Origin of the sequence: Janthinobacterium sp. KBS0711 (assembly GCF_000988085.1) — a bacterium.
Lineage (GTDB): Bacteria > Pseudomonadota > Gammaproteobacteria > Burkholderiales > Burkholderiaceae_D > Janthinobacterium > Janthinobacterium lividum_E.
In genome coordinates, this window is record NZ_LBCO01000035.1 from 258,265 (window position 1) to 315,935 (window position 57,671).

At 63.8% G+C, this 57,671-nt stretch carries 48 protein-coding genes (1 of these 48 running past the window's edge); 19 read left to right on the plus strand and 29 right to left on the minus strand.

The window, feature by feature from the left end; all coding sequences use genetic code 11:
• Positions 1-444 precede the first annotated feature (444 nt).
• Positions 445-1,575 (plus strand): S41 family peptidase, encoded by a 1,131-nt coding sequence (locus tag VM94_RS24320; RefSeq protein ID WP_046685800.1) that lies wholly within the window; start codon positions 445-447, stop codon positions 1,573-1,575.
• A 65-nt stretch (positions 1,576-1,640) separates the two neighbouring features.
• On the opposite strand, the gene VM94_RS24325 is transcribed toward VM94_RS24320, so the two are convergent.
• Positions 1,641-3,539 carry a chemotaxis protein CheA gene (locus tag VM94_RS24325; protein WP_046685801.1) on the minus strand — a complete coding sequence of 633 codons (1,899 nt, stop codon included), beginning with the start codon at positions 3,537-3,539 and terminating at the stop codon, positions 1,641-1,643.
• Positions 3,539-4,405: a protein phosphatase CheZ gene (locus VM94_RS24330; protein ID WP_046685802.1), complete on the minus strand. Its 867-nt coding sequence runs from the start codon at positions 4,403-4,405 to the stop codon at positions 3,539-3,541. Before VM94_RS24330 ends, VM94_RS24325 begins: the two co-directional genes overlap by 1 nt.
• A gap of 475 nt (positions 4,406-4,880) precedes the next feature.
• Between VM94_RS24330 and VM94_RS24335 the strand changes: the two genes are divergently transcribed.
• The 6 genes from VM94_RS24335 (at position 4,881) to VM94_RS24355 (ending at position 9,418) form a co-directional block, all read left to right on the plus strand.
• Complete coding sequence (locus VM94_RS24335) at positions 4,881-5,348, plus strand: universal stress protein (RefSeq protein ID WP_046685803.1); 468 nt, start codon at positions 4,881-4,883, stop codon at positions 5,346-5,348.
• Positions 5,349-5,503: 155 nt separating this feature from the next.
• Entirely contained in the window at positions 5,504-6,148 is a 645-nt protein-coding gene (locus VM94_RS24340) for a response regulator (protein ID WP_034750556.1), read from the plus strand.
• Positions 6,149-6,477: 329 nt separating this feature from the next.
• Positions 6,478-7,284 carry a Crp/Fnr family transcriptional regulator gene (locus tag VM94_RS24345; protein WP_046686236.1) on the plus strand — a complete coding sequence of 269 codons (807 nt, stop codon included), beginning with the start codon at positions 6,478-6,480 and terminating at the stop codon, positions 7,282-7,284.
• A 253-nt stretch (positions 7,285-7,537) separates the two neighbouring features.
• On the plus strand, positions 7,538-7,735 hold the full coding sequence (gene hemP, locus VM94_RS27520) for a hemin uptake protein HemP (RefSeq protein ID WP_034750559.1): 198 nt from the start codon (positions 7,538-7,540) through the stop codon (positions 7,733-7,735).
• A gap of 85 nt (positions 7,736-7,820) precedes the next feature.
• Positions 7,821-8,147 (plus strand): hypothetical protein, encoded by a 327-nt coding sequence (locus VM94_RS24350; RefSeq protein ID WP_046685804.1) that lies wholly within the window; start codon positions 7,821-7,823, stop codon positions 8,145-8,147.
• A 41-nt stretch (positions 8,148-8,188) separates the two neighbouring features.
• Positions 8,189-9,418 (plus strand): DUF2325 domain-containing protein, encoded by a 1,230-nt coding sequence (locus tag VM94_RS24355; protein WP_082127898.1) that lies wholly within the window; start codon positions 8,189-8,191, stop codon positions 9,416-9,418.
• A 14-nt stretch (positions 9,419-9,432) separates the two neighbouring features.
• On the opposite strand, the gene VM94_RS24360 is transcribed toward VM94_RS24355, so the two are convergent.
• Genes VM94_RS24360 through VM94_RS24380 form a run of 5 tightly spaced genes read right to left on the minus strand, consistent with a single transcriptional unit; the run spans position 9,433 to position 13,906 of the window.
• Positions 9,433-10,797, minus strand: a complete 1,365-nt coding sequence (locus tag VM94_RS24360) for a sulfite reductase subunit alpha (protein ID WP_046685805.1) — start codon at positions 10,795-10,797, stop codon at positions 9,433-9,435.
• An 11-nt stretch (positions 10,798-10,808) separates the two neighbouring features.
• Positions 10,809-11,849, minus strand: a complete 1,041-nt coding sequence (locus VM94_RS24365) for an FAD:protein FMN transferase (protein ID WP_046685806.1) — start codon at positions 11,847-11,849, stop codon at positions 10,809-10,811.
• Positions 11,850-11,875: 26 nt separating this feature from the next.
• Entirely contained in the window at positions 11,876-12,700 is an 825-nt protein-coding gene (locus VM94_RS24370) for a DUF4198 domain-containing protein (RefSeq protein ID WP_046685807.1), read from the minus strand.
• Between the two features lie 10 nt (positions 12,701-12,710).
• Positions 12,711-13,226 (minus strand): DUF2271 domain-containing protein, encoded by a 516-nt coding sequence (locus tag VM94_RS24375; RefSeq protein WP_046686238.1) that lies wholly within the window; start codon positions 13,224-13,226, stop codon positions 12,711-12,713.
• Between the two features lie 26 nt (positions 13,227-13,252).
• Complete coding sequence (locus tag VM94_RS24380; protein ID WP_046685808.1) at positions 13,253-13,906, minus strand: PepSY-associated TM helix domain-containing protein; 654 nt, start codon at positions 13,904-13,906, stop codon at positions 13,253-13,255.
• A 263-nt stretch (positions 13,907-14,169) separates the two neighbouring features.
• Between VM94_RS24380 and VM94_RS24385 the strand changes: the two genes are divergently transcribed.
• On the plus strand, positions 14,170-14,667 hold the full coding sequence (locus VM94_RS24385) for a pyridoxamine 5'-phosphate oxidase family protein (protein WP_046685809.1): 498 nt from the start codon (positions 14,170-14,172) through the stop codon (positions 14,665-14,667).
• 56 nt (positions 14,668-14,723) lie between these two features.
• On the plus strand, positions 14,724-15,317 hold the full coding sequence (locus tag VM94_RS24390; RefSeq protein WP_046685810.1) for a DUF2239 family protein: 594 nt from the start codon (positions 14,724-14,726) through the stop codon (positions 15,315-15,317).
• A gap of 15 nt (positions 15,318-15,332) precedes the next feature.
• Here the strand turns inward: VM94_RS24390 and VM94_RS24395 are convergent, their stop codons facing one another.
• The 12 genes from VM94_RS24395 to VM94_RS24450 all read right to left on the minus strand — a co-directional run bounded on the left by VM94_RS24395 (position 15,333) and on the right by VM94_RS24450 (position 30,549).
• On the minus strand, positions 15,333-15,599 hold the full coding sequence (locus VM94_RS24395) for a hypothetical protein (RefSeq protein WP_046685811.1): 267 nt from the start codon (positions 15,597-15,599) through the stop codon (positions 15,333-15,335).
• Positions 15,600-15,815: 216 nt separating this feature from the next.
• Complete coding sequence (locus tag VM94_RS24400; protein WP_046686239.1) at positions 15,816-16,178, minus strand: KGG domain-containing protein; 363 nt, start codon at positions 16,176-16,178, stop codon at positions 15,816-15,818.
• Positions 16,179-16,383: 205 nt separating this feature from the next.
• A complete protein-coding gene (gene pdeM / locus VM94_RS24405; protein WP_046685812.1) occupies positions 16,384-17,058 on the minus strand; it encodes a ligase-associated DNA damage response endonuclease PdeM in 675 nt (224 codons plus the stop codon).
• Entirely contained in the window at positions 17,055-19,520 is a 2,466-nt protein-coding gene (locus VM94_RS24410) for a ligase-associated DNA damage response DEXH box helicase (protein ID WP_046685813.1), read from the minus strand. The genes pdeM and VM94_RS24410 overlap by 4 nt, the downstream gene beginning before the upstream one ends.
• Positions 19,517-21,148, minus strand: a complete 1,632-nt coding sequence (locus VM94_RS24415; RefSeq protein WP_046685814.1) for an ATP-dependent DNA ligase — start codon at positions 21,146-21,148, stop codon at positions 19,517-19,519. The genes VM94_RS24410 and VM94_RS24415 overlap by 4 nt, the downstream gene beginning before the upstream one ends.
• Complete coding sequence (locus VM94_RS24420; protein WP_046685815.1) at positions 21,141-22,178, minus strand: ligase-associated DNA damage response exonuclease; 1,038 nt, start codon at positions 22,176-22,178, stop codon at positions 21,141-21,143. Before VM94_RS24420 ends, VM94_RS24415 begins: the two co-directional genes overlap by 8 nt.
• 90 nt (positions 22,179-22,268) lie before the next feature.
• Positions 22,269-23,939 carry a RecQ family ATP-dependent DNA helicase gene (locus VM94_RS24425; protein WP_046685816.1) on the minus strand — a complete coding sequence of 557 codons (1,671 nt, stop codon included), beginning with the start codon at positions 23,937-23,939 and terminating at the stop codon, positions 22,269-22,271.
• Positions 23,940-24,055: 116 nt separating this feature from the next.
• Positions 24,056-24,454 carry an MAPEG family protein gene (locus VM94_RS24430; protein WP_034750597.1) on the minus strand — a complete coding sequence of 133 codons (399 nt, stop codon included), beginning with the start codon at positions 24,452-24,454 and terminating at the stop codon, positions 24,056-24,058.
• 46 nt (positions 24,455-24,500) lie between these two features.
• A complete protein-coding gene (locus VM94_RS24435; RefSeq protein ID WP_046685817.1) occupies positions 24,501-27,887 on the minus strand; it encodes a hybrid sensor histidine kinase/response regulator in 3,387 nt (1,128 codons plus the stop codon).
• Positions 27,884-29,008 (minus strand): hybrid sensor histidine kinase/response regulator, encoded by a 1,125-nt coding sequence (locus VM94_RS24440; RefSeq protein WP_046686240.1) that lies wholly within the window; start codon positions 29,006-29,008, stop codon positions 27,884-27,886. Before VM94_RS24440 ends, VM94_RS24435 begins: the two co-directional genes overlap by 4 nt.
• Positions 29,009-29,114: 106 nt before the next feature.
• Positions 29,115-29,723, minus strand: coding sequence for a chemotaxis protein CheB (locus tag VM94_RS24445; RefSeq protein ID WP_046685818.1), 609 nt, complete (start codon positions 29,721-29,723; stop codon positions 29,115-29,117).
• A 1-nt stretch (position 29,724) separates the two neighbouring features.
• Complete coding sequence (locus VM94_RS24450) at positions 29,725-30,549, minus strand: CheR family methyltransferase (protein ID WP_200899269.1); 825 nt, start codon at positions 30,547-30,549, stop codon at positions 29,725-29,727.
• A gap of 229 nt (positions 30,550-30,778) precedes the next feature.
• Here VM94_RS24450 and VM94_RS24455 point away from each other — a divergent pair, with 229 nt between their 5' ends.
• Entirely contained in the window at positions 30,779-31,747 is a 969-nt protein-coding gene (locus VM94_RS24455; protein WP_046685820.1) for an IS1595 family transposase, read from the plus strand.
• Positions 31,748-31,755: 8 nt separating this feature from the next.
• Here the strand turns inward: VM94_RS24455 and VM94_RS24460 are convergent, their stop codons facing one another.
• Entirely contained in the window at positions 31,756-32,742 is a 987-nt protein-coding gene (locus VM94_RS24460; RefSeq protein WP_046685821.1) for an aldo/keto reductase, read from the minus strand.
• Positions 32,743-32,831: 89 nt separating this feature from the next.
• Here VM94_RS24460 and VM94_RS24465 point away from each other — a divergent pair, with 89 nt between their 5' ends.
• Complete coding sequence (locus tag VM94_RS24465; protein WP_046685822.1) at positions 32,832-33,722, plus strand: LysR family transcriptional regulator; 891 nt, start codon at positions 32,832-32,834, stop codon at positions 33,720-33,722.
• Between the two features lie 68 nt (positions 33,723-33,790).
• Positions 33,791-34,300, plus strand: a complete 510-nt coding sequence (locus tag VM94_RS24470; protein WP_046685823.1) for a GAF domain-containing protein — start codon at positions 33,791-33,793, stop codon at positions 34,298-34,300.
• Here the strand turns inward: VM94_RS24470 and VM94_RS24475 are convergent, their stop codons facing one another.
• Both VM94_RS24475 and VM94_RS24480 read right to left on the minus strand, forming a co-directional pair.
• Positions 34,301-34,888: an O-methyltransferase gene (locus VM94_RS24475; protein WP_046685824.1), complete on the minus strand. Its 588-nt coding sequence runs from the start codon at positions 34,886-34,888 to the stop codon at positions 34,301-34,303.
• Positions 34,889-34,926: 38 nt separating this feature from the next.
• Positions 34,927-35,817 carry a DMT family transporter gene (locus tag VM94_RS24480; protein WP_046686241.1) on the minus strand — a complete coding sequence of 297 codons (891 nt, stop codon included), beginning with the start codon at positions 35,815-35,817 and terminating at the stop codon, positions 34,927-34,929.
• 101 nt (positions 35,818-35,918) lie between these two features.
• Between VM94_RS24480 and VM94_RS24485 the strand changes: the two genes are divergently transcribed.
• Complete coding sequence (locus VM94_RS24485) at positions 35,919-36,698, plus strand: AraC family transcriptional regulator (protein ID WP_046685825.1); 780 nt, start codon at positions 35,919-35,921, stop codon at positions 36,696-36,698.
• Between the two features lie 81 nt (positions 36,699-36,779).
• The gene (locus VM94_RS27525; RefSeq protein WP_052755930.1) at positions 36,780-39,236 is read left to right on the plus strand and encodes a tetratricopeptide repeat protein; all 2,457 of its coding nucleotides are present in this window, start codon (positions 36,780-36,782) and stop codon (positions 39,234-39,236) included.
• Here the strand turns inward: VM94_RS27525 and VM94_RS24500 are convergent.
• The 4 genes from VM94_RS24500 to VM94_RS24515 are packed head-to-tail and all read right to left on the minus strand — an operon-like array spanning position 39,233 to position 41,890.
• Complete coding sequence (locus tag VM94_RS24500) at positions 39,233-39,883, minus strand: FABP family protein (protein ID WP_046685828.1); 651 nt, start codon at positions 39,881-39,883, stop codon at positions 39,233-39,235. The genes VM94_RS27525 and VM94_RS24500 overlap by 4 nt on opposite strands.
• A gap of 59 nt (positions 39,884-39,942) precedes the next feature.
• The gene (locus VM94_RS27530; protein WP_052755931.1) at positions 39,943-40,467 is read right to left on the minus strand and encodes a hypothetical protein; all 525 of its coding nucleotides are present in this window, start codon (positions 40,465-40,467) and stop codon (positions 39,943-39,945) included.
• Between the two features lie 2 nt (positions 40,468-40,469).
• Positions 40,470-41,273: a type I methionyl aminopeptidase gene (gene map, locus VM94_RS24510; RefSeq protein WP_046685829.1), complete on the minus strand. Its 804-nt coding sequence runs from the start codon at positions 41,271-41,273 to the stop codon at positions 40,470-40,472.
• 17 nt (positions 41,274-41,290) lie between these two features.
• Complete coding sequence (locus VM94_RS24515; protein ID WP_046685830.1) at positions 41,291-41,890, minus strand: TetR/AcrR family transcriptional regulator; 600 nt, start codon at positions 41,888-41,890, stop codon at positions 41,291-41,293.
• A 123-nt stretch (positions 41,891-42,013) separates the two neighbouring features.
• Here VM94_RS24515 and VM94_RS24520 point away from each other — a divergent pair, with 123 nt between their 5' ends.
• Positions 42,014-43,528, plus strand: a complete 1,515-nt coding sequence (locus VM94_RS24520) for an AMP nucleosidase (protein WP_034750639.1) — start codon at positions 42,014-42,016, stop codon at positions 43,526-43,528.
• Positions 43,529-43,939: 411 nt separating this feature from the next.
• Entirely contained in the window at positions 43,940-46,465 is a 2,526-nt protein-coding gene (locus tag VM94_RS24525) for a TonB-dependent receptor (RefSeq protein ID WP_046685831.1), read from the plus strand.
• 134 nt (positions 46,466-46,599) lie between these two features.
• Here VM94_RS24525 and VM94_RS24530 read toward each other — a convergent pair whose 3' ends face one another.
• Positions 46,600-47,070 carry a cyanophycin metabolism-associated DUF1854 family protein gene (locus VM94_RS24530; protein ID WP_034750645.1) on the minus strand — a complete coding sequence of 157 codons (471 nt, stop codon included), beginning with the start codon at positions 47,068-47,070 and terminating at the stop codon, positions 46,600-46,602.
• A gap of 2 nt (positions 47,071-47,072) precedes the next feature.
• Positions 47,073-49,343: a cyanophycin metabolism-associated ABC transporter gene (locus VM94_RS24535; RefSeq protein WP_080698525.1), complete on the minus strand. Its 2,271-nt coding sequence runs from the start codon at positions 49,341-49,343 to the stop codon at positions 47,073-47,075.
• A gap of 467 nt (positions 49,344-49,810) precedes the next feature.
• On the opposite strand from VM94_RS24535, the gene VM94_RS24540 reads away from it, so the two are divergent.
• Together VM94_RS24540 and cphA are read left to right on the plus strand one after the other, a co-directional pair.
• Positions 49,811-51,988: a cyanophycin synthetase gene (locus tag VM94_RS24540; protein ID WP_046685832.1), complete on the plus strand. Its 2,178-nt coding sequence runs from the start codon at positions 49,811-49,813 to the stop codon at positions 51,986-51,988.
• Between the two features lie 81 nt (positions 51,989-52,069).
• A complete protein-coding gene (gene cphA / locus VM94_RS24545) occupies positions 52,070-54,640 on the plus strand; it encodes a cyanophycin synthetase (RefSeq protein ID WP_046685833.1) in 2,571 nt (856 codons plus the stop codon).
• Positions 54,641-54,696: 56 nt separating this feature from the next.
• On the opposite strand, the gene VM94_RS24550 is transcribed toward cphA, so the two are convergent.
• Positions 54,697-55,131, minus strand: coding sequence for a hypothetical protein (locus VM94_RS24550; protein ID WP_051991083.1), 435 nt, complete (start codon positions 55,129-55,131; stop codon positions 54,697-54,699).
• A gap of 292 nt (positions 55,132-55,423) precedes the next feature.
• Here VM94_RS24550 and VM94_RS24555 point away from each other — a divergent pair, with 292 nt between their 5' ends.
• Positions 55,424-57,671, plus strand: partial view of a TonB-dependent receptor gene (locus VM94_RS24555; protein ID WP_235433012.1) — the 5' portion only. The gene runs 419 nt beyond the window's last position; 2,248 of the gene's 2,667 nt are visible here — the first part of the coding sequence; it begins with the start codon at positions 55,424-55,426; its stop codon lies off the right edge, out of view.

The window sequence follows — 57,671 nt, forward strand, 5'->3', positions numbered from 1 at the left end:
TTGCGGGCTGGTGACTTCGTGCAGCAGGTGCCGGTCGATGTACAGAATTGTCGTGCCATCATCTTCGGCCCGAACAACGTGGGATTCCCAAAGTTTGTCGTAAAGCGTCTTCATCATGATTTATGCAGCGTTGCCACAGCCTGTAGTAAGTGATCAAGTGATACCAGGTCATACGGTGATCCACAAGGATTATGCCATATATTGCGGGACACAGAACCGAAACAGGTAAAAGCGTGGGATTGGCGATACAAAGTTTGGCCACATTGTTGGATATGAGCTGGAAATTGCCGATATCGGCTTGCCAGCGGCATCATAAGCCCATCCGTACACGGCCGGCCGAAGGACTGACGGCGGCGGCAGAAATACATGTTTTTCCCTCAATCTTTCGTGTATTGTGTTTCGACAATAATGACTGCGCACGCGCGCCACCACCTGGGGACTTCGATGAAACTGAACTTGTTGGCGCTGGCCGCCCTGACCCTGGCCGGCAGCCATGCGGCGGCGGCCACGCCAGGAGAAACATGCGTGCAGGACTTGCGCGCCATTGCGCCCTTCCTGCTGGAAAACGATACGGGCGCGCGCCAGCATCTGGAACAAAAGGGACAGGCGTATTTCGACCTGGCGCTGGCCACGGCTGCCACGTCGGCGGCCGGCGCAGCCGATGGCAATGCCTGCGATGCGATTCTGGAAAACTATGCGCGTACGTGGCGCAAGGGCCACCTGCACGTAAAACCGGGCAGCGCGCTCGATATCGCCAAACCGGCGCCGGCGCGCCCTGCTACGCCGGGACAGGCAGCGGTTTCGAAGGCGCCGGCGCTGCAGATATTGTCGGACTCGACTGTGCTCATGACCTTGCCCAGCTTTCACGGCAGTTACCGCGCCGCCGTGGCCAGCCTGCTCGACACGCACCGCGCGGCGCTGTCGGCGCGCCCCAACTGGATCCTCGACGTGCGCAGCAACGGCGGCGGCAGCGACAGCACGTATGCGCCCCTGCTGTCCTGGATCAGTTCAGATGAAATAGTGACGATGGGCGCCGAATGGCTGTCCACTCCAGCCAATATCGACGGCCAGGAAAAAGTCTGCGCACTGCTGGCGCCCGGCGACCAGGCCTGCGCGGCCTTTGCAAGCCAGGCCGTGGCGCAGATGCGCAGCGTCAAGCCGGGCCAGTACGTGCCGCAGCAAAGCGGCGGCACCATCAGCTATACGCGCGTGGACACGCCGGAGCCGCGCCGACCGGCGCGCGTGGCCGTACTGGTCGACCGCGACTGCGCCAGTTCCTGCGAAGAATTCCTGCTGGCGGCGCGGCAAAGTTTTCACGTCAAGCTGATCGGCCGCAACAGCTATGGCGCGCTCGACTATTCGAACATGCGCCTGCACCTCCTGCCGTCGGGCCAGCGCCACCTGCAATACGCCACCTCGCGCTCGGCCCGCCTGCCGCAGATGCAGGTGGATCTCGGCGGCATCATGCCCGACATCTATTTGCCGCCGCCAAAGGACGAGGCGGGCCGCGCTGAAGAAGTGCTGCGCGTGCAGCGCTGGCTGGAAGGCGGAAGCCTTCGCCCAAGCGATATTTGACACCGCTGGTCCCATAAAAAAAAGCCCGCTATATCCAGCGGGCTTTCTAACGAATCAAGCAAGACTCAGGCAGCTAAACGCACGCTACCTCTACACCCGTCCATCAGGAACGACAGACCCACGACCAGCACCAGCTCGCCTTCGGCCGAGCGGGCCGTGCCCGTGATGCCTTCCACGGTGATGGCCGTCATCGGCTTGATAACGAGGTCGGCCGTGCCATCGACGGCTTCCACGGCAAGGATGTACGGCTGTGGCGCAGCGACCACGATGCCGACGCGCTCGCTGCACGATTCGTAGCCCAGGGCGCCGGCCAGCGAACGCACGGGCAATGGACGGCCCTGGTCTTTCAGCACGGGCGCGCCGCCCACTTCCATGAAGGTTTCCGGCAATTCGACGACGCGCTGCACCACCGCCATCGGCAGCGCCAGCGCGGCGCCCGAGGTCGACACGAGCATGGTCGGCACGATCGACAATTCGATCGGCAGGCGGATGGCGAACTTGGTGCCCTTGCCCAACATGGATTCGATGTGGATGGCGCCGCGGTTTTTCTCCACGGCCGTCTTCACCACGTCCATGCCCACGCCGCGCCCGGAAACGCTGGAGGCGACTTCCTTGGTCGAGAAGCCCGGCAGGAACACCAGCTGGAAGCATTCGTCGTTGCTCAGTTGCGCGTTTTCGCTGATCAAGCCCTTTTGCTGGGCCTTGCTGCGCAGGAAGACGGGGTCCATGCCCTTGCCGTCATCCTGCAGCACGATCATGACGCTGTTGGCTTCCTGCCATGCCTTGAGTGAAATATACGATTTGGCGGGCTTGCCGGCGGCCAGGCGCGCTTCCGGCGATTCGACGCCATGGTCGAGCGAGTTGCGCAGCATGTGCACGAGCGGATCGTACAGGCTGTCCACCACCACGCGGTCGACTTCCGTCTCCGCGCCTTCGATGGTCAGTTCGACATCCTTGCCCAGGTCTTTCGCCAGTTCGCGCACCAGGCGCGGGAATTTCTGGAACAGGCGGCCGACAGGCTGCATGCGCGTGGCCAGGGTGGCCCGCTGCAATTCCGTCGAGTAACGCGAAGCGCGCTCCAGGGTTTCCGCCAGGGTCGCCATCAAAGTGGCGGCCTGGCCTTCGAATTTGAATTGCAACAAGCGCTCGAGCAGCACGGCAGCCTGGTTGGCGGCCTGCACGGATTCGCCGGCCACTTCCAGCAGCGCGTCGAGCTTGACGGCGTCGACACGGATGCTGTCTTCCTTGACGGGAGCAGCATGGCGCACTTCCGGACGCTCTTCGCGGCGTTCGGCGCCATCCCAGGCCTTGGCGGCCGGTTTGGCAGCAGCAGCGGCAGGTGCAGCAGGTGCGGCGGCCACGGTGGCAGGCGCAGCGGCAACGGCGGACACGGGCGCGGCAGCGACACGGCTACCGGCCGGGACGACGGCGTTGTACATGGCTTCCCAGTCCAGGCCATCGGCGCTGGCGGTGGACACGGCGGCAGCGGCGGGCGCTGCCACAACAGCTTCGGCAATCTGGGCAACGGGCGCGGCCACTTCCGCCACCACGGCGGCGGCAGGCGCAGGCGCGTCCATGCCCTTGCCTTCGATGGCGTTCGTCAGGATGTGTTCCAGCTCTTCCGGCATGGCCGGCAAGCTTTCCGGCGCGGCGCCATTGGCCAGTTCCGTCAGCTGGTCGGCGACGAAACCGGACGCTTGCAGCGCCGCCTCGATGGCGATCGGGGTGACAGGCGCGGCGCCCGTGCGCAAGGCGTCGAACAGGTTTTCCGTCAGATGGCAGGCCGCCACCAGCGCGGGCAAGCCCATGAATCCGGCGCCGCCCTTGATGGTGTGGAAGGAACGAAACACGGCATTCAGTGTTTCCTTGTTGTCAGGATCGCGCTCGAGGCGCAACAAGTGCTCTTCAACATTAACCGCAAGATCCATCGCCTCAACGACGAAATCCTTGAGCATATCGTCCATTAGAATCCCAAATCCGCAAGAAGGTCGTCGACATTATCCTGGTCCAGCGCCACCGACGGCACGGACGGGCCCTGCATCAGCGGCACCGGCTTTTGCGCCAGTTTTTCGCGTACTTCGGCCGGCGCGTTGTCGCGCAGCAGCTGGGCCAGTTCGTTTTCCACCGTCTTGGTGATGTTGACCACTTTTTTGATCAGCTGGCCCGTGATATCCTGGAAGTCCTGCGCCATCATGATTTCCAGCAAGCGCGCTTTTTCCGCTTCCGTTGCTTCAGCAACGGCTTGCGCGAACTGGCGCGAGTCGCCGGCCAGGGCCTTGAATTCTTCCAGGCTCAGCTTGCCATCGAACAGGGCCGTCCAGCGGCTGTCCATGTCCTTGGCCTTCTTCGACAGCACATCTTGCGCCGGCATGCCTTCGTCAAGCGTGTTCAAAACCTTGTTCGCGGCCTGTTCGGTCAGGGTGGCGACATATTCCAGGCGGTCCTGGGCGTCGACGATCTGCGACGACGCTTCCGTCAACGCCTTGTCGTAGCCCAGTTCGCGCAGCGAATCGTGCAGCAGGCGCACGATGCCGCCCAGACGCTCGAACATCGGCTTGTCGGACTGGTCGACGGGATCGGCCGCGTCGCCAGGCGCGTCGGCGCTGGCTGCGGGGGCCGCTTCCGGCTCGGCTGGCGCGGCGGCCACCGGCGCCGCAGCAGCGGCAGGCACGGCGGCGCTGGCCGACACGGAGTCGAACAGCGCGTCGAAATCGTCATCCGCGATCACGGCGGGAGCGGGCGCGGCGGCTGGTGCGGGCTGAGCCGCGGCCGCACTTTGCGCAGATACTTCATCGAATAATGCGTCGAAATCATCAGCGGCGTTGGTCATATCCCTGCTTCTCCATAATTTGTCAAAATTCCGCCTGAACTGTGCGTTTTACAGACTGATACCCACAATTTCTCGATTAAGATGATTTGAGGCAATACCGCTGCGATGGTGCGAGTGTAGCAGGGCGCCGCCCTGTTGGTAAATCTCAAAACGCGCTTCCTGGTGCAAAGCTGGCCCACAAGAGCTTTTCCACCAGGAAATAAGTGTTCCTGCTGTTGTATTTTGAAATACTACCATTGGCGTGCGTGCAAGACCACGCGCCGTACAAGAAATCCTGCTTCCGGGCGCCTGCGCAACAGTGCGGTATGGACTCGTCGGACATCGTTGCAGCTAAACACGATCTTTCTGCCAATGTTGTCTATACTGAAGGTGCAGTTGTATTGATAATTATCAAGTCTTTACATGAATACAATGCTGCCGCCGCGTCTACAATAAGAGGCGTTGCGCGCGCTCAGTCACCGCCAAAGGACCTGCCATGTATAAGAAAATTCTGATCGCCACGGACGGCTCCACCGTCTCCAACTTGACAGCCTGTGCCGGCGTTGCCTTTGCCGAACAGATGCACGCCGACATCCTTGCCGTGTACGTGGCGCCCGAATACCAGTACCCGGTGTACATCGAGATCATTCCGCCAAGCTATCCCAGCGAGGAAGAATACCGCATCGCCATGCGCAAGGCGGGCGCCGACCATTGGCAGCCCATCCTCGACGCGGCCGCCAAGCGGGGCCTGGAAGCAACGGGCCTGACGGCGTTTTCCGACAGCCCGGCCCTGAAAATCGTGGAAGTGGCGCAATTGCAGCATTGCGACCTGATTTTCATGGGCTCGCATGGCCGCAGCGGCTGGGGGCAATTGCTGCTGGGCAGCGTGACCAACAAGGTGCTGTCGCACTCGAAATTGCCCGTGCTCGTGCATAGGCTGATCAAGGAACCTCTGGCGGAATAAGGGGTCAGATGGCCACGGTGGCCGCTGTTGCCGGCACATTAAGAAAAAGGCAAATTTTCGGCCGCTTCAGTTAAAATGACAACGTTTCTCGCTTTTCAACATTTGATTGTCCGGTGACGGACATAGCAGATTTCACGCATCCAGATTGCCCGCCTATGATACGTATTGTGATTGCCGACGACCACACCATCATGCGAGAAGGATTGAAGCGCATCCTTGACGGCGCGCCGGACATCGATATCGTGGGTGAAGCCATCGACGGCTTTGAAGTCCTCAACCACGTGCGCCAGGGCGGCTTCGACCTGTTGCTGCTCGACCTGTCGATGCCGGGCCGCAGCGGCGTCGACCTGATCCGGCAAATCCGCAGCGAGGCGCCCAAGCTGGCCATCCTGATCCTCACCATGCACGAGGAAGAACAATATGCGGTGCGGGCCATCCGCGCCGGCGCGCAAGGCTATCTGACCAAGGAAAGCGCGGGCACCCAGCTCGTGGGCGCCATCCACAAGGTGGCGTCGGGACGCCCCTACATCAGCGCCGAAGTGGCGGAGCAGCTCGTGCTCAACATCATGATGCCGAATGAAAGCTTGCTGCACAAACAGTTGTCGGACCGCGAATTCGAAGTCTTTTCCCTGCTGGTGGCGGGCAAGTCGATCACGGAAATCGCCAACAACCTGCACCTGAGCGTCAAGACGGTGAGTACGCACAAGACGCGCATCATGCAAAAAATGGGCATGAGTTCGCTGTCGGAAATGGTCCAGTATGCCGTAGCGCACCGCCTGCTATCCCCCTTCAAGACCTGAGCCTTTCCACGCGCGCCAGCCGTAGGAACAATCCTACCTCACCTACCACAGCTCCTACTGCCATATTCAGCCACTGCTGATATTAATTGCATACGGTTGTTGGCATACTGAAACCAGTAATCAAGTTGCTGGGAAGTTATTTCATCACACAGCAAGTCGTCAGCGAATTGAGCTTTACCTGCCTGGACGCGCGCCGCCTCTTCCCTGCCCGCCGTCCTGCGCACCCTGTTATTCAACTCTGAACTACCTGTCACCAGGAGATGAACATGCTGTCCACGCAAACGCCCGAAACCCGCGCCGCCTCCCCATCGCTGGCCCCCTCCTCCCCGATGGAAGCAGGGCGCCAGCGCCAGGGGCGGCTATGGTCGAACCTGAAGGAGGTGTGCGATTTGCTGCATATCTCCAGTGCCTGCACCATCGCCGCCGACGAACTGCTGTTCCAGCACGTGCAATTCAAGACGGGCCAGCGCGTGCACACCATCGGCCAGCCGTTCGACACCCTGTATATCGTCAATTCGGGCTTCCTGAAAACCGTGCTCATCGATGAATTCGGCAATGAACAGGTACTGAGCTTCCCCATGAAGGGCGACATGCTGGGCGTCGACGGCATCCACTCGCGCCATTACTCCTCGGAAGCGGTGGCCCTTTCCGACTGCGACCTGATCCTGCTGCCGTTCAAGAAGCTGACGGCGCTGGGACGTGTTCACCTGGAACTGGAAAATGTCATGTACGGAGTGATGAGCCGCGAACTGGTACGCGAACAGGCCATGATCGGCATGCTGGGCGCCTTGAGCGCCGAAGCCCGCGTGGCGCGCTTCCTCGTCTCACTGGCCGACCGTTTCGCGCAGATGGGCTACTCAAGCAAGCTGTTCAACCTGCGCATGACGCGCCATGAAATCGGCAGCTACCTGGGCCTGACACTGGAAACGGTGAGCCGCACCCTGTCCGCCTTCAATGAAATCGGCCTCATCACGGTTGACCAGCGCACCATCGGCATCAAGGACCCGGACGCCCTGAAAACCCTGCGCCGCCTGCCGCCGTCGCGCTCGCGCGCCAAGCAACTGGCCGCCGCCAAGCTCAAGGCCGACACCAGCGCCGCGGCAGCCACCTCGGCGCAATTGCTGGCCACGATTTAACGCCATCCCGACTCTTCTTTCCAGCTTGGCACAGGCTTGACCCGGCCAAGGCGCGCACCGCCTTGCCGGGTCTTTTTTGCTGCCGCCGCCTTCCACGCCGCGCCAGCGGCTGCCTTTGTACGACCTCCTCGTCCAAGGCGCCGTACCGCCATAAAAAAGCGCGGATTCCCTACAAATAAGCCTTGCTTTTCGGGCCACATTCAACAATAATGCAAATACGAATCATTCTCAACTGAGATAAAGAAAGCCCAACATGCAAAGCTCAAAACCAGCCTTGATCCAGGATGCCGCTACCGCCCACGTCCGTCCTCCCGTCAGCATGGCCCAGCCGGCGCGCCGCATCACCAGCGAAGCGCTGCTGCAGCAGGGGCGCGAAGTGGAGATTGAGCACAGCGGCAAGATCTATCGCCTGCGCGTCACCCAATTGAACAAGCTGATCCTGACTGCCTGAAGCAGCACGGCAGCCAGTCACCACACTCGCCAGCCAGTCGCGCCCCGTGCGCGCAGCCAGCCAAACCACCGCACAGGAGTGTTTGATGGCGCACGACCGACCTTCCCCGATGTTTTCTTCCCCGCAAGGCCAACAGCCTGAATTGCTGCTGTCCGCCGTGCTGCACCTGATGTCGCACTACCATGCGGGCAGTCCCTGCGAGAAACTGGCCGGTGTCATCGAACGCCATCTGCAAGCGCTGGCCGGTTCGCCCGGCTTGGGCCCCGTACTGCAAGCAACTTGCCAGCAACTGTCGCAGCAATGGGCCGCCCTGGTGGCGCTGCACCAGCCCGTGCCGCCGAAGACCACCGTGCTGGAGCGCCTGGCACGGCTGCTGAGCGCCAGGCGTCCTGCCTCGCCCCTGCCGCAATAATTCTCTTCAACGACTGCCCCACCGCCCAACAGGATATCGCCATGTGTGACAAAGACAAGTCCCTGCCCGTCATCAGCAATTGCGCCCACGCCGACACGGAAACGGCCGCGCTCGCTTCGCGCCGCCGCCGGCTGTGGGAACTGTCGCACACCTGCCATTGCCCGCTGGTCGGCGTGGGCTTGCCATTGGGCTACCTGCGCAAGCTGGTGGGCAAGATGACGGGCGGGCGCGTGGTGGCCGACGACTACGAAGTGCACGTGGGCGCCGTGACGGAATGCGGCGCGCGCAACCGCCTGTCCGAAGCGCTGCAAAAGGAACTCGAACGCCGCTACGCTCCCGTGATCCTGCGCTTTCGCGGCGCCAAGACCACGGAGCAGGTAGCGCAACTGTGGCGCACGGCCGTCGCCAACGGCGACGTGTCGGGCGCTTTCTGGGCCGGCCTGACGCACCCGCGCTGCGACGCCGAGCTGGAAGAGCAGATGTGCCGCGACTTGCACATGATCCAGCACCAGGCCGGCGCCTGCGTGCGCGCCGACATGGGAAAATTTACGGCCTTGCAGGAAGAAAACGCGCGCCTGACACAGGAACTGGCCAAGCTGCAACAACGCAGCCAGGCGGCACTGATGGAAAAGACGGGCGAGCTGGAACGCCAGGAAGCCGTGCTGCTGCGCACGCGTGCCGAGGCCATCGGCAAGGATAGCGTGATCGACGGCTTGCGCGCGGAACTGGCGCAATTGCAGGCCGCCATCCCCGCGCTGGAATCGCGCACGCGCCTGGTCGAGCGCCTGGCGCAAATGGATGAGCGCGAAAAGGAATTGCGCCAGCAAATCGCGGAATTGAAACAGGCCCAGCCACGCCCGGCCGCCGTCGTGCCGCCACCAGCGCCGAAGCTGGAAGTGCCGACCGGCGGCAAGCTGAAGATGCCGATCCGCCTTGTCGACCAAAGCGTCTTGTGCGTGGGCGGACGCAGCGGCAATGTCGCCACCTACCGCGCCCTGATCGAGCGGGTCGGCGCGCAATTTGCCCACCACGATGGCGGCCTGGAAGACAATGCCAACCTGCTCGACTCGAGCCTGGCGGCGGCCGACCTGGTGATATGCCAGACGGGCTGCATCAGCCACAGCGCCTACTGGCGCGTGAAGGATTACTGCAAGCGCACGGGCAAGCGCTGCGTCTTCATCGACAACCCCAGCATCTCCAGCCTGGCGCGCGGCTTGCAGGAAGTGAGCGGCGACATGGACACGGCGCCGCTGGCCGATATCCAGCCGTAAGCCGTCCTTCTTTCTTAATACACGTCGCGCCGGTAGCGCCCTTCAGCTGCCAGCGCATCGAGCGCGGGCCGGCCCAGGATCTCTTGCAGCGCCTGGTCGACGCCGCCCGCCATGCCGGCCAGGCTGCCGCAAATATAGATGGCCGCGCCCTGCTCCAGCCACAGCTTGACTTCATCGGCATTGCCGCGCAGGCGGTCCTGCACGTAGGTCCGCTCCGCCTGGTCGCGCGAAAACGCCAGGTCCAGACGCGGCAAGTCGCCGCTGGCGTGCCAGCCTTCGATCTCTTCGCGATAATGAAAATCGTGGGCCACATTGCGTTCGCCAAAGATCAGCCAGTTGCGCCGCTGCCCTGCCAGCACGCGGCTTTTCAAATGTCCGCGCAAGCCGGCGATGCCGCTGCCGTTGCCGATCAAAATCAATGGACGCAGGGCATTGTCTTCCAGGCGGAAACGCCGGTGCTGGCGCAAGCGCAGCTGCACCACGTCGCCGACCTTGGCCTGCGCCGTGAGCCAGCCCGAGGCCAGGCCCAGGCTGCCATCGGGATGCGCATGCTGGCGTACCAGCAAGTGCACGCCGCCATCGCGCGGGATCGAGGCGATCGAATATTCGCGCGGCTGCGACGGGTCGGTGGGCGCCGTCACCTGCACCAGGTCGCCCGACTGCCACTCCGGCAAGCTGCCGGCCACGGGCGCCAGTTCCACATGATAGATGGCGCCGCCGGCGCTGCCGGGGTTGAGGTGGCGCCGCTGCGTCAGCCGCCAGTCGCCAAACGCGGGTGCGCTCCAGTCCGGCGCGTCGCTGGTGCCGGCCAGGTGGCTCAGGTGCTGGAACCACTGTTCGATGGCGGCGCTGGCGCTGCGGTCGACTTCGATGCGTTCGAACAGACGCGACGCGCCCTGCCCCGCCAGCCAGGCATCGAGCGCGCGGCCGAAGCCGCAATACTGGCCATAGCTGCGGTCGCCCAGGGCCAGCACGGCGTAATGCAGTTGCGGCAGCGCCAGCTCGCCCGTCATCAGCCGGCCCATGAAGGCGGCCGCATTGTCGGGCGCATCGCCTTCGCCATAGGTGCTGACCAGGAACAAGGCCCGTTCCGCCTGCTGCAGATCGGCGGCCGTGAGTTCGGCCAGCGCGCACAGGCGCACGGGGATGCCGGCCAGCTGCAGGCTGTGCGCCGTTTGCGTGGCCAGTTCCTCGGCATTGCCCGTCTGGCTCGCATACGCCACCAGCCAGGGCCGGCTGTTGGCCAGCGCCGCTTTTGCCGCATCGGCTGCGCGGCGCTTGTTGCGCGCGCGCAGCCAGGGCGCCAGGCACACGCCCGCATAACTGAGTGACAGGGCGGCCAACAAGGCCAGCCGCGTCGTATCGTGCGTAAAAATCATGGATTAATCGTTCATTCGTCGAGCATGGCCAGCATGTGGCTGCTCAGCGTTTCGTGGTAGCCGCGGCCGTCGCGCTGCAGGAAGCGCGCGGCCAGGCCCTGCTCTTCCGCCAGCGCCATGCCGGCCTCGACACCCAGCACGGTCAGGGCCGTCGACCAGGCGTCGGCCGCCATGCATTGCTCGTGCACGACGGTGACGGAAGCGAGTTGATTGGCGATCGGCATGCCGCTGCGCGGATCGATGGTGTGTGAGAAACGCACCGTGCCGTCCTGGAAAAAACGCCGGTAGTCGCCCGACGTCGCCACAGAGAGGCCGTGCAGCGCCAGCAGCATTTCCGGCGGATGCTGTGCACTATCGGCACTATCGGCGGCGCCATCGACCTGTTCCAGCATGACCCACCAAGGCTGGCCGTCGGGCTTGCTGCCGGCGCCGCGCAGCTCGCCACCGACTTCGACCAGGTAATGGTGGATGCCCTGGCTGTCCAGGTAGCGGGCCAGGCGGTCCACGCCATAGCCCTTGGCGATGGCGGACAAATCGAGCTGCAAGCCGCCCGGCTGGCGCGCGCGGCGGGCCGGCAAGTCCAGCTCCAGGCGGCGGCGCTGGCGTTGCGCCAGCAGCAGCGCCACGCTATCGTCTTTCGGCGGCAAAAAGCCCGGTTCATCGTAGCGATGGCGGGGGCCGAAACCCCACAGGTTGACGAGGGCGCCCGCGCACGGGTCGTACGCGCCGCCCGATGCTTGCGATACGTGCATGGCAAAGCCCAGCACCTCGCAAAACGCGGCTGGCAAGCTGTGCCAGCTGCCGGGCTCGGCCCGGTTGAAGCGGCCCAGGTCGGACTCGTCGCTCCAGTGGCTCATTTGCGCGACGACCAGGTCCAGCTGCTGCTGCAAGCCCTGCTGCAAGTCGGCGCTGCCCGCGCGTCCCGGCATGGCGGACTCGAGCAGGCGCACCGACCAGCTGGTGCCCATCGACAAGCCGCGCAAGTCCCGGATCGCGGCGCCGGGCGGCGCGGCCTGATCGGAAATATGCTGCGGCAGCAGGACCCGGCGCATCGGCGCTCTCGTGACGATGCCGCCGCTTACTGCGGCAGCACTTCCACGGTGGCCGCGTACGTCATGCGGCGCTCGGGCATGGCTGGCGGCTGGCCGGCCACGGCCGGTGCGGCCGCTGGCCAGGTGCTGCTCAGATAATACATGCCGGCCGCTGGCACAGTGAACGTGATCTCGCCCTTGGCGTCCGTGCTCTGGCGGATTTCACCGAGCACGCCACGGTAGCGCACGCCGCCTGGCACCAGGCTGAAGGCCTGGTTTGCCGCCGGCTTGCCGTCGACGAGGAAGCGCCACGTGGCTTTCTCGCCCGCGCGCAAGTCGTTCGGGTGCGTTACCGGCACGAATTCCAGGCCCACGCCGGTCGGCTTGAACACTTCCGTGCTCGTTTCGCCATTGCTGAAGAAAGTTTCCAGGCGCGCTGCCGTGCGCGTGACTTTCAGCTCTTGCGCGTCGGCCGGCACTTCCTTCTTGAACGTCTCTTCGTTACCGCGGAAACGCTTCTGCTCGCCGTTGAGCTTGTAGCTACCCATCACGTTTTGCGACACAATGGCCGCTTTATACGTGCCCGGCTTTTCCATTTTCACGTCGAAGACGCTGCGCAAACGGCCCGTAACCGTGTTCGCCGGCGTGACTTTCGCGCCGTCCGGGCCGATCACCTGCAGCGCGTCCAGGCGCAGCGGCTGGTGGTCAATCTCGAACAGGCCGTCGGAGACGGCGGCATCCACCGTCACCCAGGCGTCCTTGCTTTCCACCATCGTGCTCGATGGCACCATCCAGCCGCGGTGGGCATGGGCGTTCATGGCCAGGCCGGCCAGGGCCAGGGCGATCAGGGGTTTATTGAATTGCTTGAACATGATGTGCGCCTTATGGTTTGAGTTGGACGACGACATTACCGAGTTCTTCCTTGCCCTTGCCAGGCACGGACTGGGCCGATTTCAGCGGCCACTGGAACGGCACGCGCACCAGTTCGCGTCCGCCCGCTTCGCGCGCCGCTTCCACGACGACCTGGTATTCGCCGGCCGGCAGCTTGTCGAGCAAGGCCTTGGCGCCGGGGAACGTCAAGCTATGTTCGCCGGGCGCGCGCGTGGCGCCGCTGACGCCGTCAACAGGCATGGCCAGGTCGCGGCCGCTCTTGCGCCACCATTGGCGCATGTCCTTTAGCCATTTTTCGCCGGCCTTGTCCTTCTTTTTCACGTCATACAGCACGGCCAGGTTGCCAACGACCTTCTGGTCCGCCGTTTCCAGCCACGCCGCCACGTAAGGACGGTGGTATTCCGCCACATTCAATTGCGGAATTTCAATCTTGAGGGCCAGGTCGGCAGCCATCGCCGACGTACCGATCAGGGGAAGGCCAAGCGCCAGGGAGTAGCGTAATTTCATGGTGTGCCTGTAAAAAGGAAAAAACATCAGTGGATAAACAGCAAGGCGATCGCGCAAGGTATCAAGATACCGAGACCCACCATCGGCCAGGTAAATGGCCGGTTGGCCGCGTGGAATTTCAAAATCAATAGCCCCGTCAGGCAAAACACGATGCAGGCGCCGGCAAAGATGTCGATGAACCAGCTCCAGGCCACGCCCGTGTTGCGGCCCTTGTGGACGTCGTTGAGCCAGGACACCCAGCCCCGGTCCGTCAATTCATATTCGGCCGCCCCGTCTTCGAGGCCGATGCGCACCCAGGCGTCGCCGCCCGCCTTGGGCAGCGGCAGATACACTTCGTCGATCGACCATTCGGCGGGACGCCCGCCCGCATTGAGCGACCATTGCTGCTTGAGCCAGGCTTCGGCCGCGGCCGGCATGGGCGCGTTGGCGCCATCGTGCTTGGCGGCATAGGCGGCCAGTTCCGTGACGAGGGGCGCCGGCAGCTCCGCCTTCTGGCGCGTGATCGCCGGCTTGGATTCGATCTGGCCAGCGTGGTTCAGGGTGATGCCGGTAATGGCGAACAGAAACATGCCCAGCAGGCAAAGCGCGGAACTGATCCAGTGCCATTGATGCAAATTCTTCAGCCAGACGGCGCGGCTGGCGTTGTTCTTGGCCTTGTCTGCTGCGCCCGCATTACCCATCAAGCGCTCCCGGCAAGGAGCTGGCCAGGTGGCGCGACAAGTCAGTGTGCTTCATTCCCATCCTTCAATCAAAGTGCATGCTGATATTTTCAAACAAATGATAATGATTATCATTTATTAAGTCAATACATGGGGCGCTCCGCCGGGCCAGCGTTTTGTAACAGCTTTGAAACAAAGCTGGGCTGCTACGTAAGCTGCCGTACAGAGCCGCGTGCCATGCCCGTCTATGCTGTTGTTCAGGACAATCAAACAGGAGCACACCCATGCAAGCGTATTCCAGCGAACAACTGGCCAGCATCGCGGCCAAGATCAAGGACGTCAAATTCGGCATGCTGACCACCAGCGACGACATGCGCACCCTCACCAGCCGGCCGTTGACGCAGCAGCAGGTCGACAGCGAAGGGCAAATCTGGTTTTTTGTCTCGGACGATGCCGCCTACACGCGCGACTTGCCGAACAATCCGCAAGTCAACGTCAGCTTTGTCGACACGGGCGACAGCCTGTATGTATCCGTCTGCGGCCACGCGCAACTGCTGAAGGACCGCGCCAAGGCGGAGGAATTGTGGAACCCGCTGGTGAAAGCCTGGTTCCCGGGCGGACTCGACGATCCGAAACTGTCGCTGATCAAAGTGACGATCCAGTCGGCCGAATACTGGGATAGCAGCGCCAGCAAGATGATGCAATTCTATGAAATGGCCAAGGCCGCCATCACGGGCGAGCCGCCGAAGGATATGGGCGAACACGGCCGGGTCGATCTGTAGCAGATTTACCCTATTTTACCCGGGTAAAATTGCCTGCATTCTCCATGGAGGCAAACATGCATACCCCCGCAACATCCCAGCTCACCGCCTTCGCCGGCAAACGCAAAGTGGCCGCCGGCCCCTTGCACGCCGTGGCGCAAACACTGAAGGAACTGGTGACGCGCGAACCCGATGCGCAAATCCTGATTTTCGACGACGCCAGCGGCAGCCAGGTCGACCTGAACCTGCATGGCAGCCTGGCCGATGTGCTGCAGCGCCTGCCACGGGCAGGCACGCCGGCGCCGCAGGAAGAAACGCCCGCGCGCACGGCAGGCCGGCCGAAGCTGGGCGTGGTGGCGCGCGAAATCACCTTGCTGCCGCGTCACTGGCAATGGCTGGCAACGCAGCCGGGCGGCGCTTCCGTGGCCTTGCGCAAACTGGTGGAACACGCGCAGCGCGGCAACAAGGCGCACGATGAGCAGCGCCAGGCACGCGAAGCGGCCTATAAAGTCATGAATGCGCTGGCCGGCGATGCGCCCGGCTTCGAGGAAGCGAGCCGCGCCCTGTTCGCCGGCAAGCAGCCAGCGTTCCTCGCATGCGTGCAGGACTGGCCAGCCGACGTGCGCGAACACGTCTTGCAGCTGGCCCAGCGGGGATGGTCCGAAGATTAAGCGAAGGTTGAAAGATCAGACGCCCGTGCTGCCCGTGGTATCGGGCGCATCGTCGGCGCTCTGCCGGCTCTGCCCGGCGGAGCCGGCCTGGTGATGGGGCAAGCGGTCGGCACGACGCACTTCGCCGATGGAAAACAGATCGTCGCCAATATCGAGGCCTTGCTCGCTATCGACCAGCACAAAGCTCTCGGCCGACTCGGCCGTGCTTTGCTTGCTGCCTGCCGTGGACGGCGTGCCGCCCTGGCTATTGCCGGGCTGCGGCGTAGTGGAGTTGCCCATCATCTTCTCCCTGATCGTGAGTGCGAGTGGATTGCAGATTGACTGCGCGTGGACCATGGCCGGCGCAGCTCTTTCATCATAGTCCATGCCTGCTGCATTGCGTCAAAATTTTGCGCTAGCCAGCGGTAGCCAAACAAGCGCGGCCCTGGTCAGCGGCGTGCCTGTCTCCCGCTGGCCAGGGCCCATTGCTACCTTCTACTTGCTACTGCTCGCCAGTCACTACTTGTTGCGCGATCCCGAGCTGGAACCCGAACCGCCGCTTTGCTTGTTGCCACTGTCGCGGCCGCCATCCTGGTTCATGCTGGCATTGTCGCGCGACCCGCTGGAGCTGGAAGCGCTTTGCCGGTTGGCATCGTTCTTGTGGCTTTGGCTGCCTGCGCGGCGGGCCTCTTCCGACGTGAATTCATGCGCCGTGCCTTTTTCATGCGCCGCACGTCCGCCTTCGCTGGCGATTTCACGCTGCTGGGCAGGGTCCATGGAAGCGAAACCCCGTTTGCTGGTATCGCTTTGCTTGTTGCCGCCGCTGCTACTGCTGCTACTGGTTTTACTACCTTGCTGTTTATTGTCGCTCGATGTGGCCATGATGATCTCCTTGATCGATGGAATCAGAAACAATGCAAAAAACAATGCAAACCATGCAAATCTTCCCCCTCGCATGGCAAGGGAACCGTCATCTTAGTGCGCACATGGGGCACAAGAAATAGGAGGATGGCAAGAGCGCATGTAGGATGAGTCCCGCCTACGGTAGCGTAGTTACTTTCAGTTTTCCACCAAAAGTACCAAACACTCAGCAGTTAGCGGGTAGAGCGAAAATCGCCGCGTCGGCCGTCACGTAGACGCGTTCGCCAACGCCTGGGCGCACCGCATGGCCGCCCGTGAAGGCGCCAAACGAGGGCAAAATGGCGTGCGCCTGCCCCAGCAGGAAACACGGCAGACGCAAGCCGCCCCTTTCAGCGCGCAAGTGGAACACGGGATGCACGTGACCGGCCAGCACATAGCCGGGCGCGGCGGTATTCGGGTGATGGCAGAACGACAGCTTGCCCACCTGGTGCGGTTCATCGACCATGCGTATCCCCAGCGCGGCGGCCGGGTCGCCCGCATGCGCATCATGGTTGCCGCGCACCACCGTCAGGCGCAGGCCCGGATGGCGCGCACGCCAGGCCAGCATGGCGGCCACGGTGGCGGGCGCATGCGCGGCGCGCGCGTGCAAAAAGTCGCCGAGAAAGACGATTTCCTCGCAAGCGTAAGTGGCCAGCAAGGCGTCGAGCGCCAGCAGGTTTTGCGTCGTGGTGCCGCGCGGCACGGGTACGCCCAGCGCGCGGAACGCGGCCGCCTTGCCGAAATGGATGTCGGCGATGACCAGCATCTTGCGCGCCGGCCAGTACACGGCCCTGTGCGCCAGCAGCCACAGAATCTCGCCGGCCAGTTCCACCACGCAGTGCGCCTGCTGCGACTCACTCATGCGGCCGCCTTTTCCAGCGCGCTGACCAGCCGCGCCACCCGGTCCGACAGCTTTTCCGTCGTCAGCTGTTCACGGAAGCGCTCGACCATCAAGCCGAAGGCAAATGGGGAGGCCCGCTCCAGCGCTTGCAGGCTGATGCTCCTGCCATGCAGCTCGCGCAAGGTGGCGCGCAAGCGCGTCAATTCCAGCTCCTGTTCCAGCACTTCGCGCTGCGCCTGCGTGAGCAGCAAATTGGCCGCATCGTGCTTGCGGAACACTTCAAAAAACAGCGAGGACGAGGCCTGCAACTGGCGCGCGCTTTTTGGCTGGCCCGGATAGCCCTGGAACACGAGGCCCGCGATGCGGGCGATTTCGCGGAAGCGCCGCTGCGACAGCTCCGTCGCATTCAGGCTGGCCAGCACGTCTTCCAGCAAGTTATCAGTGCTGAACAGGGCAAGATCGGCGCCGCTGGCACCAATCAACAGCGGCGCAAAATCAATGTCGTCCGCGCCCAGCAATTCAAAGCCGTAATCGTTGACGGCGATCGACAAGGTCGCCGGCTGCACGCGCGCGATCCGGTAAGCCAGCAATGACGCCAGGCCCACGTGCACGGAGCGCCCGGCAAACGGATACACGAACAAATGATGGCCTTCGCGGCTGGACAAGGTTTCGAGCAAGAGGCTGGCGCGCGTGGGCAGGCTCGACCATGCCTGCTGGATGGCCAGCAGCGGCGCCAGCGCGCGCATTTCCGGCCCGCTGGCCTTCCCTTCCTGCGCCAGCTGCAACTGGTCCAGCACGGCATGTGCCAGCTCCGACGACAGCGGCATCTTGCCGCCCTGCCAGCGCGGCACAGCGCCGCGGCTGCCAGTTGCGCGCCGCACGTAGGCCGTCATCTCGTGCACGCGCACGAATTCCAGGATGCGCCCGCCAAACAAAAAATGGTCGCCCTGCTTCAGGCGCGCGATGAACGATTCCTCGATGCTGCCGATGCGCCCGCCGCCGAGGAACTTGACCTGGATCGCCGCCTCCGACACGATGGTGCCGATGCTCATGCGGTGGCGCCGCGCCAGCGCCACGTCGGGCACGCGGTACACGCCGTCCTCGTCCGGCAGCACTCTGCGGTATTCCGGATACACGGTCAGGCTTTGCCCGCCGCGCGCGACGAAATCGAGCGCCCATTGCCACTCGTCCGGCGTCAGGTGGCGGTAGGACCAGGCCGCGCGCACTTCCGCGTACAGCTCGGGCGACGCAAAACCGCCGCCCAGGGCGATCGTCACCAGGTGCTGCACCAGCACGTCGAGCGGCTTGTCCGGTACGGGCCGCGCTTCCAGGTGGCCTTGCGCCAGGGCAGTGCGGGCGGCGGCCGCTTCCAGCAATTCCAGGCTGTTGGTGGGCACCAGGGTGACGCGCGAAATGCGCCCCGGCGCGTGACCGCTGCGCCCGGCCCGCTGCACCAGGCGCGCGATACCTTTCGCGCTGCCCACCTGCAGCACGCGCTCGACGGGCAGGAAATCGACGCCCAGGTCCAGGCTGGACGTGCACACGACGGCTTTCAGCTCGCCCGTTTTCAGGTGCTGCTCGACCCACTCGCGCACTTCGCGGTCCAGCGAACCGTGGTGCAGGGCGATCAAGCCCGCCCAGTCGGGCCGCGCATCGAGCAAATGCTGGTACCACAGCTCGGCCTGCGAACGCGTGTTGGTAAACACCAGGGTGGTGGCGCTGCCTTCGATCTCGGTGATCAGCGGTTGCAGCATCTGGATACCCAAATGCCCGCCCCAGGGAAAGCGCGTGGGGTTGACGGGAATCAGGCTGTCGACGAGGATGCGCTTTTTGACTTTGCCTTCCACCAACACGCCGGCGTTTTCCTCGCCCAGCAAAACGTCCTGCGCCTGCTGCAGATTGCCCAGGGTGGCCGACAGGCCCCACGTCATCAACGTGTCATTCCAGCGGCGCAAGCGGGCCAGCGCCAGCTGCACCTGCACGCCGCGCTTGCTTCCCATCAATTCATGCCACTCATCGACAATCACGGTTTCCAGCAGGCTGAAACGTTCGCGGGCATCCGCCTGGCTCAGCATCAGAGACAGGCTTTCCGGCGTCGTGACGAGCACCTCGGGCCAGGCCTTCGCCTGCCGCGCTCGCTGCGCGGCGCTCGTGTCGCCCGTGCGCGCCTCGATGCGCCAGCCGGGCGCCAGCTCCGCGCCAGACGCTTGCAAGGCGCGCACGGTGTCGGCCGCCAGCGCCCGCATGGGCGTGATCCACAGCACGCGCAAGCCCTGCTTCCTGCCCTTGCGCGCCAGCCGCTCGGCGCGCAGCAAGGCGCCGAACCAGACGGCGTAGGTCTTGCCGGAGCCCGTGCTCGCATGCAGCAGGCCGGACTGGCCCTGTGCTGCCGCACGCCAGACGGCGCGCTGGAACGGGAACACCGTCCAGCCGCGCGCGACAAACCATGCATCGATGCGCTGCGCCAGCGCACTTTTGCTCATGTGGCCTGGACCAGCATGGCCTTCAGGGTGGCCAGGGTGTCCGCATCGGCGATGGCCTTGTCGTCGCGCCGGCGCAGGATGCGGGGAAAGCGCACGGCGATGCCCGCCTTGTGGCGGCTGGACGCGGCAATGCCTTCGAAGCCGATCTCGAACACCATCGTCGGCTTGACGCTGCGCACGGGGCCGAATTTTTCGATCGTCGTCTTGCGGATGGCGGCGTCGACTTGCCCGATTTCCGCATCCGTCAAACCGGAATACGCCTTGGCGAACGGCACCAGCTTGCGTTCCCCTTCCTCAACGTCATCCCACACGGCAAACGTGTAATCCGTGTACAGCGACGCGCGCCGCCCGTGACCCGCCTGGGCGTAGATCAGCACGGCGTCGATGGAATACGGATCGATCTTCCACTTCCACCAGGTGCCTACGTCTTTCGTGCGGCCCACGCCATACGCGGCCGACCTGGCCTTGAGCATCATGCCTTCCACACCGCGCGCCCGCGATTCGCTGCGGATGGCCGCCAGCGCCTCCCAGCTTGCCGCCTCGATACGCGGCGACAGGCGCAGCGCGGGAGCATTTACCTGCGCCACTACGCTTTCCAGCAGCGCGCGGCGCTCGAGCTGGGGCAACTGACGCACGTCCACGCCATCGAGTTCCAGCACATCGTAGGCCACCAGCACGGCCGGCAATTCGGCCAGCAACTTGGGCGACACGCTCTTGCGACCCATGCGTTGTTGCAGATCGGCAAATGGCGCCGGCACGTCGCCCGGCTGCCAGATGAGGATTTCGCCATCGAGCACGGTGCCTTCGGGCAAGGCCAGCTGCGCCAGCTCGGGAAAGCGCTCCGTGATCAATTCCTCGCCGCGCGACCACAGCCAGTTCACGCCCTCGCGGCGCAACAGCTGGGCGCGCATGCCGTCATATTTCCATTCAGCCAGCCAGTCGCCGATGTCGCCGAGACTCTGCGGCTCCGCCTGCAAAGGATGGGCGAGGAAAAACGGATACGGCTGGCCGCCGCGCAGCGCATGTTCGCCATCGGACTGCGCGGCGATCAGCTTGAGAAAGCCCGCGCCCGTGGGGCTGACCTTGCCATCGGTCCAGCCCATCAGGCGCTGAGCGATCAGCTTGCTGTCGACGGCGGCGATGGAGGCCAGCGCGCGCGTCACCAGCAGTTTGGATACGCCCACGCGAAAGCCGCCGCCGATCAGTTTGATCAGCAGGAAGCGTTCGCGCGTTTCCAGCTCGTCCCAGTAGGCCAGCAAGTCGGCGCGGATGGTCTCGGGCGGCGCGCCGCGCAACGGTGCGACGCGCTGCTCGACCCACTCGGCCAGGCCGATGTCGCTGCGTCTGGCGGGCGCGGGCAGGATCAGGGCGATGGTTTCGGCCAGGTCGCCGACGGCGTGGTAGGCCTCGTCGAACAGCCAGGCGTCCAGGCCCGCCCGCTCGGTCGCGTATTCGCGCAGCAATTTGGTGGGCACGGCCTGGCGCGGCTTGCCGCCGGCCAGGAAATACACGGCCCAGGCCGCATTCTCGGGCGAGGCACCGCGAAAATACGCTTGCAGCGCCGCCAGCTTGCGGCTGGTGGAGGTCGTCTCGTCGAGTTCCGCATACAGCCGGGCAAAGTCACGCATGGGTGACGTCCTCCGCTGCCGTGGACGCACCGTGCACGTCGTCGGCCTCGTCGCCGCCATACTCCGTTTCGAAGCCGCCCGCCTGCCAGCCGTTCTGCTGCAGCCAGCGCACCATCACGGGAATCGAGCCGTGCGTGACGATGACGCGTTCGGCCTGCGTGGCCGTGATCGCTTGCATCAGGCCCGGCCAGTCGGCATGGTCGGACAGGACGAAACCCCGGTCCACGCCACGCCGCCGGCGCGCGCCGCGCAGCAGCATCCAGCCGCTGGCGAACGCATCGCTGTAGTCGCTGAAACGCTTCATCCACGGCGAACCGGCGGCCGACGGCGGCGCGATCACCATCGCCGTCTTCAGGGCCGCCTTGTCCGTGACGTCGCTCACCATCACGGTGGCGGGCAAGGCCACGCCGGATTCGCGGTAGACTTGCGTCAAGGCCTGCGCCGCGCCATGACAGATGATGGGACCGATGGAAGGGTCGAGCCCGGCCAGGATGCGCTGCGCCTTGCCGAAGGCATAGCAGAACAGCACGCTGGTGCGCCCTTCGGCCGCATTCCTGCGCCACCATTGGTTGATGTCATCATTGATTTCCTGCGGCGCCTGCCAGCGGTAGATGGGCAGGCCGAACGTCGATTCCGTAATAAAAGTATCGCAGCGCACGGGCTCGAACGGTACGCAAGTGGGGTCGGGCTGCAGCTTGTAGTCGCCCGACGCCACCCACACTTCGCCGCCCACTTCCATGCGCACCTGGGCCGAACCCAGCACGTGGCCGGCCGGATGCAGCGACACGCGCACGCCGTGGTGGTCGATGGTCTCGCCATAGGCGAGGCCCTGGATGGACACGGCGCCCAGGCGCGCGCGCAGCACCTGCTCGCCGGGCGCGGCGCACAGGTAATGCCGATGCCCGACACGCGCATGGTCGGCATGCGCATGCGTGATGATGGCGCGCTCGACGGGACGCCACGGGTCGATGTAGAACTGACCCGGCACACAGTACAAGCCTTCCTTGCGCACCACCACCATGTCTGCCATGCCCTGCCCCCTGCCTTGAAAAAAGCGCGTTGGAATGGGCTGATTCTAGCGCTCTTGCGCCAGATCACTGTTCGGCAGCGCACCAAGGCTTCACGCGGGGACAACGAATTCCGCCATGAAAGTACGCGTGGTGTTCTCCGGAAAGGCAATGGTGACCTGGTCGCCCGCCACGGACAGCACGGTGCCGATCTGGTAGCGCGGTACGCGCACGCGGCTGCCGACGGCGATCTGGGGCGCCGGCGCTGGCGCAGGTACTTGAGCAGGCGCTGGCGGGAACTCGTCCAGGGAGATGGGTGCGGCCAGCGCGGGCGGCGACTGGCAATTGTCGCAGGTGCAGCAGCGCTCGAAATCGCCGGCATCGCCAAAGTAATCGAGCAGCAATTTCCAGCGGCACAAGCCGCTTTGCGCATACGCCACCATCTGCTCGAGCGCCTGCTTGTCGCGCTCCTGCTTGTCGACATAGATCTGCGCCAGCTGCGCATACGCAGGCGTGGTAGCCGATGGCGCTTTCAAGCTGTAGCCGAGCTTGCGGTCCTGGCGCAGCAGCTTGCCGTCTTTCAATAGTTTCAGGCAGACCTTCAGATGACCATCGGAAAACTCGGGCAGGCGCGCTGCCAGCGCGGCGAACGCGAACGTGGCGGGCAATTCCTGCGCGACCGCCACGATGGCGGCCAGTTCTTCGGCCGTGGGATAGTGCTTGGCCAGGAAAAATTGCTGCACCCGCTTGTCTTCCTGGAAGTACAGCAAGGTGCAGTCGGCGGGCAAGCCGTCGCGCCCCGCCCGGCCCGATTCCTGGTAGTACGCTTCCAGGTTGGCCGGCACCTGCAAGTGAATGACGAAACGCGTGTCGGGTTTGTCGATGCCCATGCCGAACGCGTTGGTGGCCACCATGATGCGGCGCTCGCCGTTCATGAACAAGTCCTGGTTGTGCTTGCGCTCGCGCGCCGCCAGCTTGCCGTGGTAGCACGTGACGCTCTCGCCCAGTTCCGCCAGCCGCGTCGCCAGCTCTTCGACGGCCTTGACGGTGGCCGCATACACGATGCCCACGCCTGGCGTCTCGCGCAGCAGGCGCAGGACTTCGTCCTGCTTCTCTCCCGCATTCGTGACCTGGATCACGCGGTAGCGCAAATTGGCGCGGTAGATGCCCGTATTGATGACCTGCAACTTGCGCGCTTCGAGCTGCGCGTCGATATCGTCTATCACTTCGCCCGTGGCCGTGGCCGTCAGCGCCAGCACGGGCGGACGGCCCAGCGCGCGCAGGGCGGCCGCGATTTCCAGATAGGCGGGACGAAAGTCGTGGCCCCACTGGGAAATGCAATGGGCTTCATCGATGACGACCAGGCTGGGCGGCGCGCCGGCCAGCAAGGACAGGAAGTCGGGCATCGCCAGGCGTTCCGGCGTGCAAAAGATAATGAGCCTGCCGCCCTGGGCGATGCGGGCGAGGGCGTCGTCCTCTTCGGCGCGCGACAGGCTGCTGTTGAGTTGCACGGCCGTGATGCCCAGTTCATGCAGCTTTTCCAGCTGGTCTTTCATGAGCGAGATCAGCGGCGACACGACCAGGGTCGCGCCCGGCAACAGGGCGGCGGGCAACTGGTAGCACAGGGACTTGCCGCTGCCGGTGGGCATAATGGCCAGGGTGTCGCGTCCGGCCAGCACGCTGTCGATGACTTCCTGCTGGCCCGTGCGCAGCCGCGCCACGCCAAAAACCGAGCGCAGCAGGCGCTGAATGTGTCGACCGGACTTGTTCGCAGTAAGCTGCATCGTTGCCATCCCAAAAGTAAAAGCGCCATGCCGGCGCCCTTGCGCCTGGCTGCAATTACTTTAAGGCCGGGCCTGGCGCACCGCCATAGGACGGCTGCTACAGCCCGTGTAGGATATCAAGAAGCAAACAGGATGGCCCAGAACAGCATCAGCAAGCCGGCAATCGACACGCACCACACGAGCGTGCGCACGACGGGCACGCCAAACGCATACAGGGGCAGATACAGCACACGCGCGGCCAGGTACAGGGCGGCGCCGTACAAGGTCAGCGCGCTTTCCTGCGCCGTCACGTGGGCGATCAGCACGGCGGCGGCGAACAGGGGGAGGGTTTCAAACAGATTCGCCTGGGCCCGCCGCAAGCGGCCCGTGATCTTGCCCACGGGCGGCCCGTCGCCGTCGCGCGCGCTCACGTTATAGGCCGTGCCCGTTTCGCGCGTGCGGAACAGCGCGGGCAGGAGGATTTGCACCAGCGCCAGCACCAGGGTGCAGGCCAGCATCGTCAGTTCAGGGGTCATGCTTTACCTCGTGGATGAGACAGGCAAGCCGTGCGGCGCATGCCCGTCAGGGTTGGTCGAGTGCCGCTTGCAACTCCAGCAAATCATAGGGCTTGCGCAAGACGCTGGCGGAAAAGCCCAGTTCATCCATCGATTCCTTGCCGTAGCCCGTGGAAAAGATGATGCGCATGCCCGGTTTATCGCGCAGTACCATGCGCGCCAGCGCGATGCCGGACATGCCCGGCAGGCTGACATCCGTAAACAGGATATCGAAGTCTTGCTCGTTGAGCAATTTCCACGCCGCCTCGCCATCGGATACGCCGCTGACCGTGTGGCCCAGCATGCCCACCAGTTCGCACACCATCAGCTGCGAATCGAGATTGTCTTCCACTACGAGTATCTTCATCGATGTCGGCATGTCCCCCTGCGGTTCCGGTGCGTGGCCCGTCAAGTCCAGCCCCGGCGTGCCGCCTCCCAGCATGCTGACCGACGTGCTGCTGCCAGCCACCGGCGCGCCGGACCGTTCAAACTGGCGCGCACGCATTTGCTGCTGGCGGTTGGCCAGCACGTGGCGCAGCTTGCGCGCCAGCTCTTCGCGCCGGTACGGTTTGCTGAGCAATTCCACTCCCGCGTCGAGACGCCCTTCGTGCACGATGACATCCTGCGCGTAGCCCGACGTAAACAGTACGGCGATATCGGGCTGCAACTCGCGCGCCTGGCGCGCCATCTCCGTGCTGCTGACGGGACCGGGCATGATCACGTCCGTAAACAGCAGGTCGATCTGCGCGCCGCTGTGCAGCACGGCCAGCGCGCTTTCGCCATCTTCGGCCTTGAGCACCTTGTAGCCAAGCGCGCCGAGCATGTCGACCACGGTGGTGCGCACGCCCACGTCGTCTTCCACCACCAGCACCGTTTCCGTGCCGCCCGTGACGACGCCGCTCAATTCCAGTTCCTCGTCCGCTTCCGCCATCAGGGAACGGGGCAAATAGATTTTGACTCCCGTACCTACGCCAGGTTCACTGTAAATGCGGATATGGCCACGGCTTTGCGTGACAAAGCCATACGCCATCGACAAGCCCAGGCCCGTGCCCGCGCCTTCCGGCTTGGTGGTGAAGAAGGGCTCGAACGCGCGCTGCAGCACCGAGCCGCTCATGCCGCGGCCCGTATCGGTCACCGACAGCATCACGTACTGCCCCGCCGGCACGTCGACCAGGTTGTGCACATACTGTTCGTCGAGCACGACATTGCCCAGCTCGATGGTCAGCTTGCCCACGCCATCCATGGCGTCGCGCGCATTGATGGCCAGGTTGAGGATGACGTTCTCGATCTGGCTGCGGTCGACGAGGGTATTCCACAGCCCGCCGCCGCCCACCAGCACGATGTCGATCGCTTCGCCCAGGGCGCGCCGCAGCAGCGCATCCATGTTGCGCACTACGCGCGCCAAGTCGGCCACCACCGGTTGCAAGGGCTGGCGCCGCGCAAACGCCAGCAGGTGCGACGACAGCTTGGCGCCCCGCTCGACGGCGGCAATCGCCGTGTCCAGGCGCTGGCGCATCAGGCCATCCGTGCCCGCCAGATGCTGCAGCAGATGCAAATTGCCGGAAATGATTTGCAGCACATTATTGAAATCGTGCGCGATACCGCCCGTCAGCTGACCCACGGCTTCCATCTTCTGCGCCTGGCGCAAGGCGTCTTCGGCCTTGGTGCGCTCACCGACTTCCTGTTCGACCCGGTGTTCCAGCGTTTCGTTCAATTCATGCAGCGCTTTTTCCACGCGGCGCCGGTCCGTGATATCCGTCTTGACGGCGATCAGGGAACGCGTCTGTCCTTGTTCATCGACCAGCCGGCTGACATTGCTCGACACCCACACTTGCGAACCATCGGGCTTCAGGTAGCGTTTTTCCAGAGAGAACGATTCGCCCGTTTCCACCAGGCGCCGGAACAGCACGCTGTTGCCGGGCACGTCCGCCGGATGCATAATGTCGTTCATGTTCAGGTTCAGCAGCTCTTCGGCCGAGCGGCCCAGCATGCAGCACAGGGCGCCGTTGACGCGCTGGAAGCGGCCATCGAGGCCCAGTTCGGACAAGCCCACCGAGGCCTGGCCGAAAATGGCCGCCATGCGTTCCTGGCTGGCGTTCAGTTCATCCTCGATCTGGCGCCGCTCCGTCACGTCGAACGACACGCCCACGTAGCGGCGCTGGCCCGGCACGCGGCCGGCCACCACCTCGCCCTGGCGCGCGATCCAGCGCAGCGCGCCATCGGCGGGACGGCGGATGCGGTACTCCACGTATTCCAGGGGATTGGGCGCCACGTCAAGCTTGCTCGGCCCGACCTTTTGCTGGTCGCGCGCATCGACCAGGCTCACCAGCAGGCGTTCCGTTACTTCTTCCTCGTCGGCAATGCCCCACAGGCGGCGGAAAGTGGGCGACACCAGCATCGCGCCTGTCTCGGGGAACCATTCGAAGGTGCCGATGCCGCCCGCCTGCTGTGCCAGGCGCAAGCGCTCCTCGCCTTCCATGCGTTCGGTGACATCGATGCCTTCGACGAGAATGCCCGTGACCACGCCCTCGTCATCCTTGATGGGCTGGTAGACGAAATCGATCTGGCGCTGGCCCGTCTGCCCGTCCGCCGTCTGCAAATCCACCTTCACCTGGCGTCCCTCGTACGGTTCGCCCGTGCGGTAGACCTGGTCGAGCAGTTCGATGAAACCTTGCTCCTTGACTTCAGGCAAGGCCGCTTCGACTGTCTTGCCCAGCAAATCGCGGTGGCCGACCAGGCGCAGATAATGCTCGTTCGCCAGCTCGAACACGTGTTGCGGCCCGCGCAGCATGGCCATGAAGCTGGGCGCCTGCTGGAACAGGGCGCGCAGCAGGGCGCGCTCCTCGCCCAGGCGGCGGTTGGCCGCGCGCACGGCCTCGCTCTCGGCCTGCAAGGTCGTGTTGAGTTTGCCCAGCTCGGCCGTGGCCAGCTTCAGCTGGCGCCCTTCTTCCATGCGCGCCGTCAATTCCAGTGCCGTGCACAGCACGCCGTCCACCTGGCCATCGGCGCCATGCACGGGCGTGTAATACAGGTCGAAACAGACGTCCGTGCGCTGTCCGCCACGCAACAGCGGCAAACAGCATTCGCGGTGCACCTGCGTCTCGCCGCGCAGTCCCGCTTCGAGGATGCGCGCGTTCCAGTCCCAGATTTCGGGCCAGATGCCCGGCACCGTGCCGCCCAGCGCCGCCGGATGGCGCCCGCCTGCAATCTGGATGTAGTCGTCGTTGTAAATCATCACGTGCTGCGGGCCCCACATCAGCACCATCGCCATCGGTGAATTGAGCACGATGTCGACGCTGGTGCGCAAATGGGCGGGCCAGCCATCGAGGGCGCCCAGGCTGGTGGCGGACCAGTCGCGCTGGCGCACCAGCTCGCCCATGTTGCCGCCGCCGCGCGGCCAGGCTGGCGCGCTCATGTGGCCATTTCCGCTTGCACGCGCACCTGGCATTGGCGCGGGATGCGCACGGTCGCCAGCGTGCCATGGGCGGCCGTCGAGCTGATCTCGACCGTGCCGCCGTGGGCCTTGACGAACATGTTCACCGTGTACAGGCCCAGTCCCAGGCCCTGCCCCGTCCTGCGCTTCTCGCCCGCCTGCTGGAACGGCTCGAACAGGGTCGGCAGCAAGGCGGCGGGAATGACGCCGCGATTGGCGATGCGCAACTCGATACTGTCGGCGGCCCGTCCATCGAGGGCCAGTTGCACGGGCGCGCCCGGCTCGCCATGCGTGATGGCATTGTTTAACAGATTCGAGATGACTTGCGACAGCAGGCCCGCATCGCATTGACCGTGCAAGTCGCCCACGCTGCTGACCTCGACCAGCGGGGTCTGGCCAGCCGTCTCGAATTCCTCGACGATGGCGCGCGCCAGCGCCAGGTAGTCGTGCGTGCTGCTGCGCAACTCCATCGTGCCGGAACGGATGCGCGCCAGGTCCAGCAACTGGTCGACCATGCGCCCCATGCGCTTGGCGCTGCTTTCGATGCGCTGCGCCGTGACGATCACCTTCGGGTGGTCGCTCATCATCGGCAGCAGCATGGCGCCGTTCATCACGACGGACAAAGGCGTGCGCAAGTCGTGGCCCAGCACGGCCGTAAACAGTTCATTCAGGTGCAATGCATGCTTGAGTTCGTCGAGCTGAGCCGACAATTCGCGTTTCTGCCGGTACAGCTGGACCAGTACGGCCACCTTGCTTTGCAAGGCTTTCACGTCGATGGGCTTGTAGAGGAAATCGACGGCGCCCGCCTCGTAGCCGCGGAAGCTGTAGCTCGGTTCGCGCGACGCGGCCGTGAGGAAGATCAGGGGAATGCTGCGCGTGCGCTCACTGCCGCGTATCAGCTCGGCCAGCTCGAAACCATCCATGTGCGGCATCTGCACGTCGATCAGGGCCAGCGCCACTTCATGCGTCAACAGCAATTCCAGCGCTTGCGCGCCCGAGCTTGCCTTCAGGATGACAATACCGGGCCGTGCCAGCACGGCTTCGGCGGCGACCAGGTTTTGCGCGATGTCGTCAACGACGAGGATATGGATAGGTGCGGTCACGGGGTCATCTTCAGGCATCGCAACGGCGAGACGCCATCGTGTTTCGATATGGACATAAACATTGTTTCAATTCTCACATATATTACACGCACTACACCACTCCCATTCACTTGTGTTCGCCGTTGCCCAGCAATGCCAGGCTGGCCGCCATTTGCGGCAAATCGAGCACGCGGTCGGCGCCCGCCAGCTTGAGTGCGGCCGCCGGCATGATGCCACAACTGGCCCGCTGCGGGTCTTGCACCCAGGCACTGCCGCCCAGCTGCCGCACGCGCGCCAGGCCCGCCGCGCCATCGGCCGAGGCGCCCGTCAGGATAATGGCCAGCATGGCGCGCCGGTAAGCCAAGGCCGCCGTTTCCAGCAAGACATCGATCGATGGGCGCGAAAAATACACGGGCGCTTCCTGCGACAGGGAAAAACAGCCATCGGGCTCGACTTGCAGGTGGTAGTCGGGCGGGGCGAAATACACGGTGCCCGCTTGCAGCGGCTCCTTGTCCTGCGCCTCGCGCAAGGGCAGCTGGCAACGTTCCGCATACAGCTGCGGCAACTGGCTCGAGCGGCCCGGCGCCAGGTGCAGCACCACCACGACGGCCGCGCGGCAGGTGGCGGGCAAGGCGCGCAGCACGATGCCCAGCGCTTCCACTCCTCCGGCCGAGGCGCCGATGGCGATCAGGCGCAGGCCGGCGGGCGGTGGCGCGACGTCGCAGCTTGGCAGCATGTCAGGCACGCTGGAAAATGCGTTCGGCCGGGCTCAGCTCGTTGAAGCTGTCCGCATGGCGGCTGAAATGCAGGCTTTCCTTCATGCCCAGGCCCAGGAAGCCACGGTTCACCAGCGCTTCGTGAAACAGGCCCAGGCTGCGGTCTTGCAAGTCTTTATTGAAATAAATCATGACATTACGGCAGGAAACCATGTGCACCTCCGAAAACACGCTGTCCGTCGCCAGGCTATGGTCGGCGAAGACGAACTGGCGCCGCAAGCGCCGGTCAAAGATGGCGCCCTTGTAGGCGGCCGTGTAATAGTCGGACAGCGAGCGCTTGCCGCCCGCCAGCTGGTAATTCTCGCTGAACTGGGCGATGCGTTCGACCGGATAGATACCCGCTTCGGCGGCGGCCAGCGCTTCCACGTTGATGTCGGTCGCGTAGATCATGCTGCGCTCGAGCAAGCCTTCCTCTTCCAGCAAGATGGCCAGCGACCAGACCTCTTCCCCGCTGCTGCAGCCGGCCACCCAGATCTTGATCGAGGGATAGGTATGCAGGATGGGCACGACTTTTTCGCGCAGGGCCCGAAAATATGCGGGATCGCGGAACATCTCGCTCACTTGCACCGTGAAAAACTGCAGCATCTGCGCGAACATGGCTGGCTCGTGCAAGATGCGGTCCTGCAATTGCGACAGGCTGGCGCAGCCGAAGCGCTCCATGGCCTGGCGCATGCGCCGGCGCAGGGACGCCACGGAATAATCGCGGAAATCGTGCTGATAGCGCAGCAGTATTCCCTCAAGCAATAACTTCAGTTCTATATCGAAAATATCGTCATCTAACAACATCCACCTCATCGGATACCTGAACATTGAACGGCGTGCATAGCGCAGCGCGCAGTCACTGCCAAATGCTAGCAGATCGCCGGCAATTATCCTGCAGAGAAAGTTTCAGTTAGGTACGCTGGCGTACACTCGCGCGTTTTTTTCGGCTCTGTCCTCGTGAAGTAGGGAATTCCGGGAATCTTCCCGTGTCCCTGCTGTCTGACTGAGCATCGCAGACAAACGGGAGCCTTCCATGCAGCCAGCCCAATGGAAAACCTTCATCGCCCAGTTCGCAGAACTGAACCGCCGCCAGCGCCTGGCGGGCATCGCCCTGCTGCACGGGGCCGCATCGCAAGACGTCGCCGTGGCATTGATCGAAAGCGTGGCCCGCCAACGACTGCACTGTCCGGCTTGCAACAGCAACCATGCTCACCAGCACGGCCATGCGCACGGACTGCAGCGCTACCGTTGCGTGCCTTGCGGCCGCACCTTCAATGCACTCACCGGCACGCCGCTTGCCCGCTTGCACCATAAGGCGCTGTGGCTTGAATATGCCGATTGCATGCTGACTTCGGATTCCGTACGCAAGGCAGCGTTACAGCTGGGCGTGCACCGCAATACCGCGTTTCGCTGGCGCCACCGGTTTTTATCGTTGGCAAAAACGGACCGGCCCCATCGCCTGCATGGCATCGCCGAAGCGGACGAGCTGTATGTACTGGAATCGGAGAAGGGATCGCGGCATTTGACGCGCCCGGCGCGGCGCCGTGGTGGTCATGCCTTTAAACGTGGCATATCGACTGAGCAAGTCTGCATCCTGGTGGCGCGTGACCGCACTGGACAAACCCTCGATTTCGTCACGGGAAAAGGGGCACTGACCAAGGCGCAGCTACATGCTTGCCTGCCACCGGTCATCGACAAGGATATCTTGCTGGTTACCGATGGTCATGCCGCCTACCGCGCCTTCGCCCATGAAGCAGGGGTCAGCCACCAGGCCGTCAACTTGCGTGCTGGTATCCGCGTGCGGGACGCCGCCCACGTGCAAAACGTCAATGCGTATCACAGCCGCTTGCGGGATTGGCTACGGCCGTTTCACGGCGTGGCCACACGCTACCTGTCGAATTACCTGGGCTGGCGCTGGATACTCGACGCCGGGCGCATCCGCTCGCCAGAAACATTATTGAAGGCAACACTGGGAGCATTCCCACATCTGACGGTGACATAGCCTTTTTTTCAGGCATCCACGCCCTTCATGCCCTCGTCCGTATAGCGCGCACCCGCCGCCATGCCCAGGGGAAAGGCAGCGTTCATCGCCGCTAGTTTGGTCCCATCCAGCCGCACGGCCAGCGCACCGAGGTTATCGTGCAAATACGCGATGCGCTTGGTGCCGGGAATGGGAATGATGTCGTCGCCTTGCGCCAGCAGCCAGGCCAACGCCAGCTGGGCCGGCGTGCAGCCTTTTGCGCGCGCGATGTCCCTGACCTGCGCGACGATGGCCTGGTTGCGCGCCAGGTTCTCGGCGGCAAAGCGGGGATTGAAATGGCGGAAATCGCCCGCGTCCAGGCTGGCCGCATCGGCGATGGCGCCCGTCAGGAAACCGCGCCCCAGCGGGCTGTAGGCAAAGAAACTGGCGCCCACGTCGCGGCAGGCGGCCAGCACGCCCTGCTCCGGTTCGCGCGTCCACAGCGAGTATTCGCTCTGCACGGCGGCCACGGGGCAGATCGCCGCCGCGCGCCGCAAGGTGGCGGCGCTTACTTCGCACAGGCCCACGGCGCGGATCTTGCCCTCTTGCCGCAGTTGCGCCAGCGCGCCCATCGATTCCTCCAGTGGCGTCTCGAGGTTCAGGCGGTGCAGGTAAAACAGGTCGATGGCGTCCACGCCCAGGCGCGCCAGCGACGCTTCGCACGCCTGGCGGATGTAGGCGGGGGAATTGTCGACGCGGCGCGCATAACTGCCCGCCTCGCGCGCCAGCCCGCACTTGGTGGCGATCAGGGCCTGGCCCCGATGGCTGGCCAAAAAGCGCCCCAGCAATTGTTCGTTGTGGCCGAAACCGTAGGCGTCGGCCGTGTCGAACAGGGTCACGCCCGCCGCCAAGGCCGCTTCCAGGGTGGCCAGGGATTGCGCCTCGTCCGTGGCGCCGTAGAATTCCGACATGCCCATGCAGCCCAGGCCCAATGCCGAACTGCTCATGCCGCTATTGCCGATGCGTCGCTGTTGCATGCTGCTCTCCTCAGTTGTTGACTCGATGCCGCCAGTCTGGACCGCGCCGGGTGGCAAGGGAATGCCCGATTTCGTGATACCTTTCTGGTATGAGAGCCCTCGACACCCATGCCTTGAGCCTGTTTTGCGCCGTCGCCCGCTGCCTGAATTTCCGCCAGGCGGCGGAGCAATTGCACATGACCCAGCCGCCATTGTCGCGCGCCATCAAGGGGCTGGAAGACAAGCTGGGCGCGCGCCTGTTCGAGCGCGACACGCAAGGCGTGGCCTTGACGCAAGCGGGACGCACCCTGCTGCCGCAGGCGCTGCACATCCTCGATTTGCTGGAGACGGCGCAGCAATCGCTGCGGCAAGACAGCGCACCCGCGCGCCTGCGCCTGGGCTTGACGAGTTCCGTGGCGGCAGGCCTGTTCCGGCCGCTGCTAGCGGCGCTGGAGGAGCAACTGGGCAATGTCCGCTTGGAACTGACGGCGGCCCCGTCTCCGCGCCTGGTCGCCGCCGTGCGCAAGGGGCAGCTCGATGCGGCCCTGCTTGCGCTACCCAGCGCCACGTTCGAACTGGCCGTGCAGCCGCTGGCGCGCCAGTCCATGATGCTGGCCCTGCCCGCCGGCCACCGGTTGGCGAAAAAGCGCAAGCTGAGTCTGTCTGACATCGCTCAGGAACCCGTCTACTGGTTCGAGCGGGCGCGCCAGCCCGCCTTCTTCGACCATTGCCAGCAAGTGTTTCGCCGCCATGGCTTCGCGCCGCTGTTCTTGCGCGAAGCGCCCGACCACCATGTGCTGCTGGGCGACGTGGCCGCCGGCAAGGGCATGGCCCTGCTGGCCGATTCGTTCCGCGCGCTGCGCATGGATGGCGTGGCCTACCGGCCATTGGCGGAGGGCGAAGAATTGGCGGCCGGCATCGGCCTGGCCTGGCAGCCTGATGCCGGCCATGCGGCCCTGCCCCTGCTGCGCCAACTGGCGCAGGAACACCTGAAAAAGTGAACGCCACACGCGGATGACCCGAACGCGCTACCATGTCGCCTTCCCCATTTTCAAGCGCCACCACGACCATGACGTTTACCATCAGCGACGCCGCCTACGGCACCGACACCCCCGCAGCAAAACAAGCCATGTACGCGGACTTGCGCTCGCAACTGCAAGGTCTGCTGTCGGGCGAGAGCGACCTGATCGCCAATACGGCCAACTTCAGTTCGCTGGTCTTCAACACCATGCCGGGCCTCAACTGGGCCGGCTTTTATTTCCTCAAGGGTGATGAACTGGTGCTGGGGCCGTTCCAGGGCAAGCCCGCCTGCATCCGCATCAAGAAAGGACGCGGCGTGTGCGGCACCACGGTGGTCGAAGGCAAGTCCATCGTCGTGCAGGACGTGCATGCGTTTCCCGGCCATATCGCTTGCGACGTCAATTCCCGTTCCGAGCTGGTGGTGCCCGTGTTTGCCAACGGCCAGATCATCGGCGTGTTCGACCTCGACAGTCCATTGACGGGCCGCTTCGACGACGTCGATGCGCAAGGCGTCGAATCTTTGGTGCGCGTGCTGGAAGCGGCTATCGTTGCCGAATAATCAGTTGCCCGCCTTGACGGCGATGAATTCGCCCTTGCCGACCGTGGCCAGGCACGTCGTGTAGCGGCTGTCGGCGCGCACGGCCTTGATGAAGCCGGCCATGTCCGCGTAATGCGAACTGGCGTTGTCGACCACCAGAACGCCGCCGGCCGCCAGCGCGCGGTCCAGCTGCGGCCACCATTGCGCGTATTGCTGGCGGGCGGAATCGAGGAAGATGAAATCGTAGGCGCCGTCCGCCGCATCGCGCAGCACGTCGCCCGCGTCCGCCAGCAACTGGCCGATCACGCCCTGCAATTGCGCGCGCACGAAGTTGTCGTGCGCCATGTCGAACTTGTCCTGCGCCTTTTCCACCGTCACGACCTTGCCGCCCAGCGCCTGCACGGCGCGCGCCAGCCACAGAGTGGAATAACCGTTCGAGGTGCCGATTTCCAGCACCCGCCGCGCGCCGCGCGCGTGCACCATCACGGCCAGCAATTCGCCCGTGTCGCGCGTGATATTGAGCATGCGGCTGGCGCGCGCCGTGTGCGCCGCATCGTTGCTGTTACCAAATGCTTCCAGTTCACTCAACAGTGTATCGATGCTGGGCATGGCGCCTCCTTGTTCAAAACACCAGCATAGCAAAAAAACTATGCCGGTGCGCGGCGCAGCGGACGTTTCAGATACTGCACCATCACCACGCCCAGCAGGGTCACGCCGCCGCCGATGACGTCGTAGCTGTGCAAGGTTTCGCCGAGGAACAGCATGGCGATGATCACCGTGAACACGGGCAGCAAGTTCATCAAGGTCGTCGCGCGGCTGGGGCCCAGCTTGGCCAGGCCATGCATCCATAAAAACGGCGCGATGATGGACGCGGGGATGCCGGCAAACAGCACCAGCGGCAAGCCGGCACTGGTGACGGGCGGCGCGGACTGGCTCAGGTAATACACGAACAGCACGGGCACGGCGCACCACACCTGGATCAGCAGCGAATGCCAGTTATTCAGGGGAATCTTCCAGCGCTTGAGCAGCACGCCATAGCCCGCATACGACAGGCAGGCCAGCAGCATCAGGGCGTCGCCCACGGCCGCGCCATGGGCGATCAGGGCGGCCGGGTCGCCATGGCTGAGCAGGTAAGCCAGGCCCAGCAGCGACACGAGGCCGCCAAACACGCCGCCCACGGTGGGCGCCTCACCGAGCAGCAGCACGGACAGGCCCACGGCCAGCAGCGGCATCATGGATCCGAGGATGCCCATGTTGGTGGCCGTCGTCGTTTGCGCGGCGATGTAGGCGAGGCACTGGTACATGACCATGCCCAGCATGCCCAGCACAAACAGCTTGCCCAGGTAGGGCTTCACCACGGCCCGCTGCTTCCACACGGGACGGGCAAACACGAGCGCCAGCAGCACGCCGGCCAGCAGCCAGCGGTAGAACGAGATGGCGGCCGGATCGATCACGCCGACAGCCATCTTGCTGACGATGGTGTTGATGGCCCAGATCAGCACGGCGATCACGGGTAACAGATAGTGCTTGGCTTGCATGCGGCGGACTCCAGTATTCAAGACCGCCATTTTCGCATGGTCCGATTCCATGGATATAATGCATACCGGACAAACGATGCGAAGAACAGGACAAAAACACCATGGCCAGCAACCAGCATTTCCCCGCCGTTTCCGACGTCCTGCCCTATCCCGTGTATTTCCGCCTCGACGATTACCACGCGCACCAGCAGTTCGATTACCAGAGCCATCCGTGGGGACAGCTCACGTATTGCTCCACGGGCGTGATGGAAATCATGGTGGCGGGCCAGCGCTACCTGTCGCCGCCCCAGTACGCCGTGTGGATACCGCCCGAGACCTTGCACGACGGCTATATCCGCCAGGATGTCGTGTTTCACTCCGCCTACATCGATGCCAGCCTGTGCGCGCAACTGCCGGCGCAGCCGTGCGCGCTGGTATTGAGTCCCCTGCTCAAAGCCATCCTCGGCGACTTTGCCGAGCGCAACATCACCACGCCCGCCACGGAAGCCGACCAGCGCCTGGCGCAAGTGCTGGTCGACCAGTTGCAGCTGGCGCCGTGCAGCCGCAACTACCTGCCAGGCAGTGACGAGCCCGTCATCGCGGCGCTGCTGGCCGCCCTGCAGGCGGAGCCGGGCAGTAACCGCTCACTGGCCGACTGGGCCGCGCAATTGCATGTAACGGAGCGCACGCTGGCGCGCCGCTGCCAGCGTGAACTGGGCATGCCGTTCGGCGAATGGCGCCAGCGCCAGCGCTTCCTGGCCGCCCTGCCCCTGCTGGAACAGGGAGACACCGTGCAGGCGATCGCGCTGGAACTGGGCTACAGCACGGCTTCCGCATTCATCGCCATGTTTCGCCGCCAGAGCGGCGGCACGCCCGACCAGTTCCGTCGCGGCCTGCGCTGAAAAAGCGGGTCCGCGTTGTCATGGTTTGTCATATTGGGATGCTAAAATTCAAACATCTTTCCAGAGAGCAAAAGGACGCGCATGAACCCCAGCACCGACACGGCCACCGATATCCAGGGCAGCGAGGACATGCCCCAGGCATCAGCAATGGCCGTGACAGCGCCCATCCGCCTCGAGAAAGAAGACGTCCCCACGGTGCTGGGCAAGCTGCGCTCCCTGGTGCAGGACAAGACGCGTTTCGAGCCGCACGACATCACGCCGCTGGGCGAGGAAGACGTGCTGCAGGAGTTTTCGCTGCAGGCGAACTATGCGCTCGAGGCGCGCTTCGAGCAGCGCGTCATCAATGGCTATTTCACGCCAGCGGGCAATGACTGTCGCTGCGGCTCCCATGAAGTGGGAGCGCTCGCTCACGCGCAGGAAAAGGAAAGGCTGCGCCGCGCGGCGGGCAAGCTCGACAATGACTTGCGCCAGGCAGGCCAGGCCTACAACGGCGTCGAGGCGGGCGTCTACCTGCCGCACGCCGTCAAGTACTGGCACCTGGACACCTGCGGCAACTGCCATGGAAAAGGCCGCATCGGCTGCCACACCTGCCACGGCGCGACGACGGAAACGTGCTGGAACTGCCACGGCGGGCGCACCGTCAGCTGCGACGCGTATGGCTGCTACGGCAGCGGCAAGGTATCGTGCTCGTATTGCAGCGGCAGCGGCACGGTGTCCGAACAAGTCACCGACTACATCACGGTGCAAGTGCCCACTACCACCTACAGCAACGGCAGCTCGCACACCAGCTACCACAGCGAAACGCGGCCCCAGTACCGCACCGAATACCGCTCTTGCTACCATTGCAGCTACGGCAAGGTCAGCTGCAACACTTGCCACGGTTCCGGCAACATCAATTGCGGCACCTGCCGCGCCAGCGGCAGTGTCACTTGCCGCACCTGCAGCGGCGTGGGCGACTTGCGCTGCAACCCGTGCGACGGTTCCGGCAAGGTGGGCAAGGCGGCCTGGGTCGATGTGCACGTGGCGCCTGGCTACAGCGTCAGCCTGCCCAAGCAGGCGCCCGACGACGCGCGCCGCATCCGCGACAAGGAGAGCGTGCACTCACTGGCGGCCATTGCCAGCAGCCTCGCCCTGGCGAAAGTGAGCATTTACAATGAAGACCAGCCGCAGGAAGTCGACGCCCTGTATGGCGGCAAGCTGCGCATCGTGCGCCTCGATGCATCATGCAACGCAGAAAAGCACCACTTGGTGGCGTACGGCACGGACTTGCGCTGGCTGACCCTGGACGACATCGTGGAAAAGCTGCTGCGTGGCGACCTCAAGGCGCTCAGCGACGCGCTGGCCGGCAGCGCCGACGACGGCCTGTTCTCGGCCCATGTACAGGGCTTACTCACGCCGCTGCGCGACGTGGCCGCCTCGGAACTGAATGCGGACGTGATCGAATCGGTGCTCAGCGGCGACGCGGACCACGCGCACGTCGACGTCGTCTCCGCCGACTATGCCAACAATGTGCGCACCTGCGTGCTCGGCGCCCTGCGCCAGGTCTACACGCGGCTGGCCAAGCAATTCTGGTGGAAAAGCGCGCTGGCCGCGCTGGCCGCCGCCATCGCCACGTGGTTCTTCGCCGGGCGCGGTGCGGCCGCCGTCGCCGGCTTGCTCGTCACGGGCGCCGGCTACTGGCTGTTCAACCGCAAGGTCAAGGCTGTGCTGAGCGAGGCGCTGGGTGGCGAGCGGCAAGCCGAACGGGCCATGGGCATCGCCGGCAAGGGCCGCCGCAACCAGCTGGCGCAGGTGCTGATCCTCGCGCCCGCCACTCTGGCCGTGCTGGCCGCCAGCTATGGCTTGCCCGTGCGCGTGCGCCCGGCTGCTCCACCGCCGCAAACGGCCATGGCCTCGGCGCCCGTCGCGCCCCATGCGCCAGCCATCGTGCCGCAGGATGCGAGCAGCGCCAAGGCCATCAAGCTGTACGAAAATGGAGACAAGGCGCAGGCGCTGGCCATGCTGGAAAGCCTGGTCGGCAAGGGCGACGCCGGCGCGTATGGCCTGTATGGCTGGATGCTGCTGATGGGCGAAGGCAAGCCCGGTCCCGTCACGGCGCCGACGGCGCAGCAGCGCGAAGCGCGCCAGGTGGCTGCCAAGCCCCTGATCGGCAAGGGTCTCGTGAAGAACGACAGCTATGCGCTGACGGCGAAAGGCGTGATGCTGGCCGAAGGCTGGCAAGAGCCGCGCAACATGGCGCGCGGACTCGACCTGCTCAAACAGGCCGCGAACAAGGGCAATGCGCAAGCCATGCATTTGCTGGGGCTGTACCACGTGCGCGGCTACCAGATTCCCGTCAACCACAAGGAAGCGCGCAAATGGTTCACCCTGGCCGCCGACAAGGGCAGCGCGGGCGACATCTACAACCTGGGACTGATGGACTGGGAAGGCGCGGGACTGAAACGCCCCGACCGCGCCAGCGCCATGCAGCGCTGGAAGATCGCCGCCGCCATGGGCGAAGAGCGCGCGATCAAGGCGGTCGCCCAGGGACAGCCTTAAGCGGCGGCTGCCGCCAGCGCTTGCAAGGCCATCGGATTCGGCGTTGGTTCGGCGATTTTCGTCAGCAGGTTGCGGTCCGTGTGGTGGAACGGTTCGTCCTTGCCGCGGATGAGCATGACCGTGTCTTCATCGTAGCCCCACGTGCCATCGGCGTGGATATCGACCTTGATCCGATATTCGACGGTGGTGAACGCGTGTTCGAGGAAGGGGTTCGAGCAGATGCCGTACGCCGTCGAATCGCGCTTGGCCACCAGTTCGAAACTGGTGGCGTCGGCCGTCGTCGTGCCGGACGCCATGGCGATCTGGCCGCGCGGGATGGCCAGGGTCTGGATCACGGCGCCCGTGGCCGGCTCCCACAGCCAGTAGCCCACCTGCTCATGATACGTCTTGACTTGATCCGGCTTGGTGATGTGGATGTAGTAGCGCAAGCCGTAGAACAGTTGCGGGCCGTTGGTGACGGGGTCGATCGGCTGCAGTTCGATGCGTTCGACGAAGGCCTGCTTGCGCGGGCCGTCCGCTTTCGGCTTGACGTCCAGGCCGCGCGTGCCCGTCCAGATGCCGGCCATGCCCGTCAAGGGGCCCAGGTTGTTCAGGGTATGCACGTCGGCGGACGGCTCGGTGTAGATATCTTCGGGAAAATCGCTCATGCGGAAGTCTTCAAAATGGGGCAACAGTGCTTGCCGCCATTGTAAGACGCAGGGCACTCTCAGGGAAAGAGCGCGATGTGGCGTTCGATGAATAGCAGGGCCGCGGCGGCCAGCGCGGAGCGCTGCGCTTCGAACACCGTTTCGTCGCGCGTTTGCAGCAGATTGGCGGCCACCTCGGGCAGGTCCAATGCGCCGGCGATGAACGCCGCCACCGCGTCGATATTCGCGTACAGGGCGCTGTCGTAGCCTTCCCAGTCCACATAGGCCAGCCACTCGGCCAGCATCACCATGCCGGCGACGGGCGGCGCCAGGGCCGCGATGCGCTCCGCGCGCAGCACGCTGTCGCTGCCGATGCCTTCCTGCTGCAGCACGGCCAGCGCCACGTGCTGCAGCGCGTCTTCCGGATCGCGCCGGTATTTGTTCAGCAGCCGCTGCGTCAACGTATAACGTTCAGCGTCGATGCCGCGCAGGGCGGCCGCCACGTCGTCATCATGCAGCGCCAGGTGGCGCGCCGCGCAAGCGACATCCACGCCGGCTTTCGCGGCGACGATATCGGTAAGCTGCTGCCGGCGCGCGTCATCCATGCTTACACCTGCGGTTCGGTCAAACCGGTCAGGGTAAAGATTTCAAAACCCGTTTCCGTCACGGCCAGCGAGTGCTCGAACTGCGCCGACAGCGAACGATCTTTCGTCACCGTCGTCCATTTGTCGGGCAAGACCTTGACCTGGTAGCTGCCCACGTTGAGCATCGGTTCAATGGTAAAGATCATGCCCGGTTCCAGCACGATGCCCGTGCCGGCGCGGCCGTAATGCAGCACTTGCGGCGTGTCGTGGAAGACCTGACCCACGCCATGGCCGCAGAAGTCGCGCACGGAGGAAAAGCCCTGCGCCTTGGCCACCGCTTCGATGGCGGCGCCCACGTCGCCCAAAGTAGCACCCGGGCGCACGGTGTGGATGCCGGCCATCATGGCTTCATACGCCGTGTTGACAAGGCGGTTGGCGAGGATGGAGACGGTGCCCACCTTGAAGGTGCGGCTGGTGTCGCCGAACCAGCCATTGAACTTGGGCGTCACGTCGATATTGAGGATGTCGCCCACTTTGAGGATCTTGGTTTCGGACGGGATGCCGTGCGTGACCACGTGATTGACGGAGATGCAGCTGGCGTGCTTGTAGCCGTGGTAGTCGATAGTGCCCGGGATGGCGCCGGCGGCGCGCATGAATTCTTCGCACAGGGCGTCGAGCTTGGCCGTCGACACGCCCGGCTTCACGAAAGGCGTGATGTAGTCAAGCGTGTCGGCGGCGATGCGGCCGGCCGCGCGCATGCCGATGAAACCTTCTTCGTCGTGCAGGGGGATTTTCTTGCCGTGTTCAAGCTGGGTGGAATAGCGCATGGGGATTCTTTTCTTTGTTAGTGTGATGTGGTGTGGGCGGCCCAGCCGCGCACGGCGTCGTGCGAGGCGCGCAGCATGGCGTCGACGCTGGCCGGTATCGGCCGCTCCTGGGTCAGGTAAGGCTTGACGACGGCCACGGGCGCGTCGATCAGGACGAATTTGAGCAGCATGTGATCGAGGTCCAGTTCCGTGGTGGCGGGCATGGCTTCGGCACAGCGGACAAAGCAGGCGTCGAGCGCGGCCTGCTCCTCTTCCACGGCGGCCAGCAATTCCTCGCTGAGGCCATTGCTGAAATCGGGGCTGTCCGCGCATTGCAGCAGGAAGCGCGCATACACGGGCTTGCGCCGGCACCAGTCCAGCAAACCATGCACGCCGGCCCACGTATCGCCACCGAGCCAGCGGCTGGCCACTTCCTCGCGGAAGTCGCTTTTTACGCGCAGCCAGGCGCGCGCCAGGATGGCGTTGCGCGAATCGAAGCGGTGATATACGGAGCCGATGGGCGCACCGGCCTTGACGGCAATGGCGGCCATCGAGACGGCGCCCACGCCGCACTGGGCGGCGACGGCGATCGCGCTGTCGATGAAGTTGTTTTCGTTGAATTTAGCAAGTCTGACCATCCAAATAGAATACAGATTCTATTTGAATCCGTCAAGCGGCCCGGTTCGCTGAGAAACACGTCCAACGCGACTGGCCTTGCTGCCTTACAATGGTATGCACGAACCGCCACAAGGAGAATCCGCTTGCTTACGCCCCCCTTCATCGCCTCCTCCCGCTTCGACGATCCACGCCTGGCGCTGGAACAGGTGCAAGCCATTTATCGCAGCAGCATCGAACATTTGCGCGATGCGCTGCAGCGTTTTGTCGCCGGCGAAGACATGCACGAAAGAGTGCGCGCCTGCTACCCCTTCGTGCGCATCCAGACGGATACCGTGGCGCGCGCCGACTCGCCGCTGGCCTACGGTTTTGTCGCCGGTCCCGGCGTGTTTGAAACCACGCTGACGCGTCCCGACCTGTTTGGCGATTACTACCTGGACCAGTTCACCCTGCTGCTGAAAAACCATAACAGCGGCCAGAAGGTGCACCTGGAAGTGGGCGTGAGCGCCCAGCCCATCCCCGTGCATTTCTCGTTCGCCGAACATGACCATATCGAAGGCAATATGGACGCGGGCCGCCGCCTGGCCATGCGCGACCTGTTCGACCTGCCCGACCTGTCGGCCATGGACGACGGCATCGCCAACGGCACGCATGAACCGGCGCACGGCGAAGCGCAGCCGCTGTCGCTGTTCACGGGGCCGCGCGTCGATTACTCGCTGCAGCGCCTGCGCCACTACAGCGGCACCTCGCCGCAACATTTCCAGAACTTCGTCCTGTTTACCAATTACCAGTTCTACATCGACGAATTCATCCGCCTGGGCCACGCCATGATGGACCGCGCACCCGATGCGGCCGCGCCATCGGACGACGACGGCTACATCGCCTTTGTCGAACCGGGCAATGTGGTCACGCGCCGGGTCGGCCAGACGGTCGAGAGCGAAGATGCGCTGGGCGCCGCCCCGCCGCGCCTGCCGCAGATGCCTGCCTACCATTTGCTGCGCGCCGATGGCAGCGGCATCACCATGGTCAATATTGGCGTCGGTCCCGCCAATGCCAAGACCATCACCGACCATATCGCCGTGCTGCGCCCGCACGCCTGGCTGATGCTGGGCCACTGCGCCGGCCTGCGCACCACGCAAAGCCTGGGCGACTACGTGCTGGCGCATGCCTATGTGCGCGAAGACCACGTGCTCGACGAGGATTTGCCGCTGTGGGTACCGATCCCGCCGCTGGCGGAAATCCAGCAGGCGCTGCAAACGGCCGTGGCGGAAATCACCCAGCTGACGGGGCATGACTTGAAACACATCATGCGCACGGGAACCGTGGCCAGCACGGACAACCGCAACTGGGAATTGCTGCCGCAGCGCACGCCGGAGCGCCGTTTCAGCCAGAGCCGCGCCATCGCGCTCGATATGGAGAGCGCGACCATCGCCGCCAACGGCTTCCGTTTCCGCGTCCCCTACGGCACCCTGCTGTGCGTGAGCGACAAGCCGCTGCACGGCGAAATCAAGCTGCCCGGCATGGCCAATCACTTCTACCGCGAGCGCGTCGACCAGCATCTGCGCATCGGCATCCGCGCCGTGGAACTGCTGCGCCGCCAAGGCGTGGACCGGCTGCACAGCCGTAAATTGCGCAGCTTTGCGGAAGTGGCGTTCCAGTAACAGCCGCCTTTGCCAATGCCAGCCGCCCTCTCCGGGCGGCTTTTTTTTGCCCGGCACCCCACCTTGCACGGTGTAAATGTCGTCACAAAAAAACAACAGCTGTCTAGACAGGTAACGGGTAAACACCAAACTTTCAACGATCATTTTACCCAATTACAAATTTAATTTATTTAACAATTGAATTTTGGCACTTTCCTGCCTGACACAAATAAAATTCATCCACCTTCATTCTCATTTGTGCCATGCGCATGCGCAAATATCCGGCATTTCTTGACAGTCAAGATCAAAAAATGGTCTGATGAATTGCAAATTTAAAATACTAAATTTGTAAACATGGTCATTTTGAAAATAATTTCAAATAGCTAAATAAAACCCTAAGGAAACTTAAGTTTCCTAGTTGGAGGATAGACAATGATTGAAAAGACATTAAACAAATCCTTGCGCATGATGTTTGCCGGCACCTTGGTCATGAGCGCAGGTTTCATGCACCAGGCCGTCCAGGCGCAGGAAGCCAAGGCTGGCGAGGAAAAAGTGCAGCGCGTGGTCGTCACCGGTTCCGCCATCAAGCGCGTGGATGCGGAAACCGCCGCGCCGGTGGAAATCTACAGCAAGAAAGATATCGAGCGCACGGGCGCCACCAGCGTCGCTGAACTGGTGCGCAACCTGGCTTCCATCGACATCAATGACCAGGGCGAACTGAGCGCCAGCTCCCCATCGGGTTCGGGCACCACCAACATCAAGATGCGCGGCTTGAGCGAACGCAACGTGCTGATCCTGTTGAACGGCCGCCGCCTGCCGACCAATGCGCTGGCTGACGGTTCCGGCGCAGGCGCCGCGGTCGACGTCAACGCCATTCCGCTGAGCGCTCTGGAACGCATTGAAATCCTGAAGGATGGCGGTTCGGCCATTTATGGCGCCGATGCCGTTGCCGGCGTGATGAACTTCATTACCAAAAAGAATTACCAGGGTCTGGAAGCGAAAACCAGCTATGGCCAAAGCTCGCGTTCGGACGCCAAGGAAAAGACGGCCAACCTCGTGTACGGTTTTGGCGACTATGACACCCAGGGCTTCAACGTGCTGGCCACGGTCGACGTGTTCAAGCGCGACCCGATCTACCGCAAGGACCGCGACCTGACCAGTTCGGCCGACTTCCGCCGCTTTGGCGGTCCTGATGGCCGCAGTGGCTACCATCCTAGCGGCAATATCAGCGGTGGCGGCACCCTGGTGCCTTGCCCGGCAGGCGATATGAGCCCGGACGGCTGCCGTTTTGACGTCAACAAGACCTTGCTGACCTCGACCAATGGCGCCGACCGCGTCAGCGGCATGCTGATCGGCAGCCTGAAGATCAGCGACAGCATCCGCGCGTTCGCGGAATTTACCTATTCCGAAAGCAAGGACGACTTCTCGTCCCAGCCTGCGCCAGGCAACTTCAAGGTCGGCAACCAGACCGTTGCCGGCCGCTTCATGCAAATGGGACCGCGCCAGACCAACCGCAAGGGCACGATGACCCAGTTCTCGACGGGCCTGGAAGGCACGACGCGCGGCATCGACTGGGACGTGGCCATCGGCAAGGGCGTGAGCAAGGCCACCAACCGCGATTCGAACTATGCACACTACGACCTGTTCAACGAAGCGATCGAGAATGGTTCGATCAACCCGACCCGCACCGACAATCCGCAGGCAGCCGTCGACAAGATCCGCCTGACGCCTACGCGCGCCGGCAAGTCGGAACTGACCTTCTTCAACGCCAAGGCATCGGCGCCGATCATGGACCTGGCAGGCGGCGCGATGGCTTACGCCGTCGGCGTGTCGTACAACAAGGAAACGCTGAGCGACCAGCCCGACCAGAACCAGATCGATGGCGTGGTCTTCGGCAGCATTCAGCAGGCTGCCGTGAAGGCGGACCGCAATTCCAAGGGCATCTTCGGCGAACTGTCGATTCCTTTCCTGAAAAACGTCGAAGCGCAAGTGGCCCTGCGCTATGACGACATCTCGAATGTCGGCAGCAAGACCAGTCCGAAACTGGCCTTGCGCTACCAGCCGCTGAACAACCTGATGTTCCGCGGTTCGTATGCGGGCAGCTACCTGGCGCCATCGCTGAAACAGATGTACGGCGGCGTCGATGCGGGTGCCTACACGACCAGCGATGCGGATATCTGCAAAGCCTTCCCATCGATTGCCGGCAATTGCAAAAACTTCGCCTACTACCAGGTTTCCGGCTCCAACAAGGACTTGAAACCTGAAACGGGCAAGACCTATAACCTGGGCGTGGTGTTCTCGCCAGTGAACTCGCTGACAGCCAGCATCGACTTCTTCAAGATTAACAAAAAGAACGAGATCGGCACCCTGACGGAAACCAAGGCGATCGAACTGGGCAACGTGGAAATCAAGAATGGCGACGCGCGCATCCTGCTGAACAACCAGAACCTGGCCACGACAGAAGTGCGCGGTTTCGATACGGACCTGCGTTATACCTCGCCGCAAACGATGTTCGGCAAGTTCACGCTGCGCAATGCGTCCACCATCTATACCCGCATGGACACCCAGGACACGGCGACGGATCCAGAACAAAGCACGATGAAGACTTTCATGAATCCGAAGTACCGCAACACCTTCACGGCCAGCCTGGAAAAGGACAATATGTCGGGCACCCTGGTCATCCGCACGACGGGCGACATGATCGATTCGGACTTGCGCCGCGACGAAATCAAGCCGGGCACCCGCACGATTCCTTCGCACACGGAAGTGGATCTGACGGGCCAGTACGTGGCGATGCAAAACCTGACCTTCACGGCCGGCATCAAGAACCTGTTCGACAAGATGCCACCGTTTAGCGCGATGGGCGCCGGCAACCAGTACGGCACCCTGGGCTTTGCCCAGCTGTACAACGTACGCGGCCGTTACTTCTACATCGGCGCAGGCTACAAGTTCATGTAATGCAGCGCCATCCCCGGCGGCCTGAAACGGGCTGCCGGTATTGCATTCGAAAGCCGCACTCTTGTGCGGCTTTTTTCATGCCCGCAGACAAAAAAAAACCGCTGCAGGCAGCGGTTTTCAAGACAGGGTCACGCTTACAGGAAGCGATCCAAAATCTTCCGCGTCGTCTTGTCGATATTGAACATGTCGCGTATCAAAAAGTGGATGCCGTGATTGTCGGCGATCAAGAGCGACGTGGCGCCGATGCGGCGGATGTCTTCCTCGCCTTTCAGCACGAACTGCGTCTCGCCCCGGTCCGTGTCCACGTACCACGTGCACGGCGTGGCGAAGCTGCTCACGCTTTTCACGCGCGCGATCTCGGGCATGAATTCGCGTCCTTCCAGCTCTTCCTGCAGCAGGCTGCGCGCCGGTTCCGGCAAGGCGTCGAGGCGGTCGATCCATGCCACTTCCTTGCCATTGCCCAGCACCAGCGAAATGCCTTCGTCGGGCGACTGGATGGGGAAGGCGCGCACGGGCGCCACACCCTCAAAAACCTGGCCGTCCGCGTCCGTCATCACCAGCTTGCCGAAGGTGTCGCGGCTTAATGTAAAAGTTGTACTGGCCATACTTATTCCTTGTCATCCAGGGCGAGTTCGTTGTTGCGCGCCTGTGCTTCGTAGAGGCGGAAATAGGCGCCCTCTTTCGCCATCAATTCGTCGTGGCTGCCCACTTCGACGACCTGGCCGCGATCCAGCACCACCAGGCGGTCGGCACGGTGCAAGGTCGACAGCCTGTGCGCGATGGCGATCGTCGTGCGGCCCTGCACCAGGTTGTCCAGCGCCTTTTGAATCTCTTTTTCCGTTTCCGAATCGACCGACGATGTGGCTTCATCCATGATCAGGATGCGCGGGTCGATCAGCAGGGCGCGGGCGATCGAGATGCGCTGGCGTTCGCCGCCGGACAAGCCCTGGCCGCGCTCGCCCACCATCGAATCGTAGCCTTGCGGCAGGCGCAGGATGAATTCGTGCGCATGCGCGGCGCGCGCCGCGGCGATGATGTCCTGGCGTGTCGCGTGCGGCTTGCCGTAGGCGATATTTTCAGCGATGGTGCCGAAGAACAGGAACGGCTCCTGCAGCACCAGGCCGATGTTGCGGCGGTAGTCGGACACGGCAAACGAGCGGATGTCGACGCCATCGAGCAGAATCGCGCCTTCCGACACGTCGTAGAAACGGCAGATCAGGTTGACCAGGGTGCTCTTGCCCGAACCGCTGTGGCCCACCAGGCCGATCATCTCGCCCGCCTTGATGTTCAAGGTGATGCCGCGGTTGACGGCGCGGTTGCCATAACGGAAACCGACTTCGCGCAAGTCGATCCTGCCTTCGATCTTGTCCAGTTTCACGGGTTGCGCCGGTTCCGGCACGCTCGACACGTGGTCGAGGATGTCGAAGATGCGCTTGGCGGCGGACGCCGATTTCTGCGTCACGGAGACGATGCGGCTCATGGAGTCGAGGCGGCCATAGAAACGCGTGCTGTAGGCGATGAAGGCGGTCAGCACGCCGACGGTGATTTCGCCGCGCGACAGTTGCCAGATGCCGAAGCACCAGATGACCAGCAGGCCCATCTCCGTCAGGAAGGACACGGTCGGCGAGAACAGCGACCAGACCTTGTTCAATTTGTCGTTGACGGCCAGGTTGTGCGCGTTGGCGTCGCGGAAGCGGGCCGCTTCGCGTTTTTCCTGCGCAAACGCTTTCACCACGCGGATGCCGGGAATCGTATCGGCCAGCACGTTGGTCACTTCGCTCCACACGCGGTCGATCTTTTCAAAGCCCGTGCGCAAGCGGTCGCGCACCAGGTGGATCATCCAGGCGATGAAGGGCAATGGCGCGAGGGTCATGATGGCCAGCCACGGGTTCATCGACCACAAAATGACGCCCGTCATGATGATCATCAGCACGTCGGAAGCGAAATCGAGCAGATGCAACGACAGGAAGACGCAGATGCGGTCGCTGCCGCTGCCGATGCGCGCCATCAGGTCGCCCGTGCGCTTGCCGCCGAAAAATTCCAACGACAGCTTCATCAGGTGTTCATAGGTTGCCGAGCGCAAGTCGGCGCCCATGCGTTCGGACACCAGGGCCAGCACATAGGTCTTGCCCCAGCCCAGCAGCCAGGCCAGCAGGGCCGAACCGAGCAAGCCGCTCATGTAATACACCACCAGCCACGGGTCGATATGCTTGCCGTTCTGATACGGAATCAGCACATTGTCCATCAGCGGCGCCGTCAGGTACGGTGGAATCATGTGCGCGGCCGTGCTCAGCAGCATCAGCATGAAGCCCAGGGCCAGCTGGCCACGGTAGGGATGGGCAAAGCGCCACAGGCGGAACAGGGTCCAGGTCGATGGCGGCGTGTGCAGCACCTTGGCGCAGATCGGGCATTCTTCCTGTTCTGGCTCCAAAGGCGCCTTGCAGCTGGGGCACACTTCCTGTTCCGCTTCCAGCACGGGCTGGCCCGTCAGGTGGCTGTCGAGGCGCTCGACGAACTGTTCCAGCACACGGATCGCATGCAGATTCTGGCCCAGGGTAAAACGCCACGACGCCAGGCGGCCGTGGTCGTCGAACAGTTCCAGATGGCCGACGCCGGCGTGGTCGTGGTGGGTCAGGCGCAATCCGTGGCGGAAAGACCAACTTTTCCAAGTGGTATCGCCTGGCGAACGGGCCAGCAAACGCTTCTCGGTGACAACTATTATGCCTTTTGTGAAACGTAATCGCGCATCGAGGTCAACCTCAACGCTACTTAAAACGTTCTCCCCTGGAGAAAGGTTGCTCTCCACTTCCGCCAGCCAGTGTTCAGGCAGCGATGTGAGGGGAATAGTTGTTGCAGGAACACTCAGTTCAGTTGTCATCGTAAAGCATACTCCGGCTCGAGGCCAAGCCCTTCAGGGCGGGATTTGGGGGATGGGGCAGACGCCCGATCAATGTTTGTGTACTGCGCGATGGCGAGGTGGATGCACCAGTGGCAATTTCCTGTATTGTATCGAATGGATGCCTGCCGGTAAGGAATGATGGCAAAACGGCGCAAAAAAATCAGCGTCCGTCGTACAGGAGCAAGTATACAACAGCCCGCTGTTGCGCAAATGCTCCAGCTTTAAGCAGAGTCGGTATCTTTATAACAAGTATGGCAACAATTAGTAACAATTAGAATGACAACACCAGCAGAATAAGGGCAGCAAACGCGACAAGAGGCCGCTAAAAGTGGCACACTGCGCATACCCGGGATAAAGAACCAAGCACGAGCCTGAAAAGACTCTGTAGAGCCAACATAAAGTATCTGGCGCCCAGACGCCTGGCTTGTTATCAAGAAACCACTTACATGATCAAGAAGAAGAACATCGAATTTGCCCGCGTCACCCACTTGCGCGGCCCCAACATCTGGACTTACCGCCCGGTGATTGAAGCCTGGGTCGACATCGGCGAACTGGAAGACTATCCATCCAATACCCTGCCTGGCCTGTACGAACGCCTGGTGGCGTGGCTTCCCGGCATGATCGAGCACCGCTGCGGCGTGGGCGAACGGGGCGGCTTTTTCGAGCGTCTGCGCGAAGGCACGTGGTCGGCCCACATCCTCGAGCACGTCGTATTGGAACTGCAAAACCTGGCAGGCATGCGCACGGGCTTCGGCCAGACGCGCTCGACCAGCCAGCGCGGCGTCTACAAGATGGCTTTCCGCACGCGCGAAGAGCACGTGGGCCGCGCCGCCCTGGCCGCCGCGCGCGACCTGCTGATGGCCGCCATCAACGATGAAGCCTACGACCTGGAAGCGGCCCTGGCGCCGCTGCGCGACATGGTCGACTCGCGCTGCCTGGGCCCGAGCACGGCCAGCATCGTCGATGCGGCCACCGAGCGCGGCATCCCATCGCTGCGCCTGAACGACGGCAACCTGGTGCAACTGGGCCATGGCGCCGCGCAGCGCCGCATCTGGACGGCCGAAACGGACCGCACCAGCGCGATTGCCGAAGGCATCGCCAGCGACAAGGATCTCACCAAATTCCTGCTCAAATCTTGCGGCGTGCGCGTCCCTGAAGGCAGCCTGGTGCGCAGCGCCGAAGCGGCCTGGGAAGAAGCGCAGGACATCGGCGTGCCCGTCGTCGTCAAGCCGTATGACGGCAACCATGGCCGCGGCGTCTCGCTGAACCTGATGACGGAAGCGGACGTGAAGGCCGCCTATGCACTGGCGGCGCGCAAGGGCGACAGCTCGGCCGTGCTGGTGGAAAGCTTCATCACGGGCGACGAACACCGCCTGCTCGTCGTCGGCAACAAGCTGATCGCGGCCGCCAAGGGCGAGTCCCTGTGGGTCGACGGCGACGGCGTCTCCACCGTGCTGGAACTGGTGAACACGCAGATCAATACCGACCCGCGCCGCGGCGAAGGCGAGGACTTCCCATTGGGTACCGTCAAGCCGCATGAATCGGGCGAAATCGTGCTGGAACTGCAGCGCCAGGGCATGACCGCCCTGTCCGTGCCGCAGGCCGGCCAGAAGGTGCTGATCCAGCCGAACGGCAACGTGGCCATCGACGTCACGGACGACGTGCATCCGTCCGTCGTGCATGCGGCCCTGCTGGCCGCGCGCGTGGTCGGCCTGGATATCGCCGGCATCGACCTGGTCACCACCGACATCACGCGTCCGCTGGAAGAGCAGCGCGGCGCCATCATCGAAGTCAATGCCAGCCCTGGCTTGCTGGCGCACATCAAGCCGGGCGTGGGCCAGCCCCGCCCTGTCGGCGCGGCCATCGTCGACCACCTGTTCGCGCCAGAGGAAACGGGCCGCATTCCGCTGATCGGCGTGACGGGCACGCGCGGCGCCAGCCTGATCGTGCGCATGCTGTGCAAGCTGCTCAACCTGTCGGGCCTGCACACGGGCGCCGTCTGCAGCGAAGGCATGTACCTGGACCAGCGCCGTGTCGTCAGCAGCGATTGCGTCAACTGGGACGCGGGCCAGCGCCTGCTGCTCAACCGCACCGTGCAGACGGCCCTGTTCGAGAGCAATCCGCGCATGATCCTGGCCGAAGGCCTGGCCTACGACAAGTGCCAGATCGGCGTCGTCACGGACATGGGCAGCCTCGATAACGTCAAGGATTTCGACGTGCTGGACGAAGCGGGCCTGTACAAGGCCGTGCGCAGCCAGGTCGACGTGGTGGTGCCGACGGGCGTGGCCGTGCTGAACGCCGCCAACGCGCACGTGCTGGAACTGGCCGAACTGTGCGACGGCACCGTAACCCTGTATGCGCAGGATGGCGGCTTGCCAGCCATCGCGGCGCAACTGGCCGCCGGCCAGCGCGCCGTGTTCGTGCGCGGCAACCACATCGTGCTGGCCGAAGGCGGCATCGAAACGGTCCTGCTGTGCCTGGATCTGCTGAAACCGGCCACGGCCGGCAATGTCGACAGCGTGCTGGCCGTCGCTGCCGCCGCCTGGGCCCTGAACCTGCCTGTCGATTTGATTTGCGCTGGCCTGCGCACCTTTGACGCGGCGCCCGGCTGCATCGGCAACTAATCGGCAACTAAGGCAAAGCAGCACTCAAGCCCGGCCAGGATGGCCGGGCCCACAAGAACACAACAGGATTACGGTTTAATTATGGAAGTATCTCGCGTACGGGCCTTGCGAGGCCCTAACCTCTGGAGCCACGACACCGCCGTGGAAGCCATTGTTTCCTGCACCACGCAGGAACTCGACATCGCCCAGCTGCCCGGCTTCGAAGCCCGCCTGCGCGCACTCTTTCCGCAACTGAGTCCGCTGCAACCGCTGGGCAATTACAACGCCGCGCCGATGGCGCAGGTGCTGGAACTGGCGGCGCTGGGCCTGCAGGCGCAAGCCGGCTGCCCCGTCACCTTCAGCCGCACCACGCCGACCCTGGAAACGGGCATCTTCCAGGTCGTCGTCGAATACTCGGAAGAAGCCGTCGGCCGCCTGGCGCTGGAACTGGCGCAGCAGCTATGCCGCGCCGCGCTCGACGATGCGCCGTTCGACCTGGCCGGCGCCCTGCACCAGTTGCAGGAACTCGATGAAGACGTGCGCCTCGGTCCATCGACGGGCGCCATCGTCAACGCCGCCGTGGCGCGCAACATCCCGTTCCGCCGCCTGACCGAAGGCAGCCTCGTGACGTTCGGCTGGGGCAGCAAGCAGCGCAAGATCCAGGCCGCCGAAATGGATGGCACCAGCGCCATCGCCGAAGCCATCGCGCAAGACAAGGAACTGACCAAGAAGCTGCTGGATTCGGCTGGGGTGCCCGTGCCGCAAGGCCGTGTCGCCGTCGATGCGGACGATGCCTGGGCCGCCGCCTGCGAGATCGGCTTGCCCGTCGTCGTGAAACCGAAGGATGGCAACCAGGGCAAGGGCGTCACCGTCAATGTCACCACGCGCGAACAGCTGACGGCCGGCTTCCTCGCGGCGCAGGAATTCCGCGACGATATCCTCGTCGAACGCTATCTGCCGGGCCACGATTTCCGTTTGCTCGTCATCGGCAACAAGATGGTGGCAGCGGCCCGCCGCGACCCGCCGCAAGTGGTGGGCGACGGCCAGCACACGGTGCGCGAACTGGTCGACCAGGTCAACCTGGACCCGCGCCGCGGCAGCGGCCACGCCACCTCGCTGACAAAGATCCGCTTCGACGACATCGCCCTGGCCAGCCTGGCCAAGCAGGGCTATGTGGCCGAATCCGTGCCGCCCGTGGGCCAGCGCGTGATCCTGCGCAATAACGCCAACCTGTCGACGGGCGGCTCGGCCACCGACGTCACCGTCGACGTGCACCCGGAAGTGGCGGCGCGCGCCGTCGCGGCCGCGCACATGGTCGGTCTCGATATCTGCGGCGTGGACGTGGTCTCCGACAGCATCCTGAAACCGCTGGAAGAGCAGAACGCCGGCATCGTGGAAGTGAACGCCGCACCGGGCCTGCGCATGCACCTGGCGCCGTCGTTCGGCAAGCCGCGTCCCGTGGGCGAAGCCATCATCGCCGCCATGTTCGCCGAGGGCGACGATGGCCGCATTCCCGTCGTTGCCGTCACGGGCACCAACGGCAAGACCACCACCGTGCGCCTGATCGCCCACCTGCTCACCACCTCGGGCCTGCGCACGGGCATGACCAATACAGATGGCGTGTACATCGAAGGACGCCAGATCGACAGCGGCGACTGCAGCGGCCCGCGCAGCGCGCGCAACGTGCTGCTGCACCCGGACGTGGACGCGGCCGTGTTCGAAACGGCGCGCGGCGGCATGCTGCGCGAAGGCCTGGCCTTCGACCGCTGCCAGGTCGCCGTGGTGACGAATATTGGCGCGGGCGACCACCTGGGCCTGAACTACATCACCACCGTGGAAGACCTCGCGGTCCTCAAGCGCGTGATCGTGCAGAACGTGGCCGACAGCGGCGTAGCCGTGCTGAACGCCACCGATCCTGCCGTGGCCCGCATGGCCAAGAATTGCAGCGGCACGGTGACCTTCTTCGCCGCCGACAAGACGCATCCCGTGATGGCCACGCACCGCGCGCAAGGCAACCGCGTCGTGTACGTGGAAGACGGCAAGCTGGTCGCGGCGCAAGGCAAGGAACGCCACGAAATCGCCCTGTCGCAGGTGCCGATCACGCGCAACGGCGCCATCGGCTTCCAGGTCGACAACGTCATGGCCTCCTTGGCCGCCGCCTGGGCCGTGGGCCTGGACTGGAAAACCATCGCGCTGGGCCTGAAAACCTTTGCCAATGAAGCCGACAATGCGCCTGGCCGCTTCAACGTGTTCGATTACAAGGGCGCCACCCTGATCGCCGACTACGGCCACAATCCGGACGCCATCCTGGCGCTGGTGCAGGCCGTGGAAAGCATGCCGGCCAAGCGCCGCTCGGTGGTCATCAGCGGCGCCGGCGACCGCCGCGACGAAGACATCCGCCAGCAGACGGAAATCCTCGGCGCCGCCTTCGACGACGTGCTGCTGTACCAGGATCAATGCCAGCGCGGCCGCGCCGACGGCGAAGTCGTGGCATTGCTGCGCCAGGGTTTGAACGGCGCCAAGCGCACCAGCCATATCGATGAAATCAACGGCGAATTCGTCGCCATCGACAAGGCCCTGGCGCGCCTCGGCGAAGGCGACCTGTGCCTGATCCTGATCGACCAGGTGGAAGAAGCGCTGGCGCACATCGCCAAGCGCGTCGCCGAAGCGTAAGCACAGCCTGACGGCATGCGAGGGCGGCCTGCGGGCCGCCCTTTTTCATCCCTGCTTCAGTCGGCGCCGGCTTTCCCGATCGCCTGCGCGGCCAGCGCGCCGGCCCGCATCTCGCTGGCAAACAGCGTCGCCGCATGCGCGATGGCGCGGGTGGCACGCGCGAGGAAATGCGTCCAGTGCTGCTGCTCGAGCAGCAGCATCTCGATGCAGAACCATACCTGACCGCGCTGCACATGGCCTTTCACCAGCTTGATGCGGCGGTTGACTTCATCGAGCGCGGCACGCACGCGCAGCAACTCTTCCGGCGTATCGATAGTCCACACATTCGGCAACAGCAGTTTCCCAAATTGCGCGTCATCGGCGTCAAAGCACAGGACATAGCCCATGCCTTCGAAACGGAAGACGATATCGCCATCGCTATCGATCTGCGCCTGATATCCGTCCGCTTGCAAGTGCCGCAACAACGGTTCGGTGATAGTGGATGCCAACATGGTGCTTCCTTTCATTGAGTGGGATGGCGACGCCCCATCTGGTGCCGCTGCATCGCTACCTCAACGCGACCACCGGCAAAAAATACAAAACTATTTTCGCCACGTGTGGAGAGCGGGCAAGGCCGGCAGGTGCATGAATACGGCAGGGATACCGGAATTGATATGGACATCGCAAAAGAAGTCATTTGTGGCGCAAAGTCATTCCCCCCTACCATGCTTCCTGAGCCAGTTCCTGCTCTGGCGGCGACTGCCGCAGCGTTCTCAACATAACTAAAATACAGGTGGAGACAAGATGATGCAATTGATGGCACCGGGCACCCGCACGCCCCGACAAAATACGCGCCTGACCTTGAAGGCGACGGTGGCCGCCCTGGCCGGCGCAGGCCTGCTGAGCAGCGCTTCCGTCCGGGCGCAACAGGCGCCCGCCGCGGAAACACCAGTGGAAGAAACGGCACCGGCAGCAGCACCTGCGCCAGTCGACAATGCCGGCATGGCCGTCGTCGCCGTCACGGGCGTGCGCAGGGCAGCGCAAAGTGCGCAGACGATCAAGAAAAACAACGACCAGGTGGTCGACTCCATCGTCGCCGATGAAATCGGCAAATTCCCCGACAAGAACGTGGCCGAAATCCTCGGCCGCGTGACGGGCGTGCAGATCCGCCGCGAAGGCGGCGAAGCGGGCACCGTCATCATCCGCGGCTTGCCCGGCGTCGTGACCTTGCTCAACGGCCGCGAAATGTTCACCTCCGTGGGCCGCAGCCTGTACCTGGCCGACATCCCGACGGCCATGCTGCAGCGCGTGGACGTGTACAAATCGCAGGGCGCGGACATGGTCGAAGGCGGCACGGCCGGCGTGGTCGACGTGCGCACCAACCGACCGTTCGACTTCAAAGGTTTTACGGCATCGGGCAACGTGCGCGCCGAACACCGCGACAAGTCCGGCTCGACGGACCCGAACGTCGGCGGCATGGTCTCGAACCGCTGGAAAACCCAATACGGCGAATTCGGCGCCCTGCTCGGCCTGTCCTACCAGCGCGGCAGATACTATGACGAGACGATCTGGAACGCCGAACCCGTCAAGCGCCCCGACGCGGGCAACATCACGGGCCCCGATTCCGTCGGCATGATCCCCACCGTGGGCGACCGCAAGCGCTACGCGGCCAACGCCGCCTTCCAGTGGCGCCCGAACTCGCAGGTGGAAGTGTATGCGGAAGGCATGTCGACCCTGATCAAGCACGCGTTCGACAGCCAGTTCTTCGTCGGTTCGCTGCCCTGGGGCCAGAACCCGGACATCACCCTGATCCCCGGCACCAATCAGGCGGCCACGGTGGGCAAGATCGACGGCCCATGGTCGCCGTTCACGCTGGGCTCGACCCAGGCGCGGCGCGACCGCTCGATCGGTTCGCAAGGCGCCATCGGCGCACGCTGGGACATCACGCCGCAGCTGCGCGCCACGACGGAACTGGCGCGCACGGTCAGCAACTTCGAACGCGAATTTCCCATCCTCGACTTCCTCGCGCATCCGACCAGCGTGGTCGGCAGCACGAACGTCAACGGCGGCGCGCAGATCAGCTACCCCGGCTACAACATGACGGATCCAAAAAACTATACGCTGCTCGGTTTCTACGACAATCACAACCACGACGAAGGCAGCTCGACCGACTGGCGCGGCGACGTCACCTACGACATGGACAGCACGGGCTTCTTCCGCGAATTTTCGGGCGGCGTGCGCCTGGCCAAGCGCAAGGCCGAATCGGTCCGCGAAAAAAATGGCCAGGGCGGGCTGACGTCGATCATGACGGCGGACGCGATTCCCGGCCTGGCGTGCGCCTCGCACGACAACACGGGCAACTTCGGCCTGCAAAGCTGGCTCACGCCGTGCCGCGACTTCATGCTCAACAACACGGCCGCGCTGCGCCAGCTGTTTACGGGCAGCAGCGAACGCAGCCCAGACGATCCGATGACCCATTACAAGGATGTGGAAAAAACCAATGCCGTCTACGGCAAGGCGCGCATCGGCTTTAACCTGGCGCAAGTGCCGGTCGACGGCACCCTGGGCGTGCGCGTGGTGCAGACCAAGCAGGACTTGCAAGGCAATTCCTCGCAAAACGGCATCGTCACGCCCGTGCGCGTAAAAACCTCGGACACGGACGTGTTGCCCAGCATGACCCTGAAAGCCATGCTGCGCCAGGACCTGATCGCCCGCCTGACGGCCGGCAAGGCCGTGCAACGCCCGAACTTCGCCGACTTCAACCCCGGCGTGAGCCTGGGCCAGAGCCTGGAGATGGTGCGTCCGACGGGCAGCGGCGGCAATCCCGACCTGAAACCCGTGGAAGGCAAGAACCTCGACGTGGCGCTGGAATGGTATTTCGCGCAGACGGGTTCCGTCACGGCCACCGTGTTCCGCCACAACTTCAAGAACTACATCCTGTCCGGTTCGGCCAAGGAAACGTATGACGGCATCGAGTACGATATCACGCGCCCGCGCAACACCTCGAAGGGCCATCTGCAAGGCCTGGAAATGGCGTACCAGCAGTTCTACG

Excerpts from the sequence above, each read along its gene's own strand:
- VM94_RS24320 (WP_046685800.1), top strand. The coding sequence starts at position 445 with ATGAAACTGAACTTGTTGGCGCTGGCCGCCCTGACCCTGGCCGGCAGC.
- VM94_RS24325 (WP_046685801.1), bottom strand. The coding sequence starts at position 3,539 with ATGGACGATATGCTCAAGGATTTCGTCGTTGAGGCGATGGATCTTGCG.
- VM94_RS24330 (WP_046685802.1), bottom strand. The coding sequence starts at position 4,405 with ATGACCAACGCCGCTGATGATTTCGACGCATTATTCGATGAAGTATCT.
- VM94_RS24335 (WP_046685803.1), top strand. The coding sequence starts at position 4,881 with ATGTATAAGAAAATTCTGATCGCCACGGACGGCTCCACCGTCTCCAAC.
- VM94_RS24340 (WP_034750556.1), top strand. The coding sequence starts at position 5,504 with ATGATACGTATTGTGATTGCCGACGACCACACCATCATGCGAGAAGGA.
- VM94_RS24345 (WP_046686236.1), top strand. The coding sequence starts at position 6,478 with ATGGAAGCAGGGCGCCAGCGCCAGGGGCGGCTATGGTCGAACCTGAAG.
- hemP (WP_034750559.1), top strand. The coding sequence starts at position 7,538 with ATGCAAAGCTCAAAACCAGCCTTGATCCAGGATGCCGCTACCGCCCAC.
- VM94_RS24350 (WP_046685804.1), top strand. The coding sequence starts at position 7,821 with ATGGCGCACGACCGACCTTCCCCGATGTTTTCTTCCCCGCAAGGCCAA.
- VM94_RS24355 (WP_082127898.1), top strand. The coding sequence starts at position 8,189 with ATGTGTGACAAAGACAAGTCCCTGCCCGTCATCAGCAATTGCGCCCAC.
- VM94_RS24360 (WP_046685805.1), bottom strand. The coding sequence starts at position 10,797 with ATGATTTTTACGCACGATACGACGCGGCTGGCCTTGTTGGCCGCCCTG.
- VM94_RS24365 (WP_046685806.1), bottom strand. The coding sequence starts at position 11,849 with ATGCGCCGGGTCCTGCTGCCGCAGCATATTTCCGATCAGGCCGCGCCG.
- VM94_RS24370 (WP_046685807.1), bottom strand. The coding sequence starts at position 12,700 with ATGTTCAAGCAATTCAATAAACCCCTGATCGCCCTGGCCCTGGCCGGC.
- VM94_RS24375 (WP_046686238.1), bottom strand. The coding sequence starts at position 13,226 with ATGAAATTACGCTACTCCCTGGCGCTTGGCCTTCCCCTGATCGGTACG.
- VM94_RS24380 (WP_046685808.1), bottom strand. The coding sequence starts at position 13,906 with ATGGGTAATGCGGGCGCAGCAGACAAGGCCAAGAACAACGCCAGCCGC.
- VM94_RS24385 (WP_046685809.1), top strand. The coding sequence starts at position 14,170 with ATGCAAGCGTATTCCAGCGAACAACTGGCCAGCATCGCGGCCAAGATC.
- VM94_RS24390 (WP_046685810.1), top strand. The coding sequence starts at position 14,724 with ATGCATACCCCCGCAACATCCCAGCTCACCGCCTTCGCCGGCAAACGC.
- VM94_RS24395 (WP_046685811.1), bottom strand. The coding sequence starts at position 15,599 with ATGATGGGCAACTCCACTACGCCGCAGCCCGGCAATAGCCAGGGCGGC.
- VM94_RS24400 (WP_046686239.1), bottom strand. The coding sequence starts at position 16,178 with ATGGCCACATCGAGCGACAATAAACAGCAAGGTAGTAAAACCAGTAGC.
- pdeM (WP_046685812.1), bottom strand. The coding sequence starts at position 17,058 with ATGAGTGAGTCGCAGCAGGCGCACTGCGTGGTGGAACTGGCCGGCGAG.
- VM94_RS24410 (WP_046685813.1), bottom strand. The coding sequence starts at position 19,520 with ATGAGCAAAAGTGCGCTGGCGCAGCGCATCGATGCATGGTTTGTCGCG.
- VM94_RS24415 (WP_046685814.1), bottom strand. The coding sequence starts at position 21,148 with ATGCGTGACTTTGCCCGGCTGTATGCGGAACTCGACGAGACGACCTCC.
- VM94_RS24420 (WP_046685815.1), bottom strand. The coding sequence starts at position 22,178 with ATGGCAGACATGGTGGTGGTGCGCAAGGAAGGCTTGTACTGTGTGCCG.
- VM94_RS24425 (WP_046685816.1), bottom strand. The coding sequence starts at position 23,939 with ATGCAGCTTACTGCGAACAAGTCCGGTCGACACATTCAGCGCCTGCTG.
- VM94_RS24430 (WP_034750597.1), bottom strand. The coding sequence starts at position 24,454 with ATGACCCCTGAACTGACGATGCTGGCCTGCACCCTGGTGCTGGCGCTG.
- VM94_RS24435 (WP_046685817.1), bottom strand. The coding sequence starts at position 27,887 with ATGAGCGCGCCAGCCTGGCCGCGCGGCGGCGGCAACATGGGCGAGCTG.
- VM94_RS24445 (WP_046685818.1), bottom strand. The coding sequence starts at position 29,723 with ATGCTGCCAAGCTGCGACGTCGCGCCACCGCCCGCCGGCCTGCGCCTG.
- VM94_RS24450 (WP_200899269.1), bottom strand. The coding sequence starts at position 30,549 with ATGTTGTTAGATGACGATATTTTCGATATAGAACTGAAGTTATTGCTT.
- VM94_RS24455 (WP_046685820.1), top strand. The coding sequence starts at position 30,779 with ATGCAGCCAGCCCAATGGAAAACCTTCATCGCCCAGTTCGCAGAACTG.
- VM94_RS24460 (WP_046685821.1), bottom strand. The coding sequence starts at position 32,742 with ATGCAACAGCGACGCATCGGCAATAGCGGCATGAGCAGTTCGGCATTG.
- VM94_RS24465 (WP_046685822.1), top strand. The coding sequence starts at position 32,832 with ATGAGAGCCCTCGACACCCATGCCTTGAGCCTGTTTTGCGCCGTCGCC.
- VM94_RS24470 (WP_046685823.1), top strand. The coding sequence starts at position 33,791 with ATGACGTTTACCATCAGCGACGCCGCCTACGGCACCGACACCCCCGCA.
- VM94_RS24475 (WP_046685824.1), bottom strand. The coding sequence starts at position 34,888 with ATGCCCAGCATCGATACACTGTTGAGTGAACTGGAAGCATTTGGTAAC.
- VM94_RS24480 (WP_046686241.1), bottom strand. The coding sequence starts at position 35,817 with ATGCAAGCCAAGCACTATCTGTTACCCGTGATCGCCGTGCTGATCTGG.
- VM94_RS24485 (WP_046685825.1), top strand. The coding sequence starts at position 35,919 with ATGGCCAGCAACCAGCATTTCCCCGCCGTTTCCGACGTCCTGCCCTAT.
- VM94_RS27525 (WP_052755930.1), top strand. The coding sequence starts at position 36,780 with ATGAACCCCAGCACCGACACGGCCACCGATATCCAGGGCAGCGAGGAC.
- VM94_RS24500 (WP_046685828.1), bottom strand. The coding sequence starts at position 39,883 with ATGAGCGATTTTCCCGAAGATATCTACACCGAGCCGTCCGCCGACGTG.
- VM94_RS27530 (WP_052755931.1), bottom strand. The coding sequence starts at position 40,467 with ATGGATGACGCGCGCCGGCAGCAGCTTACCGATATCGTCGCCGCGAAA.
- map (WP_046685829.1), bottom strand. The coding sequence starts at position 41,273 with ATGCGCTATTCCACCCAGCTTGAACACGGCAAGAAAATCCCCCTGCAC.
- VM94_RS24515 (WP_046685830.1), bottom strand. The coding sequence starts at position 41,890 with ATGGTCAGACTTGCTAAATTCAACGAAAACAACTTCATCGACAGCGCG.
- VM94_RS24525 (WP_046685831.1), top strand. The coding sequence starts at position 43,940 with ATGATTGAAAAGACATTAAACAAATCCTTGCGCATGATGTTTGCCGGC.
- VM94_RS24530 (WP_034750645.1), bottom strand. The coding sequence starts at position 47,070 with ATGGCCAGTACAACTTTTACATTAAGCCGCGACACCTTCGGCAAGCTG.
- VM94_RS24535 (WP_080698525.1), bottom strand. The coding sequence starts at position 49,343 with ATGACAACTGAACTGAGTGTTCCTGCAACAACTATTCCCCTCACATCG.
- VM94_RS24540 (WP_046685832.1), top strand. The coding sequence starts at position 49,811 with ATGATCAAGAAGAAGAACATCGAATTTGCCCGCGTCACCCACTTGCGC.
- cphA (WP_046685833.1), top strand. The coding sequence starts at position 52,070 with ATGGAAGTATCTCGCGTACGGGCCTTGCGAGGCCCTAACCTCTGGAGC.
- VM94_RS24550 (WP_051991083.1), bottom strand. The coding sequence starts at position 55,131 with ATGTTGGCATCCACTATCACCGAACCGTTGTTGCGGCACTTGCAAGCG.